Origin of the sequence: Salinibacterium sp. (genome assembly GCF_031364185.1) — a bacterium.
GTDB lineage: Bacteria > Actinomycetota > Actinomycetes > Actinomycetales > Microbacteriaceae > Rhodoglobus.
On record NZ_JANLVV010000104.1, the window covers coordinates 1 to 43,114 of the forward strand.

Genomic DNA, 43,114 nt, shown 5'->3' on the forward strand with positions numbered 1-43,114 from the left:
GTACGGCCTGCGCAAGGGATACCGAGGTCGATTCGGGATGTATCTTCCGCCGCTACTCGAACTACTCGGTACGGCCGAACTCACCCACGACGCCCGCAACAACAGCATGCGAGCAATCTAGACATGTGAGTAATCTAGGCATTTGAATAAACCAGGCATGTGAGCAACCTAGGCAAGCGCATACATCGCCACGGCAGCGGTCGCGGCGACATTCAGCGAATCTATGCCGTGCGCCATGGTGATCGTCACCACAGTGTCGGCCGCAGCGAGAGCGTCCGGAGTGAGCCCATCCCCCTCCGCGCCAAGCACGAGGGCGACTCGCTCGGGTGCCGTGGCAGCAAACTCACGCAGCGGCACCGCATCATCGCGGAGGGCGAGGGCCGCGATGTGGAACCCCGCGAGCTGCGTCCGCGCGTCGCCCCACGGCCCGATGCGGGTCCAGGGAACCTGCAGCACCGTGCCCATCGAGACCCGGATCGCCCGGCGATAGAACGGATCCGAGCAGCGCTGGGTCACCAGGACCGCGTCGGCACCGATGCCCGCCACCGACCGGAAAATCGCACCAACGTTGGTCGGGTCCGCGATGTTCTCGAGAATGACCACCCGCCGCGCATTCTTGAGCAGTTCGTCGACTCTCGGCAGCGGTGGCCGGTACAGCGACGCGATGAGCCCGCGATGAAGCAGGTATCCGGTGAGCTGCTCGAGTAACTCCGGGGGACCGGAGAACACCGGCACGTCGTCACCCACCAGCGCGACGGCCTCGGCGACGCTCCCCCCGAGCGCGAGCACCGATCGCGGCCGGTGACCGGCTCGCAGCGCGCGCTCGAGCACGAGAGCCGACTCGGCGATGTACAGGCCGAGCCCCGTGCCCCCGGCTTTTTTGAGCGCGACATCCGTCTGGTGCGAATAATCAGCGAGACGTGGATCGTCGAGATCGGTGATCGGAATGACCGGCATCTCAGTCTCGCCCGGGCATGTCGACCAGCGCCGACCCGACCACGGTGGCTCCGCTCGCGGCGAGTCGCTTGAGCGCAGCCGCACTCGACGTTGATGAAACCCCGGCCACGAGGTCGCTGAGAACCCGCACTCGCCGGCCGGCGGCGATCGCATCAAGAGCTGACGCCAGCACGCAGTAGTCCGTGGCAATGCCGGCCACGTCGATGTCGGTGACTCGAAGTCGGTTGAGCGCATCCGGAACCGATTCGCCCTCCTCTGTGATGCACTCGAAAATCGAGTACGCGGGAGCGCCTTGGCCCTTGCGCACGTGGATCACTCGAGCGGGAAGTTCAAGGGCCGGATGGTATTCGGCCCCGGCCGTGTGCGCGACACAGTGCACCGGCCAGGTGTCGACAAAATCCGGAACATCGCTGAAGTGCCCGCCGTTGTCGTTGCCCATGTCGTGCCAGTCTCGCGACGCGAACACCTGGTCGTAGCGGTCAGAATGCTCCCGCACGAGTCGCGCGACACCGACGGCGACCGCACCACCGCCATCCACCCCCAGGGATCCGCCCTCGGTGAAATCGTTCTGCACGTCGATGATGAACAGTGCCGTGCTCACGTGCGCCACCCCGCTCCGGTCAGTTGTTGCTCAGGTTGTTGCCGCAGGCATAGACCGCCGTCGTGAGGGCGTCGAGGGCCTCGCGAGTGTCATAGGTGATGGCCTCGCCCAGGCCGTAGAACGCGAAACTGAGGAGGGTTCCGTCGGCTGCGGTCAGCACGCCGGCTAGCGAACGCTCCCGAAATATCCATCCGGATTTGGCCCGGACCGCCTCGCCCGCCACCGCATTATCGCCGGTGAACCGGTCGGCCAGATCGCCGGTCGCGCCACCCCTGGGCAACCCGTCCAGCACCACGTCGAGCCCCTTTTCGCCAGCGTTTAGCTTCACCGTCAGCTGCGCCACGAACAGGGGCGGCACACCGTTATTGGCGCTCTCACCGGACCCGTCCTTGATGATCAGCGCGTCCGTGCCCGTCATGGACAGCGTTGCCATGGCGCCGGAGATGGACTTCTGCAGAGAGGCCGACGTGCCGCCGCCGCCCTGTTTGAGGGAGACCGCACGGGCCAGCATTTCGGCGAGAGCATTATCGCTGCTCATCAGCATCTGGCTGATGAGCGTCGACGCAGGCTGGGATGTGACGGTAGCGAGAACAGTCGTGCCTGTCGCCGGCGCCCTGCTGAAGGTCACCCCGGTCAGGCCAGCCGCGGTGGCAAACGCCTGCCCGGCTCTCGCGATCGGGTCGTCCCCGCGCGCACTGATCAACTGCGTCGCATCTGCTCGATCACCGTCGACCATGAGCGCGGTGATGAAGGGGAGATAGCCCTCGGTGCGCTCGGATGTGGGCCACGACGAATCCCACTTATCCTCGGGATCCCAGAGGGAGGCATCGAGGACGATGCTGGTGACCGGCACTCCGGGGTGGGCGATCGCGTACTTGGCCATGGCGGCGGTCGCCAGGTCAGATATCAACGGCGCGCCGGCATACACGCTGTCTCGAGTCGTCGACAGCGTCGGGTCGCCGCCCCCGACGAGCACGATCGATCCTGGGGTCGTCCCGTCGAGAACCTTCGTCGACAGTGTCGCTTGTGGTCCGAGCGTCGCGATCGTCGCTGCCGCCGTCACCAGCTGCAGTGCTCCCGCCGGGCTCTGCGGCGACGCCCCTCCGCGATCGAAGAGCGTTTCGCCGGTCTTGACGTTGATCACGGATGCCGCAAGATTGCCCAGCAACGGATCAACCGCGGCGGCTCCGACGGTACAGGTGCGGAGTCGGCTCGCTGGCGGCAGCCCCTCGGGTATGAGCCGCGCGGCGTCCGCAGTGGCCACGCCAGTCGGAGTGACTACCGCAACGGTCGGCGCCTGCGACAGTGAGGCGCCGAAGTAAACCGCGCCGGTGCCCAGAATGACGAACACTATCGCGAGTGCGGTGACCAGCCATACGGTGGGATGCTTCGCCAGGAGTGCCCGCATTCCCCCGGCCGCCGGTGCCCAGGACTGCTGCGTGTCACTCACACGGCAATGATACCGAGGGCGCCTGGTGAATGCCGCGGCTTAGCAGGTGGTCCAGCGTGCTGCCGATCGCGTGAAGGAGTATGGCTCGTCAATACCGCCGTGGGTCAGGGCGAAGGCAATACACACCCCCGCAATGCTGGTGCCCGGGCGGTACAGTGAGGCGCGATGCGAGCTTGAATTCCACCACTTCTGCGCCACGGTTGCGCCAGTGTTTCCCGATCCGCCCGCGAGATTGCCGTCGCAACCGGTGCTGGGAACGCCGTCAATACGCACGGAGCCGATGTGCCCCCAGGCGTCAAGCACACTGGGGCTCGGCGACTCTGCCATCCAGAACAGTCGCGCCTCCATGCAGGAGTTATAGCGAAAATTGCCGTAGGGAATCGGGTCTAGGCAATTCGCGATCCGGATCGCGTTGTATTTGTAGGCAAAAGAGGCGAGGTCGTTCGAAGTAGTACCCGCCACTCCCCCGGCTGAGGTTATTCCCGGTGCCAGACCAACCGTTCCGCTGGCGACTGTGGGGCAAGCTTGGCCCTGCGGGCCGACCAGGGTAGCGATGGTCGCACCAGCTCTCGTGGTCTTGGCGATGATCACCCGCGGTGCTGCGACGACACGTGGTGCTGTCGGAACTGTGACCGGCGAAAGAGACGGCGCAGCCGAAATCGCGGCAGTCGCACTGGACCCGCCGAATCCCGAACCGCCGGCACCGACGAACGGAGACGTGAGAACGAGACCGGCGGCTAAGACCGACGTCAGAATAAAAAGCTTTTTCATAATGTGTATCCCCCTGTAGCACGATGGCACGATCCCCACGGTCGAGTGCCTTGGGGGTAAAGCTATGGCCTGCCGGACGCCGGTGGCAAGCGGCAGGGTACAGAACCTGCGGTTTCACCCTCTTTTTGGGGGCATCCCGCTGGTCAGGCCCGTTCATTGCGGGGTACGGCATCCGCAAGTCCAACCGACCGCAGCCTCCTGCCGAAGGACGCTACGTTTCCTTCACCCGGCACGAGGGCGAAGGGTGCGACGAGATGGTAGCGATTCAGCAGCCGGTCCAGCGCGCTGCCGATCGCGTGAAGGAGTACGGCTCGTCGATACCACCGTGAGTCATCGCAAAAGCGATGCACGCTCCGTCAACCCCGCTGTCGGGTCGATACAGCGAGAGTCGATGGTCGTACGAGTCCCACCATTTCTGGGCCACGGTCGCGCCGGAATTGTCTGAGCCACCGGCCAGGTTGCCGTCGCATCCGGCGCTCGGAACCCCATCTGCCCGCACAGAGCCCATGTGGCCCCAGGCATCAAGTGGGTCGGCGCTCGGTGACTCCGCCATCCAGAACAGTCGTTCCTCCATGCAGGAGTCATAGTAGAAGTTGCCGTAGGGAATTGGCTGCAGGCAATTCGCCACCCTGATCCCGTTGTATTGGTATGCGAACGACGCGAGGTCATCTGACGTTGTCCCTGCGACGCCTTGAGCGGAGGAGTACCCGGGAGCGCCGCCGACGCCGCCGCCAGCATCCCCGGGGCAACCCTGCGGCTCAGGAGCAGCCTGCGCCGCCGCCTGGGATTCGCCTTCCGCACCAGCACCCGCCGCGCCGGCGGCAGGCACATCCGCAGCGGCCACCGCGGCCGGTTTGGGCGCGGGCTGTTTCGGTACACGTCCTGAACTACGACCTAAGAATTTAGTCATTGCGGGCTTCGCCTCGAGAAAGGAATTTCCCGTCGGCCCATCGATTGCCGCGATAGTTGTTCGCTGATCGGAGGAGTCCGATGCCGGTATCGAGCTGAATGGTTGACCGTACAGGCCGACGTCTGCTGCAGCGGAGCTATCGAGCCCGGTGGCCCTGCCGCCCACAACCGCGAGAACAACGACTGTGACGGCGACGGCCGTAGTCAGGAATGCAGATTTCTTCATGGCGTGTACCCCCGTACGCAGTGGCGCAATCCCCACGATCGTGCGCCTTCGAGAACGTTATAAGCGCCAGGATGCTGTGGCAACCCATCAGGGGACATTTCTCACCCGGGATCCCCCGAACTGGGGGCGACTTTGTGCGTACGTGTCCACCGAAAGGGGGACATAACCCGCGAGTCTGGCGAAAGGATCGGAGCCGCCTAAGAGAATCGAACTCTTGACCTTCTCATTACGAGTGAGATGCTCTACCGACTGAGCTAAGGCGGCGGGCCCAGGTATCCGAGGCACAGGATGAGAGCTTATCCGAGTTTCATGCGGTCGACGACGCGAACAGGTTTCTCAGTTCGTCGAACGACTGCGTGAGCCGCTCTGAGAGTTGCGAGGGCGATTCCCCATCAGCCCAGCAGGTCCACGCGTGCCGCATTGCGGCAAACGACACAAGAGTGATGAGCCGTGACTTTTCGGCGAGGTGACGGACGTCGACAGCCAACGTCGGGTCATCGATCAGCAGACGGCGGGCCACCACCGCGGCGACCTCCTCCTCGAAGCGGCGCATCGTGGCCATGCGCATGGCGAAAAGCTGCGGATACTGTTTCAGGAGGGCATGCCTCCGGTGGAACATCTCGATGTCATTCGTGGAACCTTCGGTGGCCCTGATGAGAAGGCGGTTGATACCAGCGAGTAGTCCGCCGGAGGTGCCCGCGTTTACGAACTCCTCGACGGCGCTGCGGGAGGGCAGTTCGGGCGGATCACCCATCAAGGCCTCTTCTTTGGATGCGAAGTAGTTGAAAAAGGTGCGAGGAGAGACGTCGGCAACCCGGCTGGCTTCGTCCACGGTCACGCCGTCGAGACCGCGCTCCGCCACCAGTTCGAGCACCGCCAGTTGGATGGCCCTTCGGGTCGCGAGACGCTTGCGTTCGCGCAGGCCCGGCGCCGCGGCATCCATCGTCATGGCTCTATTCTTGCACGCTGTGCAATTTTGCGCCGTCGCGACGTTGAAGTGGATTCAATACCGGGTCTCAACAACACCGGGTCTCATCAACACCGGGGGTCATCAACACCGGGGGTCGGATGTCGGCACCGTGCCCGACACGAAATAGTCGTCAACAGCGGAATCCACACAGGCATTGCCCTTGTTGTAGGCCGTGTGCCCCTCACCATCGAACGTCACCAGGTGAGCGCTCTCGAGCTGTTTGCTGAGTGCCACGCCCCACTCGTACGGTGTCGCGGGGTCGCCTGTCGTTGACACGATGAGCACATCCGCCGCGCCAGCGCCCGTCAGCTCGGTGATCGGAGTGCCGATGTACTGATAGGGCCAGTTAATGCAGGTCAAATCCCCGACCGGGGGCGAAGATCGGTATGTCGTCGGCGACGCCGCCTGGAGTTCGACCTCCTGCTGGGCGAGCACAGCGGGGTCGGTTTCGGCAGGGTAGTCGACGCAGTAGATCGCGAGGAACGCCTCGAGCGAGTTGTCGGTGTATGTGCCGTCAGTATCACGCGAGTAGTAGAAGTCGGCGAGGAAGAAGGCGGTCTCGGTGGCTCCATTCTCGGCCTCCGAGAACAAATCATTCAGATACTGCCACGAATCCTGCGAATACAGGGCCGCGCTCATCGCGATGTCGAGGACGCCGGCATCCATCATCCGGCCATCGGGAGCGGCAACCGGGTTGGCGTCATACCGATCGTAAAGGGCCCGGATGCTCACCAGTGCTGCATCGACACCGTCAGTGAACGGGCAGTCGTCGAATAAGTCAGGACAGGCTGCCAGGTAGTTCTCGAGCGCCAGCTGGAAGCCCTTCGACTGCACAAGCCCGACCTGGAACACCGAGATCGAGGAATCAGTGGCGCCATCCAGCACGATGCGCCCAACCTTCGACGGGAAGTTCTCGATGTAATACGAGCCGATGTCGCTGCCGTATGAATACCCCAGGTAGTTCAGGGTCGTGTCACCCACGATGGCCCGCAACATGTCGAGATCGTGAACCGTGCTCTGGGTGTCGACGAACTGGAGCACGGGGCCGGTGTTCTTCAGGCAGGCCTGGCCAAAGTCGACGGCGGATTTTGTCACCTCGGTCAGCCACTCGGCGCTTCCCTCCGGCGCGGTGGGGAGGCCGAAGATGAACTGATCGAGACCTGCGTCGTCGTAGCAGGTTACCGGGGTGGAGCGCCCTACCCCTCGCGGATCCCAGCCGATGACATCGAAGTCCTGCTGCAACGCCGAACTCACGGCGAAGTCGACATCATCATGGACGAGGTCGTACCCGGAGGCGCCCGGCCCTCCGGGGTTGACGAACAACGAGCCTTTCGCCGTGCCCTTCGCGGCGTGGCGGGCCAACGCCAGCGTGATGTCCGTCTCCCTCGACGGGTTGGACCAGTCCATCGGCGCAATTGCCGTCGCGCACTGCGCCCCGTCGTCACAGTCCGTCCAGTTGAGCACCTGTTCGTAGTACGGTGCCAGCTCGGCCGCTACGGCCTCCCCCGTGGGTGTCGAGGTCGCGGACTGCAAGGCCTGTGGGCCGAAGAAGCAGCCGCTCAGAAGCAGCAGAGGGAGCACAGTCAGTGCGCCAGCGCGAACGGCTACTTTTCCGCGACGGGCCGTAGATCGGGAGGATGCTGAGGTCACATCGAGATACTAACGGGCGCGGCCGACGAGGCGGGAATCAGCATTTCGGATCTGCCGATGGGACCGTGCCGGCGATCAGGAAATCATCGACAGCGTTGTTCACGCAGTCATTCGACTTGTTGTACGCGGTGTGCCCCTCACCGTCATAGGTAACAAGATGACCGTTCTCGAGCGTCGCCGCCACCGTCTGAGCCCACGAGTACGGGGTTGCCGGGTCGTTGGTCGTGCCGACCACGATGATGTCGGCCGAGCCGGGCGCGACGATGGGAGTGCGATCCCGTTTCGACGGAACCGGCCAGTTCGGGCATCCCGTGCCACCCCATGACATTTGTGGGCCGAACACCGGGGCGAGCCTGGTTAGTTCGGCCGCTTCGGAACGCATCTGCGTGATGTCGCCATCACCGTGCGCGTCGAGGCAGTTGATGCTGATGAAGGCCTCGGTCTGATTTCCCGCATAAGATCCGTCGGGGTCACGCCCGTTGTAGGTGTCAGCAAGCTCAAAGGCGTAGCTCGCATCTCCGGTGAAGACCGTCGCGAACAGCTGTCGGAGTGAGCCCCAGTTGTCGGCGTTGTACAGCGGCAGGATGATCGCGGTAAACATCGCGCCGCTGCCGAGTTGCCGGCCATCGGCGTTCGCGATCGGGCTGGCGTCGAGGGCGTCGAGCAGTGCGCGAATCGTCGTCAGCGAAGCATCCACCGATCCGGAGAACGGGCAGTCTTTCTGCGAGCGGCAATCCTCCAGGAAGGCCTTCAGCGCGCTCTCGAAACCCTGCGCCTGCGTTGCGGTGCCCTCGAAATCGTCCGACGCCGGGTCAACAGCGCCATCCAGAACCAGCCGACCGGTCTTTGTCGGGAACAGCTCCGCATACACCTGGCCGAGCAGCGTGCCGTAGGAGTATCCGAGATAGTTGAGCTTCTCGTCGCCCAGGATCGCCCGGAGCATGTCGAGGTCGCGCGCCGCACTCGGAGTGTCGACATGGCCCAGTAGCGGCCCTGTGAGCTCGAGGCAGCGCTCACCGAACTTCGCGGTCGTCGCATTGGCGGCAGCGATCCACCCATCCGAACCGGGGGCGCCGGGCAGAATGTCGTAGATGAAGGCATCAAGCTCTGACGGGTCGCTGTAACAGGTCACCGGCGTTGATCGGTTCACGCCGCGGGGGTCGAAGCCGACGATGTCAAAGCTCGATTGCAGCCTCTCGTCGGTCGCGTAGTCGACAGTATCTTTGACGAAATCGAACCCGGATCCGCCGGGCCCTCCTGGGTTCACGAGCAACGATCCGAGAGCAGTTCCGGATGTCGCGGGCTGGCGAACGAGCGAGAGGTTGATCGCGTCGCCCCCCGGGTCGCTCCAGTCCAGCGGAGCCTCTGCGGTGGCACACTGCATCCCGCCATCACAGTTCGACCACGTCAGCACCTGGGTGTAGAACGGTTCGAGCCCCGGGGCCACATCCTCCGCTGTCGGAGTCGACGTCGAGCCCGCCGAGGGTGGCAGGAACCATGACACGCAGCCGCTCAGGGGCACCAGTACGATCATCGCCAGTGCCACGGCGGTAACGGCCCGTCGCGTCATGCTCTGCTCCTGCGGATGGCGGTGATGAGCATGGCCTCGAGGGCGAGTGCGGGTGGCACGTTACTCTCGATGCGTTCGCGGGCCGTGGCGATAGCATCCATCGTCGCCAGCGTATCCACGGCGGTGCACGAGATGCTCGCGGCCTGCATGCGGTCGAGAATACGCACATTGATCAGCTCCCCCGGGGCGCCGAGCTGAAGCAGCAGAATGTCGCGGTAAAGGGTGAGCAGATCGACCATGATGCGGTCGATGCCATCGCGCAGGCTACGGGTGGCGCGACGTTTCTGGTCGTCATCCAGATTTCTGAGCTGGCTTCTCAGCGCTGGCGGGATGGTGCCGCCGGGCTCGATGCCTAGTGACCGGAGCGCCGAATCACGCTCGTCAGAATCCCGCTGCTCGGTAATAGCGACGGCGTCCGCCTTCGCCAGCTCGAGCAGCGAGGAAGCCGCCATCACCGCGCCCGACACTGAACGAATTCCGAGCGCGAGATCGAGAGTGCGTTCTCGACGTTCCCGCGCGTCGGCGTTGGTGGCCAGCCGGTGCGCCATCCCGATGTGTGACTGGGCCTCTCGGGCCGCGCGGGTCGCGGTCGCGGCATCCACTCCGTCCCGGCGTTGCAGGAGCTCGGCAACATCGGCGACATCCGGAACCCGCAGCCGCACGGTGCGCACGCGCGATCGGATCGTCGGGATCAGGTCTGCCTCGCTCGGCGCACAGAGGATCCAGACCGTGCGCGGCGGAGGTTCTTCCAGTGCCTTCAGCAACACGTTCGACGTGCGTTCGGCCATGCGGTCGGCATCTTCGATGACCATCACACGGTACCGGCCGACGGACGGTGAGAACTGCGAGGTTGCGACCAGTGCGCGCACCTCCTCGATGGCGATGATCACCCGCTCGGTACTGAGCACGCCGAGATCGGGATGGGTGCGCGCGGCTACCTGTCGCGCGGCTGCGGCATCACCCTCGGGAGTGCCGGGGCTGAGAAGGGCCGCGGCGAAGGCATAGGCGAGGTTGGAGCGGCCAGACCCGGGCGGTCCCGTGATGAGCCAGGAGTGCGTCATCGACGAATTACCCGAGCCGCCGATCGCTGACGCGGATGCCGCTGCCTCGACGATCGCAATCGCGTCGGCCTGCCCCGTCAGTTCGTCCCAGACTGCCATCCGCCCAGCCTAGGTGGTGCGCCCGACAGCCTGGCCTACCCGGGCGTCGCTGGAGGCCGGCGTCGAGGATGGTCACACCCCCACTGCGGGTCCCGACTCAACCACGTCGCTGCCGGGCGCTGCGAGCGATCCGAGCCCGGGATGGCATCGAGATCGCCACTTCTGCTGGGTCTGCTGACGAAAGGGCAGCAAAAGTGGCGTTCTCGATGGGCGGGAGGCTCGGCGGGAGATACTGCGCGGGCATGGCAGTGTCAGGAACTGCTGAGTCAGGTCGTGAGCAGCGACTCGACCCGGGCGCGGATGGCACCGGCGATGGTCTCGACGGTGTCGCGCGCATCCAACACAAGGAATCGACCCGGCTCGGCCGCGGCCAGCTCCAGGTAGCCGGCACGCACCCGGCCGTGGAAGTCGTTCGCCTCGGCCTCGAGGCGGTCATACCGGGTGCGAGAATCGGCGAGGCGATCCTTGCCCGCGGCCTCGTGGAGGTCAAGCAGCACGGTGAGGTCCGGCAGCATTCCCTCGGTGGCCCAGAGCGAGATCTCGCGCACCTCGTCACCGCCGAGAACCCGACCGGCGCCCTGATACGCAACGGAGGAGTCGAGATAGCGATCCTGCACCACGATCTCCCCCCGCAACAGTGCCGGGCGCACTTTCGTTGCGATGTTGTGGGCGCGGTCCGCGGCATAGATCAGTGCCTCCGCGCGCGGCGCGATGTCACCGCGACGGTGCAGCACGATCTCGCGCAACTCAAGCCCGAGTTCAGTTCCGCCCGGCTCTCGCGAGACAATCACGGTATACCCGGCCTTCTCCAGCCAGCGCACCAGGATGTCCGACTGGGTGGATTTGCCCGACCCATCACCGCCCTCAAGGGTGATGAACAGCCCGGCCATTACTCCGACTTCGCGGCGGCTGCGGCGCGGGGGGCTGCCGGCTTCGCGGCAGCGGGCTTCTTCACTGCGGGCTTCTTGGCCACCGGTTTCTTCGCCACCGGTTTCTTGGCAGCGGGCTTCTTGGCCACGGCTTTCTTCGCTGCCGGCTTCGTGGCCGGCCCCTTGGCCCTCTTATCGGCAAGCAGTTGCACGGCGCGCTCAAAGTCGATGTCGTCGATATCTTCCCCGCGCGGGATGGTGGCGTTGGTCGTCCCGTCGGTGACATAGGCACCAAAGCGGCCATCCTTGATCCTGATCGGCTTCTCGCTCACCGGGTCAACGTCAAATTCCTTCAGGGCACTGGATGCAGCGCGCCCGCCGTACTTCGGCTGTGCATACAACTCGAGCGCCCCGGCGAGGTCGATCTCGAAGATCTGGTCTTCGGAAATGAGCGACCTCGTGTCGGCCCCTCGTTTCAAGTAGGCGCCGAAGCGACCGTTCTGCGACAGGATCTCGACTCCTGACTCGGGGTCCACGCCGACCACGCGCGGCAACGACAGCAGGGCCAGGGCGGTGTCAAGATCGACGGTGGCCAGATCCATTGAGGAGAAGATGGATGCGGTTCTCGGCTTGACGACCGCGACCTTCTTCGCTTTCTTCTCCTTCAGCTCACCCGTTTTCTTGTCGAGCACAAACTCAGCCTCAACGGGGGGCAGTTCGGGCTCGAGCTCGGTGACGTACGGCCCGAACCGCCCGTCCTTCGCCACGATCTGCTTGCCGTTGTCGGGGTTGAGGCCAATCACGCGGTCGCCCACCACCGGAGCGTCGATCAGCTCCCGGGCCTTCGCCGCTGTCAATTCGTCGGGCGCCAGCTCTTGCGGGATGTTCACCCGGCGCGGCGTCTCGGGGTTGTCGCCCGGCGCCTCCAGGTAGGGGCCGTACTTTCCGATGCGCAGGGTCACGTCATCCGCGATGGCGATCGAGTTGATCTCCCGTGCGTCAATCTCGCCCATGTTGTCAATCACCGTGCGAAGCCCGCGGTGCTTCTCGCTGCCGAAATAGAATCCGGTGAGCCACTCGACTCGGTCGGCTTCGCCGCCGGCGATGCGGTCTAGATCATCCTCCATGCCCGCGGTGAAGTCGTACTGCACCAGGTCGGCGAAGTACTCCTCGAGAAGTCGCACCACCGAGAAGGCAATCCAGTTGGGCACCAGGGCCTGACCGCGAGGGGTCACGTATCCGCGGTCGATGATCGTCGAGATGATGGACGCGTAGGTCGATGGGCGCCCGATCCCGAGCTCTTCGAGCGTCTTGACGAGGCTGGCCTCGGTATAGCGCGGCGGAGCCGAGGTCTCGTGCCCCTTGGCCTCGACTTCGACAAGGGTGAGCGACTGGCCTTCGGTGAGCGGGGGCAGCTTTGCCTCCGTCGGCTCTGCCGCCTCGTTGCGCACCTCGTCGTGACCCTCCTCATAGGCGTGCAGGAAGCCCCGGAAGGTGATGATAGTGCCGGTGGCGACGAACTCTGCCATCGACCCCGTTGGAGTCGGGCCGGCGCCGATGGTGATGGATGCCGTCGACCCTTTCGCATCCGCCATCTGCGAGGCGACCGTGCGCTTCCAGATCAGGTCGTACAGCTTGAAGTCGTTGCCGCGCAGCGCAGAAGCCACCTCGCTCGGCGTGCGGAAGGTGTCTCCGGAAGGACGAATTGCCTCGTGGGCCTCCTGGGCGTTCTTACTTTTACCCGAGTACACACGCGGCTTATCGGGAACGGTCTCGGCCCCGTAGAGCTTTCTGGCCTGGTTGCGCGCCGCATCGATCGCCTGCTGCGACAGCGTGGGCGAATCCGTACGCATGTAGGTGATGTAGCCGTTTTCATACAGAGACTGCGCCACGCTCATGGTCTGTCGTGCCGAAAAGCGAAGCTTCCGACCGGCCTCTTGCTGCAGCGTCGACGTGGTGAAGGGGGCGGCCGGGCGTCGAGTGTATGGCTTTGACTCGACACTCGTGACCGTGATCGGGACACTCGGGTCGCGTAGGGCTTCGGCAAGAGACTGGGCGGTCTGCTCATCCACGACGACCGAGTCGCCCTTGAGCTTGCCCTTATCGTCGAAGTCGCGCCCGGCGGCGATGCGTTTGCCGTCGAGCCGCACGAGCCTCGACTCGAACTGCTGCGGAGCCGCCTGGGGCGTGAACTGCGCGATCAGGTCCCAGTAGCCTGCGGTGACGAAGGCGAGTCTCTCGCGTTCGCGATCCACCACCAGGCGAGTCGCAGCGGACTGCACTCGACCGGCAGAGAGACCGGGGCCGACTTTGCGCCACAGCACTGGAGAGATCTCGTAGCCATAGAGGCGATCCAGGATGCGGCGGGTCTCCTGTGCGTCGACCAGTGCGGTGTCGAGTTCGCGGGTGTTCTCGGTGGCATGTTTGATCGCCTCTTTGGTGATCTCGTGGAACACCATCCGCTTGACCGGGACCTTGGGCTTCAAAACCTGCAGGAGGTGCCACGCGATGGCTTCACCCTCCCGGTCTTCATCAGTCGCGAGGAAAAGTTCGTCTGCACCGGCCAGCGCTCGCTTCAGATCGGCAACCGTTTTCTTCTTCGCGTCGGAGACCACGTAGTACGGCTCGAACCTGTTCTCGACGTCGACCGAGAACTTACCGAGCGAGCCCTTCTTCAGCTCCGGCGGCAGATTCTTGGGCTCAATGAGGTCGCGGATATGACCGACCGATGATTGAACCTCATAGCCATCGCCCAGGTACTGGGCGATCGTCTTTGCCTTGGTCGGCGACTCGACGATGACGAGTTTCTTCGTGCCCGGCACGGTACTCCTTGGGTTCAGACGAAAGAAAGGGCGGGACAGCCGCCATCAGCGCCACCATACACACACCAACCGCCTACTCACCTAATCCACCCCGGCACCGACAGGCCCCGCGGTCGCCACTGCCGTCACCGCAATCCCCAGCACCGCCCGACTTGCCGTCACGGTGACGACCAGCCCGTCCACAACACAGGCGGTGATCATTGCCCCGTTCGCAGCCGCCACGGTGGACGCCGCGTCACAGGGGAAGCCCGGAAGCAGTCCCACGGCGGTGTCGGCCGCGGCGAGCGCCGACGCATCCGCCGCACCGGCAACCGACCGCCGTGCAGCGAACCCCGCATACACGGGAAGAACCACCATGGTGAGCGCCACTACCGACCCGATAATGGCGACGGTGAGGATGGATCCCGCGCCGTCATCCGATGCCAGGCTCGATGGCGACCCGCCGCTCACTTTCCACCGCCGAGCGCACAGCCGGACGCGGTCAGGGTGATGCCAAGCAGCGTTCCCACTGCGGCGGATGACCTCACGGTCAGGGTTACGCAGTCCACGTCGCCGTCGGAGCGCTCGGAGACCGTCGCGCCCGGCATCAGCCGCGCGGCCGTGGCGGAGGCCGAGTCGCCCCGTGTCAGCGAGCGCGCGGCGGCGGAGGCTGCATCCTGCAGTCGCAGTTACTGCCCTGCCACCTGGAGGCCAGACAAACAGCAGGCGAGCACCAGGATGACCGCCGGCAGCGTGACCGCGAACTCCGCGGTCACACTGCCGCGGTTGTCGAGCAGTCGCCGGCGATCGCGCGCCGGCGGCGTCATCCCGGAATCGACAGCGCCGTGCGGATGATGTCGGTCAGCATGCCGCGAACCTCATCCGAGCGCATGATGACGACCAGCAACCCCGCAAACCCGACCGCCGCCATGGTCGCAATCGCGTATTCCGCGGTCGCCGCGCCACTCTCGTCCGTCAGCAGTTTTCGACCTGCCACACCAAGTTTCTTCACGATCTTTCCTCTCCTGCCCGAGCACATCGAGTCTTGCCCGGAGGGTCGCCGTGGTGAGAGGGCTGGAGCCGATTGGTGCAGAAGAGAGTGACGAAGCCGATGTGGACGAGAAGTGGGAGGTTACTTTGTCGCAGACCCGTAGCTGACGTATTTCCATGACCGAGGCACCAGGCGATTGGCAACGTGGCGATCGAACGAGGCCAGCTTGCGGCGCCGTGACTCGGTGTTTCCGAACAGGGCAAAAACGCCAGTGGTGTGGGTCTCGACGCTCGAGAATCCGCTCAACAGCGACGTCATCTGGGCGAGGGACAGGTAATGCCACGACGTTCCGCGAAGCCGGTACGCAATCGCCCGCGCCAGTCGATGAAATATCGTGCCGCGGATGTTTTCGGCGAACAGCAGGAGCCCGCCTGGCTTCAGTGACCTGAGAATCTGGGCCATCGCCTCACCCTGCAGCGACCCCACGCCGCCCAGCACCGACTTGAAGATCACCACGTCGAAATGGTTCTCGTACGGCACGGCGGTGACATCGATGTCGCGGTACTCGATCTGGGCAGAGACCCCGTACTCGTGGTGAAGCGGCGAGGCCATGGCTGCCGTATTCGCCAGGTTCGAACACACGACGGTGTGACCCCTCAGCGCAAGCCATAGCGACGGCCCACCCGGTCCGGCGCCGATTTCGAGGCACCGTAGCGGTGTCGCGGTTGGCGGCAGAGCGCGCTCCCAGAATTCGACCGCGGCCGACCACGTGCGCACATCCCACCCGAGGACATCCTTCATCAGGGCGTCGTTCGCCGTCATCGGTGCTGCATTATCGATATCGTCTCATCACTATCTCAGGCTCGCTGTCGCCTGCCGGTGCAGCCACAGTATCGTGACGAGGGCGATCGGTCAGAAGGAACCCACCGTCGACGAGATGACAGTCACCAGCAGGGGAAACACGCCCAGCACCATGAATGCGGGAAGGATGCACAGCCCCAACGGCAGCATCAACCGCACTGCCAGCGCTGCGGCCTGCTCCTGGGCATCGGCTCTGGCGACCCGTCGCTGCTCGTCAGCTTCACTGCGCAGCAACTCAGCGGCGGGCACCCCGGCGCTCCTGGAGAGCGCCAGCACCTCGTCTACTCCGTCGATCGTCGGCAGCCCGAACCGTCTGACCGCATCGTCGAGCACGACCCGAGCACGATCCAAAGACCCTCCACCGCTCACGGCGATCGCCATCAGGTCGCACCCGATCCCCGGAGCTGCCTCCTTCGGTGTGGCTTTGACAACCAGGCTCCTGTTCCAACGCTGGGCGGCGCCGATCAGCGCGACGCCAATCGCCAGGCAGCCCCATCCGATTGGCGTTGTGAACAGGGTTGCGAGGGTGTTAAACCCGAGGGCCATGCCGAACAACACTCCCACCGCGGGTAAAACCATCACCATTCTGGCGGTCGCGACGGGCGCCGCGAGCGCCACCCTGGCATCCCGTTGCGACTGGGCGAGGTCTCGCAGCGACCGCGAGTATTCGCGAAGGCAGGGAGCGAGTGGCGCTCCCGCCTGCGTCGCCACCGACCACGCGGCGGCAAGACCCCGCCAGGCGCCCGTCTCGATGGGATCGAGGCCCACCGCGGCATGGACCACGGCATCGGCGATAGCGGCGTCGCCCTCACTCGCTACCGTCACGGCGATGGCTGATCCCGTGGACACCGCCACGTGCTGCCAGGCTGAGGCCGGTGTCACCCCGGCTGCCAGCAACACGGCCAGTCGTTGGGTGACCGTCGCGACCTCGGCCAGGGTTTCCGGGCGCTGGCGCCTGCGCCGACGCACCGCGATCATGTCGACTCCGTCACGACGAGTCGATCACGATGATCAAGCGAGAACTCGCCGATCTGCACCAGCCGCCTCACACCGTCACTGCGCTCGATGTGAAGCACGGAACCGATCGCGCTCACCGCCTGCCGAGCGACCGCGGTGGAGCTGAGGTCGGCGAGCGCGCCCAACGCCTCAAGGCGCGCTGGCACATCGTCGAGGGAGTTCGCGTGCAGGGTTCCGGCACCACCATCGTGTCCGGTGTTCAGGGCGCCGAGCAGCTCGCGAATTTCGGCGCCACGACATTCGCCGAGCACGAGTCGGTCCGGGCGCATCCGCAGGGCCTCACGCAGCAGGCGGGCAAGCCCCAGCCCACCCGCCCCCTCAAGGTTTGCCTGCCGAGCTTCCAGAGCCACGAAATGTGGATGCCGCACCCGAAGTTCGGCGACATCTTCGATCGCCACAATCCGCTCGGTGGCGGCGGCCTCCCCCAGCAGTGCCGACAGCAGTGTGGTCTTACCGCTGCCACCCGCACCGGTGATGAGCAGGTTCTGGCGGGTAGCCACGAGCGACCTCACGACGGACGACGGAACGGTGCTGAAGAACCCCGCTCGCTCAAGATCGTCGAGAGAAAAGGGCTGCTGGTGAGGAATGCGGATCGAGAGCAGTGTGCCCTGCGGCGAGATAGGGGCGAGCACCGCATGCACCCGGATGCCGTCGTGCAGCCTGGTGTCGACGCACGGGTTCGCTTCATCGATGTGCCGACCGCCGAGGCCCACGAGTCTGATCGCAAGATCACGAAGCTCGGTCTCGAGAAAACCCAGGGATGCCTGCCTCTCGAGCCCGGTTCCGCGATCGACCCAAACCTCTCGCGCACCGTTGACGAACACATCGGTCACCGACGGGTCGGCGAGCAGCACCGCGAGCGGGCCGAAGTCACCTGTGCCGGAGCGTACGGCGGCGGCGGGCGGCGCGCCCGGACGCAGGGCAACGAACGGGGCTATCGGGGGTTCGGCAGGCATTCCTGCACGGTAGACGACCACAGCGTGGCATCTCGCACGAAATGAAGACCGGCGGCAGCCTCATCGCCAGTCCTCCTGTGGAGGAGTGGTCGCCTCGAGTAGCACCACCGCGTCTTCGAGCCAGAGAGGTCTGAAATTAGGCTTGAGAGGGGCGGCGCCCATTGGGGGGAACGGGCGCCGCCACGGCAACGCTGGATTGGGGGGAATCACTGGCGCTGCCAGCCAAATGTGACTTTGGCTGCCCCAGTGTACCGCACCATGACGAACGTGCAATGAGAGTTTGGGTAGGATCAAGAAGTTCACCTGTACACACAGTTCGCGGTTCCTGGCAGGCCGCGAGATCGACGAGGATCTGATGTCCACTAATTCGATTGACAGCCTGCTCCACGAAACCCGACGCTTTCCACCGAGTGCCGAATTCGCCGCATCCACGGTCGCGAGCGCCGCTCTGTACGACGAGGCCAGGCAGGACAGGCCCGCGTTCTGGGCCGATAAAGCCCGGGAGTTGTTGCACTGGCACACGCCATTCACCGAGACGCTCGACTGGTCGAACCCTCCCTTTGCGCGCTGGTTCGGTGACGGCACACTGAATGTCGCATACAACTGCCTCGACAGGCATGTTGTTGCCGGTAACGGCGACCGGGTCGCCATCCACTGGGAGGGTGAACCCGGCGACAGCCGCAGCCTGACCTACTCCGAGCTGACCGCCGAGGTGAAGCGCGCCGCGAACGCCCTTGCCAGCCTGGGAATCGGCCAGGGTGACCGGGTCGCCGTATACATGCCGGTCATCCCCGAAGCCGTGATCGCCATGCTGGCCATCGCGAGGCTCGGGGCCGTGCACTCCGTCGTGTTCGGCGGATTTAGCTCGGAGAGCCTCCGAAGCCGCATCGATGACGCCGGCGCAAAGCTCGTCATCACGGCAGACGGTGGATGGCGCAAGGGCACAGTTTTTCCGCTGAAAGCCGCCGTCGACGGGGCGCTGGAGAACGGCACATCCACTGTCACCAACGTCATGGTGGTGAGGCGTGGCAACAACGTGGTCGACTGGACCGAGGGGCGCGACCTCTGGTGGCACGACGAGCTTGCCAAGGCCGACCCGGAGCACGAAGCGCAGGGATTCGAGGCCGAGAACCCGCTATTCGTGCTGTACACCTCCGGCACCACGGGCAAGCCAAAGGGCATCCTCCACACGAGCGGTGGCTACCTCACCCAGGTCGCTTTCACCCATAAGAACGTGTTCGACCTGCACCCCGAAACAGATGTGTACTGGTGCACGGCCGATGTGGGCTGGATCACTGGCCACAGCTACGTCGTGTACGGTCCGCTCGCCAACGGCGCAACCCAGGTCATGTACGAAGGCACTCCCGACACCCCGCACCAGGGTCGCTGGTGGGAGATCATCGAGAAATACGGGGTGTCGATCTTCTACACGGCACCGACCGCGATCCGGTCGTTCATGAAGCTGGGCAGGCAGATCCCGCAGGGCTTCGATCTCAGCTCGATCCGCGTTCTTGGATCGGTGGGCGAGCCCATCAACCCCGAGGCGTGGATCTGGTATCGCGACATCATCGGCGGTGGCAGCGCTCCGGTGGTCGACACCTGGTGGCAGACCGAAACCGGTGGCATCATGATCTCCGCGCTGCCCGGCCTCACCACGCTGAAGCCGGGTTCGGCCCAGGTGCCCATCCCCGGAATCAAGATCGACATCCTCGGCGAGGACGGCACCCGAGTCGACCCACCGCAGGGTGGACTGCTCGTGGTGTCTGAACCCTGGCCCGGGATGCTCCGTGGCATCTGGGGGGATCCGGAGCGCTTTAAAGAGACCTACTGGTCGCGATTCTCGACCGATGGCGACTGGAAGTATTTCGCCGGCGACGGCGCGCACGTCGACTCCGACGGAGACATCGTGCTGCTGGGCCGAGTCGATGACGTGATGAATGTGTCAGGCCACCGCCTCTCCACGCAGGAAATCGAGTCAGCGCTGGTCTCGCACCACATGGTCGCCGAGGCAGCCGTGGTCGGCGCAGCCGACGAGGCGACGGGGCAGGCGGTGGTTGCCTTCGTGATCATCAAGTCGAACCAGGCCGGCGCGCACACCGCGGCTGAGGCATCCACCCTGCTGCGCGCCCACGTAGCCCAGCAGATCGGTGCCATCGCGCGCCCACGGCAGGTGTTCATCGTCTCAGAGCTGCCGAAGACCCGTTCCGGAAAAATCATGCGCCGCCTGCTGCAGGATGTCGCCGAGGGGCGCGACATCGGCGACACCACAACACTGGCTGACACCTCGGTGATGCAAATCATCTCGGACAAACTGAAGTAGCGCGTCGCTAGAGCCGCTCGGCCAGCAGTCGCTCGGCGGTGTCGATGTCGCTGAACGGCACCCTCTCGTCGCCGATGATCTGGTAGGGCTCGTGACCTTTGCCCTGGAGCAGCACCACATCGTCGGGGCCGGCGGCATCGATGGCCCACGCTATCGCCGTCGCCCGATCACGGATCTCGACGACGCGTTCGGGGTGCTCAAACCCCATCCGGATGTCGTCGAGTATGTGATCGCCATCCTCGAAGTGAACGTCATCATCCGTCACCACGACGAGGTCTGATCCGCTTTCGACGATCCTCGCCATCTCGGGCCTCTTGCCGGGGTCACGGTCGCCGGTCGCACCGAAGACGGTCACGATCCGGGTGTGACCCGATTCACGCAGGGCGGTGACGGCCTGCTGCACGGCATCCGGTGTGTGGCCAGCGTCGACCACGACGAGCGGCAGCGTCGGCGAGGGCTTCAGCCGGGTCATCCTGCCCACCACCGGCGTGAGCGGGCCGAGAACCTCCGCGATGCGCGCCGGCTCCACCCCCTGCGCATACAGCACACCGGCGACGGCCAGCAGGTTGTCGACGTTGAACCGCCCAATGAGTGAACTGGCGACGGCGTGCCTGGTGCCGTCGATCCGCAGGTCGAACCGGAGCCCCTCGGTCGTGAGTTGTACGTTCTCGGCAGCGACGTCCGCTCGAGCGTGAGCGTGCGAGGTCAGGCCGATGCGGCGGATTCCGTCGGCAAGCGTCACAAAGTGCTCACGCCCGAACGCGTCATCGAGATTGACTACCGCAGCCGTGATGCCCGGCAGGGTGAAGATCTTCGCCTTCTGTCGGGCGTATTCCTCCATGGTTCCGTGATAGTCGAGATGATCCCTGGTGAAGTTGGTGAATGCGACGATGTCGAACTCGACAGCGTCGACCCTGCGCTGCTCGAGGGCGTGCGAGCTGACTTCCATCGCCACATCCCGCACACCGCGCGCCACGAAGTCGGCCAGGAACTGGTGCACGGTCGAGACCTGCGGCGTGGTCATCCCCATGTTGATCCGAGGGTCGCCGGTCACCCCGGCGCCGAGCGTGCCGATGGTCGCCGACACCGTACCGAGCGCCTGCCAGGCCTGGGTGAGAAGGTGCGCCGTCGAGGTTTTGCCGTTGGTGCCGGTAATGCCGACCATGGTCATCGCCCGAGAGGGATGACCGGTGAAGTCGTCAGCCATGCGCCCCAGTACTGCCGCCAACCCGGTCACCGCGTGCACGTGAGCCGACAGCTCGGCGCCACCCTCGGTCGCGTCCACGAGCACGGCGGAGGCCCCTCGATCGAGTGCGTCCTGCACCCACGGCAGCGCCGGAGCGCCCGGCCGCCCCAGCGCGACAAAGATGTCGCCTCGGTCGAGCGAACGACTATCCTGCACCAGGCGACGGCCACGGATGATGACGCCCCCCAGTGCCTCGTCATACCGGCCGAGGTCGAGATCGTGCGGCCAAGCGCTTGCTCCGGCCTGGCCGTCCGACCAGACCTCGGTCACGCGAACTCGAAGACGAACTCGACCTCGACCGGCGCATCGAGGGGCAGCACGGCAACCCCCACGGCGCTGCGGGCGTGTATGCCGGCGTCGCCGAAGATCTCGCCGAGCAACTCGGATGCGCCGTTAATGACCCCGGGCTGGCCGGTGAATGAGGGGTCGGATGCCACAAAGCCGACGACCTTAACCACACGGGTGATCCTGTCCAGGGATCCGATGACGGTCTGGGCGGCCGCGAGCCCGTTCAGCACGCACGCACGGGCCATCGACTTCGCCGTCTCCGCGTCCACCTCAGCGCCCACCTTTCCGGTGGCGGCGAGCACGCCGTCGACGAAGGGCAGTTGACCCGAGGTATACACCAGGGAGCCGGTGACCACCGCAGGAACGTACGCCGCGACGGGCTTTGCCACGGGTGGGATGGCTAGACCGAGTTCGGCGAGCCGGGCATCCAGTTGAGACATCAGGATTCTTTCTTTTCGCGCTTCAGGTAGGCGACAAGGCCGCCTTCGGGGCCGGTAACCACCTGGACAAGTTCCCACCCCTCCGAACCCCAGTTGTTGAGGATCGCGGAGGTGTTGTGGATGATGAGCGGTGTCGTGAGGTACTCCCACTGGGGCATTTTTGGGCTTCCATTCAGCTTGACTTACGAGATCATCCCGTACCCTAACCCTATGTCTGCCCAAAACCCCCCTCGAAGAGGCGCCGTTACTGGTATCGCCGGACTCCTCGGTTTCAGCGTGCTTGCCGGAGTGCTCGTGACCGTGATGGTCGCCCCCGCGATCGCGGTAACGGGCGTGACCGCCTCCTCGACCATAGGTGTATTCGACAGCCTCCCCGAATACATCAACATCGGCCAGCAGCCCGAACGCAACGAGATTTGGGCCACGTACACCGGTGAGGGCAATGTCAACGGCCACGCCCTGATCGCCACGATCTACGACCAAAACCGCGAAGAAGTGGGATACGACGAGATTTCGCCCTTCGTTCTCGCCGCGACAGTCGATGGTGAGGATGCGCGGTTCTTCGAGCATGGTGGCGTGGACGTGTCTTCCGTCATTCGTGCCGCACTCAAGAACGTACGGGCCGGAAGCGTCCAGGGTGGAGCGTCGACCCTGTCGATGCAGCTCGTCAAAAACATCGGCATTCAGAACGCGTTAAACCTGCCGACCCAGGACGAGAGCGATGCAGCCTACAAGATCGCGATAGAGGAGTCGTTCGATCGCAAGCTGAAGGAAATGAAGCAGGCGATTGGGCTGGAGAAGAAATACACGAAGAAAGAAATTCTCACGGCGTACTTGAACATCGCGAATTTTGGTAGGGCCACATACGGAATCCAGGCCGCGGCGCAGCGCTATTTCAGCGTGAACGCCAAAGACCTGACCCTGCCCCAGGCAGCAAGCCTCATCGCAATCGTGCAGTACCCGAACCAGCGCAACCTCGGTGACCCGGAGAACTACGCGGCCAACCAAGATCGCCGCGACTACATTCTGACGTACATGGCGAAGGCGGGGAGCATCACGGAGGAGGAGCGCGACGCCGCGATCGCTGTCCCGGTGGATGCCACTACCGTCCTTCCCAAAGAACCCAGCAATGGGTGCATCGCCGCTAATGACTACGCGAAATTCTTCTGCGACTATGTGAAGAAAAGCATCAAGGACTTCGCGTTCCTCGGCGCCAGCGTGGATGAACGTGAGGCGAACTGGAAGCGCGGCGGGTACAAGCTCTATACGACTCTTGATCTGGACGTGCAGATTCCGGCGCAGACCGCCACCTGGACGTATGCGCCCAACACCGTGACCGACTTCGAGCTTGGCAGCGCCACCTCGACCGTGCAGCCCGGAACCGGTCGAGTGCTGGTGATGACGCAAAACAAGCTCTTCGACGACACCGAGGAAGGCATCGGGTCGGTCGGCACGGCCGTGAACTTCAACACCAGCTATTACTACGGTGGATCTTCGGGCTTCCAGCCCGGCTCGACATACAAGCTATTCACCCTCCTGGACTGGCTGAAGGCGGGTAAGGGGGTCAATGAACGGGTGAGCGGTAATCCGAACCGACAGGAGCCCTTCAGCGCATATAAGGCGTGCGGAGCACCCGTCGAAGGCGGAACCTTCCCTTTCAAGAACAACGCCGGCGAAACCGGTACGTACACGATTCGCAACGGAACAGTGAACTCGGTCAACGGAGTATTTTTCTCCATGGCCAAGCAACTTGACCTCTGCGACATCCGTGACGTAGCTGCCAGCCTCGGCGTGGAACGAGCCGATGGTAAACCGCTGGAGACCAACCCGACCTCGATCATCGGAACCAACACTGTTACGCCACTGAGCATGGCCGCCGCGTACGCGGCGGTCGCCGCGAACGGCATGTACTGCAAGCCCATTATCGTCGACACTGTCACCATGCCGGATGGGCAGAGCGTTGTGGGACAGGCGCCCGAGTGCAACCAGGCCATCGGCGCGAACATTGCCGACACGGCCATCGACGTGCTCAAGGGCGTGATGGTGACCGGCAACCAGGTCTACTCGAACCCAGACGACGGCATCCCGATTTTCGGCAAGACCGGAACAACTGACGATGCTCGGCACACCTGGATGGCCACCGGAACCACCACCTCCGGAACAGTTGTGTGGGTCGGAAACATCGTTGGCGATTACAACATCCTTGACACCGAACAGGCTGATGTGGCGGGAATCCGCCTTCGGCACTACATCATGGAACCGACGGTTGCCTCACTCAACGCCAAATACGGGGGCGTCGACTGGCCCGCCCCCGATCCCGGGCTCATGAGGGGTGGCGGCCAGGCCGTCCCCGATGTGACAGGCATCTTCGCGAAGGCGGCACAGACAGCGCTCGAGGGCCTCGGCTTCTCGTATGCGGATGGTGGTGCGGTCGACTCGAGCCTCGAGGCCGGACGAGTGGTCAGTACCGATCCGGCCGCGGGAACCGTCTCAGCAAAGGGTGTGACCGTGACGGTCTACACGAGCAAGGGCAACCAGATTCCGTTCCCCGATGTGGTTGCCGATGGCAAAACGAATGACTTCAATTCCGCGAAGTCCCTCGTGCAGGCGGCGGGCTATCCCACCGTGGTGCAAACCTGCGCTGCTCTCGCTCCTACCTCCGGGCCGGGGCCGGTGCTTCCCACCGATCCCCGGGTGGGGAAGGTGCAGTCGAGCACTCCCGCCGCGGGTGCACCCACCGTCCCGGGCGCAACGGTGACGCTGGGCGTCGGCAAGATCACCTGCCCGTGACCCCGTCGCCAGTGCGGGCGACCGCGACGACACTCGGCGTCGCAGCGATCGCCGGTGCCGCGGCCTTTGCCTGGGGTGCGCTGGTGGAGCGCAACCGTTTCACGATCCGGCACGAAACCGTCCCCGTGCTCGACCCTGGGGCGCGGCCGTTGACCGTGCTGCACCTCGCTGACCTGCACATGGCGCCCTGGCAGCACCGGAAGCAGGAATGGGTGCGCTCGCTCGCCCTGGTCGAACCCGACCTCATCGTCAATACGGGCGATAACCTCGGTCATCCGGATGGTGTCGAAGGCGTCGTGAGGGCCCTACAGCCTTTTTCCGGGATACCCGGGGTGTTCGTCAACGGATCCAACGACTATTTCGGGCCCCAACTGAAGAACCCCTTCCGCTATTTTGGTGGCCCCTCGGCGAAGCCAGAAAGCGCATCCATACTTGACACCGAGCGCCTCGAGGGATTCTTCGAACAACAGCTCGGATGGCTTTCTCTGAACAACACCGCCCGCGCGATGGATATCAGGGGCTCACGACTCGAATTCTTCGGAACCAACGATGCACATCGTGGTTGGGATCGGCTCGACCGACTACCGGGTGTGATCGAAGAGATGCGTGAAAACGTGGGCTGGCAGGACGAAATCGCTGGGCCCGAACCAGTTGCCATCGGCGTCACGCATGCCCCCTACCGCCGGGTACTCGATTCGTTCGTCAACTACGGCGCCGAGATGATCTTCGCCGGGCACACCCACGGTGGCCAGGTCCGCATCCCCGGCCAGCCCGCCCTCGTCACCAACTGCGATATCCCGAGGGCACAGGCGCAGGGCCTGAGCCTGTGGCACCACGCCCGCCGCGCGGCCTATCTCAACGTGAGCGCAGGCATCGGTACATCCATCTATGCACCCGTTAGGTTCGCCTGCCCACCAGAGGCCGTTGTCGTGACTTTGACCGCCGGAGATTTCAGCTATTCTTGAAGAGTTCGCGCTGTGGTGCGGATGATCGGGGTGTGGCGCAGCTTGGTAGCGCGCTTCGTTCGGGACGAAGAGGTCGTGGGTTCAAATCCCGCTACCCCGACCAAAAAGTGGCGCAGACCGGCGATGTTTCGTCGGCCGGCGCCACTCTGGGTCTCAGGTTTTTATAGAGTTACCCCGAAATCATCCCGCGCTTCGGGAGTTATCGGCAAGAACGTGTGGATCGCTCGGACAGGTCATGCGCGTCCTGCCCAGTCTGTTCGTTGCCAAGGTCCTTCTTCGACCTTGACGCTCGTGTCGTAGAGGGCCGGTACGGTTCGTTGTTCGATGGCTGGTGCGCGGTATTTAGTCTCCGGTGGGTGTGCGTGGTTGTGCGCTTGAACGAGAGGTATGTCTTGGAGTAGCAGCAGGGGATTCGAACTCTGTGCGCGAAGGAGGACTGCAACTGTCCCGTTGCCCTCGGCACACACAATCGGGATTAAACCCTCTACCCCGCAAACAACGGGGAGAGGGCGCCCCGAGCTTTGGGCAAGCGAGACTAGCCGCTCAATGCCCGCGACTTGCACTGTACGGGTACCCACAAGACTTAGGGTCTGCTGCACTGATTGGTGACAGTTTCTAGTCACGCAGCCAGGGCGGCTGGCGTGTTTATGATGGCCTCGAATTCGACTGGGGTCAAACGGCCCAGGCGGGCTTGCCGGCGTCGTCGGTGGTAGGTGCGTTCGATCCAGGTCACGATCGCGATTCTCAGCTCCTCTTGGGTGGTCCAGGAGCGACGGTTGAGGACGTTCTTCTGCAGCAGGCTGAAGAAGGATTCCATCGCGGCGTTGTCACCGCAGGAGGCGACTCTTCCCATGGATCCGACCATCCGGTGGCGGGCCAGAGCACGCAGGAACTTTCGGCTTCGAAATTGGGATCCACGATCGCTATGGATCACGCAACCGGCAACATCACCGCGCATCGCGACGGCGTTATCGAGCGCGTTCACGGCAAGGCTGGATTTCATTCTGGAGTCGATGGAGTAGCCGACGATCTTGTTCGAGAATACGTCTTTCACGGCGCAGAGGTAGAGCTTTCCCTGATTGGTAGTCCGGTGCTCGGTGATGTCGGTAAGCCAGAGCTGGTTCGGGCGCTCGGCGGTGAACTCGTGGCGAACGCGACCGTTGGCGTCGGTCACGGTGCAGAGGTCGTCGTGGACGGCGGGGCCGGGTTTCTTGCCGCCCCGGCCCCGTTTCTTCCCGAACGCGCTCCACCAGCCGTTGGCCGATGCGATCCTCCACGCAGTCCGATCCGCCATCGCCTCACCGGCCCGACGTGCTTCGTCCGCGAGCAGCCGATGCCCGAACTCCGGGTCATCTTTGTGCGCGTCGAACAACGCGTTCGCCCGATAACCCTCCACGACCTCGCTGGGCGTGACCGGGCCCGCCAGCCACCGGTAATAGGGCTGGCGGGAGAGCTTCAACACCCGGCACGTCACCGTCACGGGAATCCCCGAGACAGCGAGCTCCTTCACGAGCGGGTAGAACCTTTTCCCGGCAGATTCGCCTGCGACAGATACGCTGCCGCCCGACGCAACACCTCGTTCTCCTGCTCCAACAGACGGATCCGCTTGCGCGCTTCTCGAAGCTCAGCCGCCTCCGTCCGACTCTGGCCAGGTCTGTCACCATCATCGACCGCGGCACGCTGCAACCACTTCTGCAACGTCATCGTGTGAACACCGAAATCTTTCGCGATCTGCTCGATCGTCACACCAGATTCACGACCACGCGCAACAGCGACCACATCTTCACGGAACTCTTTCGGATAAGGCTTAGGCACAACAACATCCTTCCAGCCCACCCATCAGGGCAAGCCAACTCAGATGTCACCTACTCGTGTAGCAGACCCTTCTGAGTCTGACGCCTAGTGGTCCCTCAAGCCATTAAGTGGCTCTCGTGAGCGATCGTGGAGTGCCCAACGCTGGTGCGCCACCGCATCATGGCGCGTGGCATGTCGATAGTGATGAGACCAACTAATATCGATCCTTCATCACCGTCACGCGTGAAACCGGCGACGAAGCGTTTGTCGCGAACCGAGCCTTCCAGAATCTTCATTCCTGTTCCGAGCGCGGGAATTCCCGATGCTTGGATGCGCATTCCATGTTGATGAGACCAAAATCGCGGTATTGGCGTGAACTGCGACGCGGCAGCGCCGGCAAGGAGGGAATTCGCGGCCGCCTGGCCCATCTCGACTGCGTTGATCCAATGTTCGACTCGGCGTGGGATGGTGTCGAAGCGGTGATTGGGCCAGCGGGCGACGTCACCCGCTGCAACAACACCTTCGACTCTAATTCCGTCGGTGTCGAGAACGTGTCCCGTAGCATCGCAGCGAACACCGTCCTCAATGTCCAGCCCTGAGCCGTGCAGCCATTCCGTGTTGGGATCAGTTCCGACGCCGATCACAACGAGGTCCGCATTTATTGTTTCTTGGTCGTCGAGAGTCAGTCGAGCGCCTCGCGGAGTTTCTGTCCATCCGCTGACTCCGACGCCGAGATGAAGTCTCACACCATGTGACCGGTGCACATCCCCGATCACCGCGCCGATCGGGGCGCCAAGGGCTCGGTGCAGCAGGGTGGCGCTGCGGTCGACGACTGTCACGGCAATGCCGCGCTCTCGAGCGGTGGAGGCTATTTCGCACCCCAGGAATCCGCCGCCAACGACGGCTATGCGTCGGGCTTTGGTCATCATCGCGTCTATTGCACGTGCATCGTCGATCGTTCTCAAAGTCGACACGTGGGGTGAGTCCATGGGTGCTTCGGGCAGATGTCTAGCGCGCACTCCGGTGGCGATGATGAGACCGTCAAAGGCAAGGTCTGGTCCGCTACTAAGGTGAATCGTGCGTCGGGCCAGGTCGAGGCCGAGGGCCTGGTGACCAAATCTCCAATCAACGTCGAGGTGCGTGTAGCTCCTAAAGGAGAGGTCACGTGCGCTCGTGTGTCCGGTGAGGAGGCCTTTCGAGAGAGGGGTCCGGTTGTAAGGCGGATGGGTTTCCTCGCCAACCACTGCGATCTCGCCGCGGAACTCCATTTTGCGGAGCCGCTCGGCCGCCGACAGGGCTGCCAAGCCCGCTCCGATGATGACAACTCGTTCCATTGGGGAGTTCATGAGCCTTCTCCGGTTAGCGTGATCGCTTGCATCGGACACAAGCGCGCCGCCTGTTGAGTTGCGTCGGCATTTTCCGGATTTGGACGCGTGGAGTATCGAAGTCGTCCGTCGACTCCCAACTCGAATACGTCGGGCGCTTCTTGCTCGCAAATGCCGTAGAGGTGGCAGAGGCGGTTGTCGACACTGACCAAGAGCGCAGCGGTCGTCCTTCCGGTGCCCGAGGGCCTCCCCGAACTTTTCACTTTTCTGCCGGCGCAATCCGAAGCCCCACAGCGGTAGTCGCCGGAAGGACGCGAAGGATGAACACGAGGAGGCAGGCCGCGGCCAATCCAATAACCCCAACTCCCAAGATCCCGAAGGATTGGACCTCGGGCGAGGCCATGAAAGTGTGAATCAGCGACAGGGCGAATGCTCCGTACGCGAAGTAGTGCACGATGTGCCACCGTCGATAGCCAAGCTTTCGCTGCACAACGATGGACAGTGCTACAGCCAGCCCGAGATCGAGGCCCACGATGCCGAGGCCCACACTGACCTCTCCACCGGCAACGAAGGGCACGATCGCATTGATCAAGCCGAAGTTTTCGCCGGTCTGGAAGATATACGAAATACCGTGAAGAGTACCGAAAGCGAGGGCAGTGACTGCCAACACGATGTGCGTCGACGATATGGCGTTACGACTGACCATCCGTTTCGCCCATCCCATCGCGGTCAGAATGCCAAAACCAATCGTCAACGCCATCAAGCCATAAGACAAATAACCGGCAAGTGTTGCGATGTGCCGAATGCCCTGATCGTACTGTGCATAGTCCTCGCTATGCATCGCGGGCATGCTGAGCTGGAAGGCCAGCGCTTTAACGGTGTGGGGCGTAAGGGGCACGTGTTCTCCTGAATTGGGGATTGGTAGACTCGCTAGAGGAAGTCGTACTCGACGTAAGAGTAAACTGATCTTACACATCGTAAGACACAGTTCCTGTGAGATGAAACGGAGTTGGTGACCAAATGCGGCGAGAAAAAGGATCACTGGAGACGGAAGTCTTGACTACCCTGTGGTCAAGCGGCGTCCCACTGTCAGGTGCCGAGGTTCACGAAAGAATCGATGCCGCGAACTTGTCGTACAAAACTGTTTTGACTGTTTTGATTCGGCTGCAGGCGAAAGGGCTTGTCGTCAACGAAAAGGCGGGCCGCGCCTACACCTACCGACCGGTGCCGGACAAGTCAGACATCGCAGCCGAAAGGATGGCCGGGCTGCTCGTCCGAGGAGCTGACCGCTCCGCAGTACTTCAGGGCTTCCTCGACGCGATTGACCCCGTCGATGAAGCCATCCTCCGGAGGCTGTTGCTCCAATCGCGGGCAGACATCGCACCATGATTTACAGCCTGTACATTCCGCTTGTAGTCGGCTGCCTCATGGGAATGGCAGCTCCCGGAGTTGCTCGCCGCCTGGCCCCCGCCGCTGCGACGAGATTGCTTTCTGCGGTCGCTGTCGTTAGCGCCGCGGCCACGACGGGGACGCTGGTACTACTCGCGGTTGGCGGCATGATTAAGGTTGCGCCTCTCTTTGGGATCGGAGCCAGCCGGGAGGCCCTTATCGACGGGCGAGACGGGGTTCCATGGCCGGTTGGGGTGGCCGGCGTCGTCATGCTGCTTGTGTTGATCATGAGAATCAGCCTCACGGTGTCACGCGAACGACGAATCGTGAAAGATCTGAACGAGCTGGTCGACGAGCATCGTGGCGGTCTCATGGTCCTGGACGATCCTCGGTTTTACGCCTACGCCGTCCCCGTGGGTATGGGCACGATCATCGTTTCGACAGCGATGCTGAACTCTCTCACCGAGAACGAGCGGAAAGCTCTGTTGGCGCATGAGCGAGCTCACCTCAAGCACCGGCACCGCCTGCACCGCACAATAACCTCACTCGCAGCGGCAACTAATCCGTTGCTCAATAGAGTCCACCGCGAAATGGAATTGCAGACCGAGCGCTGGGCAGACGAAACCGCTGCAGCGCAAACTACGCGAGCTGTGACCGCAACCTCACTTGCCAAGGCTGCCCTCGCGTCAACTGGCAGCCCCAAGGCGGCCCTGGCATACGTGTCCAACCACGTGCGAGATCGCATCACCGCTCTCGCCGTTCCGCCCCCGATCAGTAACTGGAACCAAGCCGTCCCGATCGCTATCGCCGGTGTGGTGATTTCGGTCGCACTCTTAGACGCCGTCCACGCATGCGCGACGGTTTTGGCGCTGTGGTACCCCTAACACCAAGAACTTCTCTTGGGATCGGTGCACTAAGCCCTGACCTGATGGGATTGGAGGATTCGGCGTAGATCCCTTCATGCTCGTCAGGAGTACCAGCCAGACCGCAAGAACTTGGATATGGTGGTTGCGATATTCCTCAAGAGATGCGCTCTGCGCTGGAACAGAAGGTCTGGTCGGTGTCTGCATATTGGGTTGTCGATGCTTTGGATCGTCGTTTCAACCAGCGCCTTGCGTTCGACAAGTCCTGGGTCTGAATCGGTTCCAGCGACTTCGAAATAGCGCTTTCGGGCCTCCATTTCCGGGTCGAGTCTGCCATGCTTCTTCGCGGACGACTGCGGCCGATCGCTCCTTGCGAATTTGCGGGCTGATACTTCCCAACTGCGTTCTCAAGGTAACGAACACTTGATCCAGCTGTTCCCGTTCACATCGGCCGGGAACAAGCCCGCCCTCGAGGTCAGCCCGCGCGGCTCCCGAAAATACAATGATGCTTTTTCCGGATTGTGTGAGGGCCGCCAACTGCTGTTTTTCGGCCCCGCTTAATTGGATCGCCGCCCATTTGGAAGGTGAAGGGACACCCGTGCAGGTCGCGCTCGATCTTGGAATGTCCAAAGCAACCCTCTACCGCCGGACGCGGATCCTGGGATTGCGGCGGATCAATTTGCCAAGGAGACCCTGGCCAGGCGACGCCACCAAATGGCGATCTCGGAGCACCACCAAGTAGCTTCCACCGCCACGCAATAGTCACTCGTATCGAGAAGATGCGGTAGCGCTGTCAGCGAGTTTGGATCTTGCACAACTTCTGCGCCGTTTTCAGGTGCTCATCGTCCTCGTCGATTGGGCCCTCGCCACTCGGTCGATGGCGACCTGGTCACCATCGAAGATGTACCGATCACCGATCCGTCTCGCATTGAACACCGCCTTGCGACCGCAGCGGCAGATCGTCTTGAGCTCTTCCAGCGAGTGGGAGATCTCGAGTAGCCTCCTGCTTCCCGGGAACGCCACGGTCTGGAAGTCGGTGCGAATTCCATACGCCAGCACCGGCACTTCTCGGGAATCACAATCCTGAGGAGATCGTCGACCTGCCCCGATGAGCCGCCGCCGATACAGCACTCCGCCGGAGGCCCGTAATCCTCCTCTCTGTGGTTCGTAATTCGTCCAGTCTAAACCTCGTAATCCGTCCACTTTGAAGTTCGCAAAGCGTATGGTGGGAGCGTGCCCAACTACCGTGCCCGTGTCGCCGACGCCGAACTTGCCACCAAGATGCGCGCCGTCGGCGCGGTCCTCATCGAGGGGCCGAAGGCATGCGGGAAGACAGCGACCGCTTCGCGCGTCGCCGCCACAGTTTTCGATATGGATCGGGATGCCACAGCACGCGCGTCGATCGAACTGAACCCGGCCTACCTCTTCGACCGTCCTACGCCCATCCTCTTTGATGAGTGGCAAGTCAACCCTGAACTGTGGAACCGAGTTCGGCGTGCAGTCGACGACTCGGATCGCGGCCGCGGCCTGTATCTGTTGACTGGGTCCGCCACCCCGCAAGAGGACGTGAATCGCCACTCAGGGGCGGGCCGAATCGGGACGCTGCGGATGCGACCAATGAGCTTATTCGAGTCGGGACACTCCAACGGCGAGGTCTCACTCACCGCGCTGCTGGAAGGCACAAAGCAACTCGGCAAGGATAACGGCCTGACCGTTCCCGACCTGATGCAGCGCATCGTCACTGGGGGCTGGCCCGCCCTGCTCGATGCCGACGAAACCGAAGCCCGGGGCTGGATTGAGGACTACCTCCGTCAGATCGTCGAAGTGGACATCCCGACATTCGTCGGGCGTCGCGATCCCCGAACCCTTCAGCGAGTCCTGGCGTCACTCGGTCGCTTCGTCGCACAGAGCCCCGCCACCCGCACCATCGCCGCCGACGCCGGCGGCGAGAGGGGGCCGATCGCGTCCGACACGATCTACAGTCATCTGGACGCGCTCGACCGGCTCCGTTTACTCGACGACTCAGAAGCATGGCAGCCCCACATGCGATCGAGGTCTCGACTGCGAACAAAGGCGACGCGCTATTTCGTTGACCCCTCGATAGGTACGGCCGCGATTCACGTCGGCAGCGACGACCTGCTTCGCGACCTCAACGCCGCTGGGTTCCACTTCGAGGCACTCGTCATCCGCGACCTGCGTATTTTTGCTCAGGCGCTCGGTGGGCGCGTCGACACGTGGCGCGATGAGGCAGGCAACGAGGTCGACGCGATCCTCACCCTGCCCGACGGGCGCTGGGCGGCCGTCGAGATTAAGATGAGCCAAAACGACGTCGATACCGCAGCGGCGAATCTCATCAAGTTCACAGAGCGCGTCGATACTGCGCGCCAAGGCGAGCCAGCAGCACTCGTGGTTATCACCGCAACCGGCAGCGCTGGCGTGCGCAGCGACGGTGTCCACGTCACGCCGATCACGGCAATTGCGCCCTAACTGCGCACGCTGCTCGACGCGCCCTACGCGAAGTCTGGATCCGGTGCGCTCCGGTAGCTGAACTCGGCCCTCGGGCGCCAGCCATTGTTGAGTACCCCGTCGCTCTCGTCGAGGTAACATGCGCCGCACAGGGACTCGTAGGTGACATCCACCCCGTCGATGGCGACCTGGTCACCATCGAAGATGTACCGATCACCGATCCGTCTCGCATTGAACACCGCCTTGCGACCGCAGCGGCAGATCGTCTTGAGTTCCTCCAGCGAGTGGGAGATCTCGAGCAGTCTCCTGCTTCCGGGGAAGGCCACGGTCTGGAAGTCGGTGCGAATGCCGTACGCCAGCACGGGAACCTTTTCGAGGATCGCGATCCTGAGGAGGTCGTCGACCTGCCCCTCCGTGAGAAACTGCGCCTCATCGACAAGCAGACAACTGACGGCTGACCCGGTGCGCTCGATCACGGCGGCACGTTGTGATCGAAACTTCTGCAGGATGTCTTCGTCAGGGGAGACCGTGAAATCCACAGGCCTGGATACCCCGAGCCGCGACACGATGGCTGCGTCGCCTTTGGTATCGACCTGCGGTTTGGTGAGCAGTACGTTTTGGCCGCGCTCCTCGTAATTGAATGCTGCCTGCAGCAGGGCCGTGCTCTTGCCGCTGTTCATCGCACCGTAGCGAAAGTAGAGCTTGCTCAATCGTGCTTCTCCGATCAGCGCACTGTGGTGCGGTTAGTGCAGGAATCCGTCTTCGGCCGCTCGCCTGATGAGTTCCGTTTTCTTGCTCGCCGGACGATCGACCTTCGAGTACTTCTCTCTTACACGTCGAAGATACGTCTTCGCGGTCTCGTACTGCACATTCATGCGTTCTGCCACCTCAGGCGTGCTCAGGCCGGAGGCGTATAGCGTGAAAGCCTGGGCCTCCCCCGCGCTCAATTTAGGACGTACCCGATTGGTTGCCCCGGTCGGACGAGGCCGCCAATCGCGCTTCTCGGGATCGGGTGCCACCCCCATCGCCGCGCGCGCGGCCTCCATCACATCTCGCATCGGCAGGGTTTTTGCCAGGAACGCGACGGCGCCGGCGGCCAGGGCACGCTCACGCGTTTCGGGAGAATCGAGACTCGACAGCACGATCACCTTTGCACCGGCTGCCCTGCACGTGCGCACTCGAGCTTCAATAGAGACCGGCTCTTTGAGCTGGAAGTCGAGAAATACGAGATCGGTAGGAAAGTTGTTACTGTGCACGAGTTGCAGCCAGGTACTGGCGCTGAGCACCAGGTCGAAGTCGGGCGCGTTGGCGGCAATCCAGCTTCCGAGGCTGTCGAGCAGCACCTCATGGTCGTCAAGCACGGCCAGGCGCACGCGCGTGGGCGTCGGTTCAGTGACGTCGGTGGGCGGAGAATCAGTAACTGTCATCGGGCATTCCTTGTGTGCTGGTACTGGCGAAGGTCGCGACGACCGCTGAGTGACGGCGGTTCACCCTGCTCCAGAGCGTCGAATCATCCTATGATGACAGGCTTTGACCGGTGCCCAACAGCCCACAAGCGGGGTACACGATGCGGGGGACGCCATGGGGGACAGACTGTCAGAAGAGTGCCGCCTGCACCACCGCGGCAGGCGGCGTTTCGCACACACCGAGCGTTCGGCCGGGTCGCCTTCGATGATCCTTCGGTGATCGGCACCATTCAGGCGTTGATGTGAAGCGTCTCCGCGGTGCTCGCGATGGTCTGACGGGCAAGCTCCGGCTGGTCGGCGAGCGATTGGCCGTAGGTCGGGATCATCCGCTTCAGCTTCGGCCCCCAGGCATCCATTCGATCGGGAAAGCACTTCTCCACCAGGCCGAGCATGATGGGAACGGCGGTGGATGCTCCGGGCGAGGCTCCCAGCAGTCCGGCGATGCTGCCATCGGCGGATGACACAACCTCGGTACCGAACTGCAGCACGCCGATCTTCTTCCTGTCTTTTTTCATCACCTGGACCCGCTGGCCCGCGGTGATCGTGTACCAGTCTTCGGGCCTGGCATCCGGATAAAACTGCTGGAGTTCGGCGAATTTTGTCGATTTCGACGCCACAAGCTGGCCGATAAGGTATTTCACCAGACCCAGGTTTTGCACGCCCGCTGCGACCATCGGAATGACGTTATGCCACCGCAGCGAGGCGAACAGGTCGAAAATCGACCCCGTCTTCAGGAACCTGGGGCTCGCACCGGCGTAGGGGCCGAACATGAGACTGCCCGTGCCATCCACGACTCGCAGGTCGAGGTGCGGAATCGACATCGGCGGGGAGCCCACGGCGGCCTTGCCGTACACCTTGGCGCTGTGCCTGGCCACGATCTCGGGATTATCGGTGCGCAGAAACTCGCCGCTGACCGGGAATCCGCCGAAGCCGCGGATCTCTTTTATTCCAGACTTCTGCAATAGGTTCAGCGCGTAACCGCCGGCGCCCACGAACACGAAACGTGCGGTGATCGGCCGGATGGGGGTGCCCCCGATATCGCGGCGCATTTTCAGCTTCCACAGCCCATCGCGGGTGCGTGTGAGGCCGGTGACCAGCACCTCGGTGTTGAGCTTGGCGCCGGCGGCGGTCAGGTTCTTCGTCAACAGGTGCGCGAGCGAACCGAAGTCGACGTCGGTGCCGGAGGCGATCCGCGTCGCCGCGATCGGCTGCGACGTGCTGCGGCCGGGGATCATCAGCGGCGCCCACGAACGGATGACACGGGCATCCTCACTGAATTCCATCCCCTGGAAAAGTGGATGATCTTTGAGTGCCTCGAAGCGCTTGCGCAGGTATTCAACGTTCTTCTCACCCCACACAAAACTCATGTGCGGGGTCGCGTTGATGAACGAGGTGGGTTCGGGCAGCGCGCCACTCTCGACCAGGAATGACCAGAATTGGCGGGACACCTGGAACTGCTCGTTGACCTTCACCGCGCTGGAGATGTCGATCGAACCGTCGGCGCGCTCGGGAGTGTAATTGAGCTCGCACAGGGCGGAATGGCCGGTGCCGGCGTTGTTCCAGGGGTTGGTGCTCTCGAGGGCAAGATCGTCGAGTCGCTCGAAAATCTGAATATCCCAGTCAGGCTGGAGCTGCTGCAGGAGGGCACCGAGGGTGGCACTCATGATGCCCCCGCCGATGAGGGCGACGTCGACGGGTTTGCTCACCTGCCCAGTTTAGCGCCGCTCAGAGCCCCATCCCCGCGAGCTTCTCGTTCATTCGCACGGCCATCTCGGCATAGCCTTCGTCATTCGGATGTAGGCCGTCACCGGCCATCCACTCAGGGTGGCCCTCGATCCAGCGCGACGCACCCGGGATGTAGTCCGCGTCGATCACGGCGGCCGCATCCCGAACCCAGCTGATGATGATCTGCACCGACGCGGGCCGCTCATCCATGTACCAGAACGGTTCGACCACGATGAACCGGGCGTCGGGCAGAGCCAACCTCATCCTGTCGAAATCGCTGGTGATCTGGTGCCTGATCTCGTCGGCCTTACCAGCGAAACTGAAATTGTCGTTGAGGCCCATGGTGATGAACACGATGTCGGGATCGTCATCGATGACCTGGCTGGGCGCATCACCGTTTCCGAAGATGGATCGGTTATTGATGAAGCCGAGGCCGTTCACGCTCGGGTTGAACTCGCTCCAGCCGCGCTGATCGCAGACGATGGTCGACCACCGGAGTGACTGTTCGGTTGCGCCGGTGCCCAGCGTGTACGAATCCCCGTAGAACGCTACCCGAGTCGCATTCGGGTCGCGGGGCTTCTCGGGCGGGTCGGGCAGTGACGCCGGAGCGCACCCCAGCAGCGACACGGCCGACGTGATGGCGAGGATGGCAGACACCACGGCGACAATGACAGTTTTGCGAGAGCCCATGCCCTTCTCTTCGACACCGCCGGCCAACCGGGTGGGAAATTCGCGCTCTCGCTAGGCTGGGCCGGTGGCCGAACTGCTGATTCACGGTGCGAGGGGACTCGACGCCCGCGGCCAGGTTGACGATTTCTGGATGCTCGCCGCCGACGGCGTCATCACCGAAACCGGTAGCGGCCGCGTCCCGGATGCCACGACCGGGGGCACCCGCATCGTTGATGCTCACGGACACTGGCTCGTGCCCGGCTTCATCGACCTCCACGGGCACGGCGGCGGCGGGCACTCCTTCGACGGCGGAGCCGACGACATCCTCGCCGTCCTCGCCACCCACCGTGCGCACGGCACCACCCGCTCGGTGCTGAGCCTTGTGGCGAACCCGCTCCCCGCCATGCTCGCAAGCCTCGAGAGGATTGCGGATCTCTCCGTGTCAGATCCCCTCATCCTCGGCTCACACCTGGAAGGTCCGTTTCTCTCGCCCGCCAATCGTGGCGCCCACCACCCCGAGTATCTCCGCGAGCCGAGCCCGGCGCTAGTCGAGGAGTTGCTGAACGCCGCGCGGGGAACCCTGCGGCAGATCACCATCGCGCCCGAACTGTCCGGGGCACTCGAGAGCGTGGATGTGCTCGTCGAGGCCGGAGTTGCCGTGGCGATCGGGCACACGACCGCCGACGAGCGGCTCGCGCACGAGGCGTTCGACCGGGGCGCGAGAATCCTGACGCACGCGTTCAACGCCATGCCGGGCATCCATCACCGGGCGCCGGGGCCGGTCATCGCGGCGTTCGACGACCTGCGAGTGACACTGGAGGTGATCCTTGACGGCACCCACGTGCACCCACGCGTCGCGCGCCTGGCGTTCGGGGCAGCGCCCGGTCGTATTGCGCTGGTGACCGACGCCATGGCCGCCGCAGGATTCGGGGACGGCGACTATACCCTCGGTTCCCTCGCCGTCGACGTGCGCGGTGGGCTAGCAATGCTGCGTGGCACTGACACCATTGCCGGATCCACCCTCACCCAGGATGCAGCGTTGCGCACCGCCATCACCGTGGCCGGGATTTCCCCCGCGGATGCCGTCGCCGCGCTGACCCTCACCCCTGCTCAAGCGCTCGGGCTCGATCACCGACATGGGCTGCTGGCCGCGGGTTTTGCCGCGGACGCCGTGCTGCTCGACAGTGCCTGGAACGTGACGGGCGTCTGGGCCGATGGGCACCGGCTCCAGACGACCCCCTCACCGGCCTAGAAGATCACCCAAATGAGCTTCGTCGAGCTGACCGAACCAGCTACAGCGCCGTCACCCTCGTAGGCCGCCTTCACGACGTACACGCCCGACGTCAGTTTTGGCAGCTTATAGCTCACCGTCCCGTCGGCCGCGAGCGTAAGCGGGGTGGTCGTGGTGCGGCCGTTGATGGTCAGCTTCACGTTCCCGGTGGCTGCCGAAGCGGCTAAGGACGTTACCGCCACCTTTGCCGTAGACGACTGCCAGGAGAAAAACACCCGGCGGCTCAGAGACAATGCTGTAGTCGACTCGTAGCGCACCGTCACGGCCTCCGAGGTGGCAGTTCCCGGCGGAAGGCCCGCGGCGCTCGCCGTCACAACGACGGCGAGTTTATTGCCCTGGTCACCTTTCACAACCGTGTATGCAGATGCCGTGGCGCCTGCAAGGTCAACCCCATTCGACTGCCACTGGTAGGCGAACGTGAGCCCCGCGGTGTCCCATTCCCCCGGCGACGCCGCGAGTTTATTGCCGACATCCGCGGCACCCGTGATGGCCGGAGCGACGAGGTTGAGCGGTGCACTCGGCAGTGGAGCCTCACCCGTCTTCACCTGGACGGCGGTGTAACGCCCCGTGGTGCCGTAGCTCACGATGCCGAGATAGGTCGACTGGGGCACCAGGTCGGCCCACGACGCGACGAACGTCACCGGGGTGCCCTGTACACCAGCGAGCACGGGCGGAGTGAGCGTGAGAGGCGCACCACCCGCAACCACTGAGGTGACCGTCAGATCCCATGCAGTTCCACCGGCCGCCGCAAACACGTCGACCAGCACCTGGTACCGTGCGGCTTCGGGTGCGATCAGATCGACTCGCTCATCGGCTGATCCTGTCGCCGACTTCCACGCCATCACCGGCTTTCCGTCGGCATCGAGCTGGTTCACGGTGAGGTCCAGATCTGTGGTGTTGTCGATGGCATCGAGATCGAACCTCGCGAACTCAGCACCGGCCGGGACATCGACGAAGTACTCGCCGGAACCGCCGGTGACAGCGCTGCCGGAGTGCACAGTCTCGACACCCTTGGGGTCGGGCACCAGCACACCCAGGCTGAGTCCGGATGTCGCGAGCGGGATGTCGCCATCGGCGCCCGGGGTCACCGTGACATCCACCGATCCTGTGATGCCCGTGCCATCCACACCGGCGGGCGCCACAATCGCGACCGGCCGCACCGCGATGGGGCTGCGGACGGTGGTCTCACCCGAGGTCCAGGTGATCGATCCGGTGGCGAACTCATCCAGCGCAGCGTCCGTGCGTGCGAAGGTCACGGTGTATGTCGCCGTTTGTCCGGCAGCACCGAATTCGAGCGTCGAGGGCTCGACCACGGCAGTGACGCCGTTCAGGCCGTCGACGGTTGAGGTGAACGTGCCAGCCTGCGTCGACGTCACGGTCCTGGTGACCGCCTCCGGCGCCGTCAGAGTGCCGACGGAGATGGATGCGAGGTTCAGGTTGCTGGGATCGACCGGCGCGACGCCAGCGTTGTAACCGAGTGCTTGAAGGTAGGCAAGCCAGTCCGGCGTGCCATTCAGATAGAGCAGCCCAGGCTCGAAGAATCGGGTGGGATCAACCTGACCCGCACCCTGGATGAAGGGATCGCTGACAGCAGCTCCCGCTGCATCGAGAGTGTCACCTGCCGTGGTCATCATCGCGGACTTGACCTCAGCCGGCGTCGCGTTCGGACGCTCCCCGAGGTACAGCGCCGCAAGCCCCGCAATGTGCGGGGCGGCCATCGAGGTTCCACTGAGGAACTCGAAGGTCGGGGCCGTCGACTCCTGGTTGGGGCCGGCCGCAAGGATCGACACGCCCGGCGCCGAGATATCCGGCTTCAGCAGGTCGCTGCCATCGGCCAGCAGCGGGCCCCGAGACGAGAAGCCGGCCACCTGGGGTGCGGGCGGCGTGTACGACGTCTGGTTTCCCGTCGTAAAGGTCACGGTCGCTCCGGGCGCTGCCGCGTAGGCCACGATCTGGGCGCGATACACAGAGTCAAGGTGCACGGTTGGCACAGCGTGGAGGTCGGTATCGATCGAGCCAGGGGTGCGGTTGACGAGAAGCATCCCGATGCCGCCGGCCCGGAGGACCTCCGCTGACTTCGCCGTCCGGTTGTACACGCCACGGTCACAGACCACGATCGTGCCGGGGGGCACCGTCGTGAGCGAAGAGGGGCCACAGAGATTGGCATCGGTCACCCCCGGGGCCGCATACGCGGTCGAGTTCACGAGAGCGCCGGTCAGTGGGGTCGCGGCCAGGTCGAAGTTGACGGTGATGGATGCCCCGGCAAATGCCGTGCCGTCGCCCAGAGTCGCCGTAGCCTCGTACGACGGTATCGTCGATGCCGCGACCGTCGTGATCCACGGGCTCGCGTTGTCAAGAGTGGACGCGGCGGGCCCATCGTTTCCGGCGGATGCCGCCACGAACACGCCCGCGGATGCCGCACCGAGGAACGCCTCATCCGTCGGCGAGAAGGTGGTTTGTGCCGCACCCCCACCGATGGAGTAGTTGATGACGTCGACGCCGTCGGTGACCGCCTGGTCGATTGCTGCCAGCAGATCGGTGGTGGTGCAGCCGTCGTCGGTGGTGACCGTGGGGTCGGGCCCGGACCAGCAGACCTTGTAGACGGCGATCTTCGCCGCGGGAGCGACACCCGTAATCCTGCCGAAGTCGATTCCCCCGACGGTTGCGGGGGTGGCCACATTGCCTGCCGCGGTGCTGGCGGTGTGCGAGCCGTGTCCGTCGCCGTCACGTGGGGAAACGAATTCGCCGGGACCGGTGCCCGCGTTTCCGAGGCGGTTGGCCCCGAAACCATTGAGGAAGTAGCGCGCGCCGATGACCTTCGTGCTGCAGTCGCTGGCGGTGAATTGCTCCCCGGCCTGGCAGACACTGCGGAAAATTCCACCATCGCTTTTGGCGAACGTGATCGTCTGGCCGTCAAGGTAGGGCGCGGGCGCCGCGGACCCGACGAGTGGCTGTCCCGTGAATGCCGGATTCTCGGCGGCAATGCCGGTGTCGAGCACGCCGACGACGACGCCATCGCCGGCCTGGTCGGCTCCACCGATCGACTCCCATACGCCACCGGGGCCGTCGAGGCCTAGGAAGCTGGTGGAGGGAACGGCCGTGATGTGCTTCATCTCGTCGAGGGTCACCGCGATCACGCCTCGGTTTCCCATCAGCTGAGCGGCCTGGGCTGACGTGAGGTCTGCCGAGAAGCCGTTCAATGCGGTCGTGTACGACGCATCGATCGTCACGCCCGCGGCGGTCGCCACGGCCTGCTGCTTTTCGGTGAGGTAGTCGCTGTACTTGAGGGCCGGGGCACGGCGCATGTTGAGCTGATCGCCGCCATCAGGCGAGGTGGCCGGATACCCGGGGATGCCACCGTCGTACGTCGCTACGGCCGCGTCACTGAGGGTGACGATATAACGGCCGGGTTCGAGCGCGGTCTGCCCACTTCCTCCGGGAGCGGACAGTGCTGCCCCGGCAGTGCCGGCCACCAGACCTGCTGCGAGGAGGGAGGCGGTGGCACACGCCGCAATGAACGAGCGGATGGTGGGGCGTGCGGCGGCACGGTCAACTCGAGTTCTCACAGGATTCCTTCGTCATTAAAGGTTTGGCACACCGGAGGCGGTTGAGCCCACTTTCGCTACCCTAGTGCATAAAACACCCCCAAAATGGGGTAGACCGCCGCCAATTTACGCCGTGCAACAGCACCCGGCCAGGTGCCTCCAAGCAAACCCACAGGTGAAGGGACATGCTTAGAGATACGACCCGCACCGACCAGGAGATCCCATGCGCGCACGCCATATCAGACGCCCCACCGTCGCTGTATTCGCTGGCCTTTCACTCGTCGGTGCCCTCGCCGGCTGCAGCGGAACCGCCGACGCTACGCCGAGCACTGCCCCCACAGAGGGTTCGAATAGCCCGTCCCCCGCCAGCACGGCGAGCGCTGCTCCCGCGAGCAGCGCAGGCGCCTACGTTGACGGCAGCTACACCGAAAGCGGCAGCTACCAGTCCCCTAACGGCACCGAAAGCGTGGATGTCACGATCACTCTTGCCGGGGACGTCATCACCGCAGTCGAGGTGGTCGGTAACGGCGAGAGCCGCGACTCGCAGCGCTACCAGAGCGAGTTCATCGGCGGAATCGCGGCCGAGGTGGTCGGTAAAAAAATCGACTCGATCAACGTCAGCAAGGTCGCGGGCTCCTCACTCACCAGTGGCGGATTCAACTCCGCCGTCGACGCGATTAGGGCAGACGCTGCCGCCTAGCGTGCGGTTCGACGCGATCGGCACTGCCTGGCACGTTGACACCGCCGAGCCGATCGCGGCACAGCTTGGTGCC

General features: G+C 63.9%; 38 protein-coding genes, 2 tRNA genes and 1 pseudogene. 10 read left to right on the forward strand and 31 right to left on the reverse strand.

The window, feature by feature from the left end:
• Positions 1 to 7 precede the first annotated feature (7 nt).
• Positions 8 to 121, forward strand: a complete 114-nt coding sequence (locus RMN95_RS17110; protein WP_397545249.1) for a DUF6855 family protein — start codon at positions 8 to 10, stop codon at positions 119 to 121.
• 47 nt (positions 122 to 168) lie between these two features.
• Here the strand turns inward: RMN95_RS17110 and RMN95_RS04925 are convergent, their stop codons facing one another.
• From RMN95_RS04925 to RMN95_RS05010, 18 genes are all read right to left on the reverse strand, one after another.
• Complete coding sequence (locus RMN95_RS04925; RefSeq protein ID WP_309615839.1) at positions 169 to 957, reverse strand: RNA methyltransferase; 789 nt, start codon at positions 955 to 957, stop codon at positions 169 to 171.
• 1 nt (position 958) lies between these two features.
• The gene (locus tag RMN95_RS04930) at positions 959 to 1,558 is read right to left on the reverse strand and encodes an isochorismatase family protein (protein ID WP_309615840.1); all 600 of its coding nucleotides are present in this window, start codon (positions 1,556 to 1,558) and stop codon (positions 959 to 961) included.
• 19 nt (positions 1,559 to 1,577) lie between these two features.
• A complete protein-coding gene (locus RMN95_RS04935) occupies positions 1,578 to 3,008 on the reverse strand; it encodes a D-alanyl-D-alanine carboxypeptidase (protein WP_309615841.1) in 1,431 nt (476 codons plus the stop codon).
• 39 nt (positions 3,009 to 3,047) lie between these two features.
• A complete protein-coding gene (locus RMN95_RS04940) occupies positions 3,048 to 3,779 on the reverse strand; it encodes a hypothetical protein (protein ID WP_309615842.1) in 732 nt (243 codons plus the stop codon).
• Between the two features lie 265 nt (positions 3,780 to 4,044).
• Positions 4,045 to 4,914 (reverse strand): hypothetical protein, encoded by an 870-nt coding sequence (locus RMN95_RS04945; protein WP_309615843.1) that lies wholly within the window; start codon positions 4,912 to 4,914, stop codon positions 4,045 to 4,047.
• Positions 4,915 to 5,105: 191 nt separating this feature from the next.
• A tRNA-Thr gene (locus RMN95_RS04950) sits at positions 5,106 to 5,178 on the reverse strand.
• A 43-nt stretch (positions 5,179 to 5,221) separates the two neighbouring features.
• A complete protein-coding gene (locus RMN95_RS04955) occupies positions 5,222 to 5,863 on the reverse strand; it encodes a helix-turn-helix domain-containing protein (protein WP_309615844.1) in 642 nt (213 codons plus the stop codon).
• A 102-nt stretch (positions 5,864 to 5,965) separates the two neighbouring features.
• Positions 5,966 to 7,534, reverse strand: a complete 1,569-nt coding sequence (locus RMN95_RS04960) for an alpha/beta hydrolase (protein WP_309615845.1) — start codon at positions 7,532 to 7,534, stop codon at positions 5,966 to 5,968.
• Positions 7,535 to 7,571: 37 nt separating this feature from the next.
• Positions 7,572 to 9,104 (reverse strand): alpha/beta hydrolase, encoded by a 1,533-nt coding sequence (locus RMN95_RS04965; RefSeq protein WP_309615846.1) that lies wholly within the window; start codon positions 9,102 to 9,104, stop codon positions 7,572 to 7,574.
• Entirely contained in the window at positions 9,101 to 10,264 is a 1,164-nt protein-coding gene (locus RMN95_RS04970; protein ID WP_309615847.1) for a DNA polymerase III subunit delta', read from the reverse strand. Before RMN95_RS04970 ends, RMN95_RS04965 begins: the two co-directional genes overlap by 4 nt.
• A 266-nt stretch (positions 10,265 to 10,530) precedes the next feature.
• Positions 10,531 to 11,154, reverse strand: coding sequence for a dTMP kinase (tmk, locus tag RMN95_RS04975; RefSeq protein WP_309615848.1), 624 nt, complete (start codon positions 11,152 to 11,154; stop codon positions 10,531 to 10,533).
• Positions 11,154 to 13,955, reverse strand: a complete 2,802-nt coding sequence (topA, locus tag RMN95_RS04980) for a type I DNA topoisomerase (protein ID WP_309615849.1) — start codon at positions 13,953 to 13,955, stop codon at positions 11,154 to 11,156. Before topA ends, tmk begins: the two co-directional genes overlap by 1 nt.
• 81 nt (positions 13,956 to 14,036) lie before the next feature.
• Complete coding sequence (locus RMN95_RS04985) at positions 14,037 to 14,405, reverse strand: Rv3654c family TadE-like protein (protein WP_309615850.1); 369 nt, start codon at positions 14,403 to 14,405, stop codon at positions 14,037 to 14,039.
• A 218-nt stretch (positions 14,406 to 14,623) separates the two neighbouring features.
• On the reverse strand, positions 14,624 to 14,761 hold the full coding sequence (locus tag RMN95_RS04990) for a hypothetical protein (protein WP_309615851.1): 138 nt from the start codon (positions 14,759 to 14,761) through the stop codon (positions 14,624 to 14,626).
• The gene (locus RMN95_RS04995) at positions 14,758 to 14,946 is read right to left on the reverse strand and encodes a DUF4244 domain-containing protein (protein WP_309615852.1); all 189 of its coding nucleotides are present in this window, start codon (positions 14,944 to 14,946) and stop codon (positions 14,758 to 14,760) included. The genes RMN95_RS04990 and RMN95_RS04995 overlap by 4 nt, the downstream gene beginning before the upstream one ends.
• Before the next feature lie 120 nt (positions 14,947 to 15,066).
• Positions 15,067 to 15,747: a class I SAM-dependent methyltransferase gene (locus RMN95_RS05000; RefSeq protein ID WP_309615853.1), complete on the reverse strand. Its 681-nt coding sequence runs from the start codon at positions 15,745 to 15,747 to the stop codon at positions 15,067 to 15,069.
• Between the two features lie 90 nt (positions 15,748 to 15,837).
• Positions 15,838 to 16,764 carry a type II secretion system F family protein gene (locus RMN95_RS05005; RefSeq protein WP_309615854.1) on the reverse strand — a complete coding sequence of 309 codons (927 nt, stop codon included), beginning with the start codon at positions 16,762 to 16,764 and terminating at the stop codon, positions 15,838 to 15,840.
• On the reverse strand, positions 16,761 to 17,759 hold the full coding sequence (locus tag RMN95_RS05010) for a TadA family conjugal transfer-associated ATPase (protein ID WP_309615855.1): 999 nt from the start codon (positions 17,757 to 17,759) through the stop codon (positions 16,761 to 16,763). Before RMN95_RS05010 ends, RMN95_RS05005 begins: the two co-directional genes overlap by 4 nt.
• Before the next feature lie 355 nt (positions 17,760 to 18,114).
• Here RMN95_RS05010 and acs point away from each other — a divergent pair, with 355 nt between their 5' ends.
• Positions 18,115 to 20,079: an acetate--CoA ligase gene (acs, locus tag RMN95_RS05015; protein WP_309615856.1), complete on the forward strand. Its 1,965-nt coding sequence runs from the start codon at positions 18,115 to 18,117 to the stop codon at positions 20,077 to 20,079.
• Between the two features lie 7 nt (positions 20,080 to 20,086).
• Here the strand turns inward: acs and RMN95_RS05020 are convergent, their stop codons facing one another.
• Genes RMN95_RS05020 through RMN95_RS05030 form a run of 3 tightly spaced genes read right to left on the reverse strand, consistent with a single transcriptional unit; the run spans position 20,087 to position 22,211 of the window.
• On the reverse strand, positions 20,087 to 21,595 hold the full coding sequence (locus RMN95_RS05020; protein WP_309615857.1) for a UDP-N-acetylmuramoyl-L-alanyl-D-glutamate--2,6-diaminopimelate ligase: 1,509 nt from the start codon (positions 21,593 to 21,595) through the stop codon (positions 20,087 to 20,089).
• A complete protein-coding gene (locus tag RMN95_RS05025) occupies positions 21,592 to 22,053 on the reverse strand; it encodes a RidA family protein (protein ID WP_309615858.1) in 462 nt (153 codons plus the stop codon). Before RMN95_RS05025 ends, RMN95_RS05020 begins: the two co-directional genes overlap by 4 nt.
• Positions 22,053 to 22,211 (reverse strand): hypothetical protein, encoded by a 159-nt coding sequence (locus RMN95_RS05030; protein WP_309615859.1) that lies wholly within the window; start codon positions 22,209 to 22,211, stop codon positions 22,053 to 22,055. Before RMN95_RS05030 ends, RMN95_RS05025 begins: the two co-directional genes overlap by 1 nt.
• A gap of 52 nt (positions 22,212 to 22,263) precedes the next feature.
• Here RMN95_RS05030 and RMN95_RS05035 point away from each other — a divergent pair, with 52 nt between their 5' ends.
• From RMN95_RS05035 to RMN95_RS05045, 3 genes are all read left to right on the forward strand, one after another.
• Complete coding sequence (locus RMN95_RS05035) at positions 22,264 to 24,843, forward strand: transglycosylase domain-containing protein (protein WP_309615860.1); 2,580 nt, start codon at positions 22,264 to 22,266, stop codon at positions 24,841 to 24,843.
• Positions 24,840 to 25,808, forward strand: coding sequence for a metallophosphoesterase (locus RMN95_RS05040; protein WP_309615861.1), 969 nt, complete (start codon positions 24,840 to 24,842; stop codon positions 25,806 to 25,808). The genes RMN95_RS05035 and RMN95_RS05040 overlap by 4 nt, the downstream gene beginning before the upstream one ends.
• Positions 25,809 to 25,834: 26 nt before the next feature.
• A tRNA-Pro gene (locus RMN95_RS05045) sits at positions 25,835 to 25,911 on the forward strand.
• Between the two features lie 516 nt (positions 25,912 to 26,427).
• On the opposite strand, the gene RMN95_RS05050 is transcribed toward RMN95_RS05045, so the two are convergent.
• The 4 genes from RMN95_RS05050 to RMN95_RS05060 all read right to left on the reverse strand — a co-directional run bounded on the left by RMN95_RS05050 (position 26,428) and on the right by RMN95_RS05060 (position 29,825).
• Positions 26,428 to 27,623 (reverse strand): IS3 family transposase gene (locus RMN95_RS05050; RefSeq protein ID WP_309615862.1). Its coding sequence is split into 2 segments (ribosomal slippage): positions 26,428 to 27,336 and positions 27,339 to 27,623, totalling 1,194 coding nucleotides; the frame shifts between segments, so codons are not numbered across the junction.
• A 95-nt stretch (positions 27,624 to 27,718) separates the two neighbouring features.
• Entirely contained in the window at positions 27,719 to 28,948 is a 1,230-nt protein-coding gene (locus RMN95_RS05055) for an FAD-dependent oxidoreductase (RefSeq protein WP_309615863.1), read from the reverse strand.
• Complete coding sequence (locus tag RMN95_RS17115; protein WP_397545248.1) at positions 28,945 to 29,190, reverse strand: ferredoxin; 246 nt, start codon at positions 29,188 to 29,190, stop codon at positions 28,945 to 28,947. Before RMN95_RS17115 ends, RMN95_RS05055 begins: the two co-directional genes overlap by 4 nt.
• On the reverse strand, positions 29,187 to 29,825 hold the full coding sequence (locus RMN95_RS05060; RefSeq protein ID WP_309615864.1) for a ferric reductase-like transmembrane domain-containing protein: 639 nt from the start codon (positions 29,823 to 29,825) through the stop codon (positions 29,187 to 29,189). Before RMN95_RS05060 ends, RMN95_RS17115 begins: the two co-directional genes overlap by 4 nt.
• Positions 29,826 to 29,947: 122 nt before the next feature.
• On the opposite strand from RMN95_RS05060, the gene RMN95_RS05065 reads away from it, so the two are divergent.
• Both RMN95_RS05065 and RMN95_RS05070 read left to right on the forward strand, forming a co-directional pair.
• Positions 29,948 to 30,316 (forward strand): BlaI/MecI/CopY family transcriptional regulator, encoded by a 369-nt coding sequence (locus RMN95_RS05065; protein WP_309615865.1) that lies wholly within the window; start codon positions 29,948 to 29,950, stop codon positions 30,314 to 30,316.
• Positions 30,313 to 31,200 carry a M48 family metalloprotease gene (locus RMN95_RS05070; RefSeq protein ID WP_309615866.1) on the forward strand — a complete coding sequence of 296 codons (888 nt, stop codon included), beginning with the start codon at positions 30,313 to 30,315 and terminating at the stop codon, positions 31,198 to 31,200. The genes RMN95_RS05065 and RMN95_RS05070 overlap by 4 nt, the downstream gene beginning before the upstream one ends.
• 810 nt (positions 31,201 to 32,010) lie before the next feature.
• Here RMN95_RS05070 and RMN95_RS05075 read toward each other — a convergent pair.
• Positions 32,011 to 32,285: pseudogene (locus RMN95_RS05075) on the reverse strand (thymidine kinase); the annotation flags it as partial.
• Between the two features lie 127 nt (positions 32,286 to 32,412).
• Here RMN95_RS05075 and RMN95_RS05080 point away from each other — a divergent pair.
• The gene (locus tag RMN95_RS05080; RefSeq protein ID WP_309615867.1) at positions 32,413 to 33,666 is read left to right on the forward strand and encodes a DUF4143 domain-containing protein; all 1,254 of its coding nucleotides are present in this window, start codon (positions 32,413 to 32,415) and stop codon (positions 33,664 to 33,666) included.
• 23 nt (positions 33,667 to 33,689) lie between these two features.
• On the opposite strand, the gene RMN95_RS05085 is transcribed toward RMN95_RS05080, so the two are convergent.
• The 4 genes from RMN95_RS05085 to RMN95_RS05100 form a co-directional block, all read right to left on the reverse strand.
• Positions 33,690 to 34,355: a thymidine kinase gene (locus tag RMN95_RS05085; RefSeq protein WP_309615868.1), complete on the reverse strand. Its 666-nt coding sequence runs from the start codon at positions 34,353 to 34,355 to the stop codon at positions 33,690 to 33,692.
• A gap of 33 nt (positions 34,356 to 34,388) precedes the next feature.
• Entirely contained in the window at positions 34,389 to 35,072 is a 684-nt protein-coding gene (locus tag RMN95_RS05090) for a response regulator transcription factor (RefSeq protein WP_309615869.1), read from the reverse strand.
• A gap of 269 nt (positions 35,073 to 35,341) precedes the next feature.
• Positions 35,342 to 36,817 carry a malate:quinone oxidoreductase gene (locus tag RMN95_RS05095; RefSeq protein WP_309615870.1) on the reverse strand — a complete coding sequence of 492 codons (1,476 nt, stop codon included), beginning with the start codon at positions 36,815 to 36,817 and terminating at the stop codon, positions 35,342 to 35,344.
• A 19-nt stretch (positions 36,818 to 36,836) separates the two neighbouring features.
• Positions 36,837 to 37,526 carry an SGNH/GDSL hydrolase family protein gene (locus RMN95_RS05100; protein ID WP_309615871.1) on the reverse strand — a complete coding sequence of 230 codons (690 nt, stop codon included), beginning with the start codon at positions 37,524 to 37,526 and terminating at the stop codon, positions 36,837 to 36,839.
• Positions 37,527 to 37,590: 64 nt separating this feature from the next.
• Between RMN95_RS05100 and nagA the strand changes: the two genes are divergently transcribed.
• On the forward strand, positions 37,591 to 38,757 hold the full coding sequence (nagA, locus tag RMN95_RS05105) for an N-acetylglucosamine-6-phosphate deacetylase (protein WP_309615872.1): 1,167 nt from the start codon (positions 37,591 to 37,593) through the stop codon (positions 38,755 to 38,757).
• On the opposite strand, the gene RMN95_RS05110 is transcribed toward nagA, so the two are convergent.
• Positions 38,754 to 42,362: a S8 family serine peptidase gene (locus tag RMN95_RS05110; protein WP_309615873.1), complete on the reverse strand. Its 3,609-nt coding sequence runs from the start codon at positions 42,360 to 42,362 to the stop codon at positions 38,754 to 38,756. The genes nagA and RMN95_RS05110 overlap by 4 nt on opposite strands.
• A 202-nt stretch (positions 42,363 to 42,564) precedes the next feature.
• On the opposite strand from RMN95_RS05110, the gene RMN95_RS05115 reads away from it, so the two are divergent.
• On the forward strand, positions 42,565 to 43,041 hold the full coding sequence (locus RMN95_RS05115) for a hypothetical protein (protein WP_309615874.1): 477 nt from the start codon (positions 42,565 to 42,567) through the stop codon (positions 43,039 to 43,041).
• Positions 43,042 to 43,114 lie beyond the last annotated feature (73 nt).

What these genes read in the sequence shown, in the direction of transcription:
- RMN95_RS04925 (WP_309615839.1), bottom strand. Translation starts at nt 957, where the DNA reads ATGCCGGTCATTCCGATCACCGATCTCGACGATCCACGTCTCGCTGAT.
- RMN95_RS04940 (WP_309615842.1), bottom strand. Translation starts at nt 3,779, where the DNA reads ATGAAAAAGCTTTTTATTCTGACGTCGGTCTTAGCCGCCGGTCTCGTT.
- RMN95_RS04945 (WP_309615843.1), bottom strand. Translation starts at nt 4,914, where the DNA reads ATGAAGAAATCTGCATTCCTGACTACGGCCGTCGCCGTCACAGTCGTT.
- RMN95_RS04955 (WP_309615844.1), bottom strand. Translation starts at nt 5,863, where the DNA reads ATGACGATGGATGCCGCGGCGCCGGGCCTGCGCGAACGCAAGCGTCTC.
- RMN95_RS04965 (WP_309615846.1), bottom strand. Translation starts at nt 9,104, where the DNA reads ATGACGCGACGGGCCGTTACCGCCGTGGCACTGGCGATGATCGTACTG.
- RMN95_RS04970 (WP_309615847.1), bottom strand. Translation starts at nt 10,264, where the DNA reads ATGGCAGTCTGGGACGAACTGACGGGGCAGGCCGACGCGATTGCGATC.
- tmk (WP_309615848.1), bottom strand. Translation starts at nt 11,154, where the DNA reads ATGGCCGGGCTGTTCATCACCCTTGAGGGCGGTGATGGGTCGGGCAAA.
- RMN95_RS04990 (WP_309615851.1), bottom strand. Translation starts at nt 14,761, where the DNA reads ATGACGCCGCCGGCGCGCGATCGCCGGCGACTGCTCGACAACCGCGGC.
- RMN95_RS05000 (WP_309615853.1), bottom strand. Translation starts at nt 15,747, where the DNA reads ATGACGGCGAACGACGCCCTGATGAAGGATGTCCTCGGGTGGGATGTG.
- RMN95_RS05005 (WP_309615854.1), bottom strand. Translation starts at nt 16,764, where the DNA reads ATGATCGCGGTGCGTCGGCGCAGGCGCCAGCGCCCGGAAACCCTGGCC.
- RMN95_RS05010 (WP_309615855.1), bottom strand. Translation starts at nt 17,759, where the DNA reads ATGCCTGCCGAACCCCCGATAGCCCCGTTCGTTGCCCTGCGTCCGGGC.
- acs (WP_309615856.1), top strand. Translation starts at nt 18,115, where the DNA reads ATGTCCACTAATTCGATTGACAGCCTGCTCCACGAAACCCGACGCTTT.
- RMN95_RS05025 (WP_309615858.1), bottom strand. Translation starts at nt 22,053, where the DNA reads ATGTCTCAACTGGATGCCCGGCTCGCCGAACTCGGTCTAGCCATCCCA.
- RMN95_RS05030 (WP_309615859.1), bottom strand. Translation starts at nt 22,211, where the DNA reads ATGCCCCAGTGGGAGTACCTCACGACACCGCTCATCATCCACAACACC.
- RMN95_RS05035 (WP_309615860.1), top strand. Translation starts at nt 22,264, where the DNA reads ATGTCTGCCCAAAACCCCCCTCGAAGAGGCGCCGTTACTGGTATCGCC.
- RMN95_RS05055 (WP_309615863.1), bottom strand. Translation starts at nt 28,948, where the DNA reads ATGAACTCCCCAATGGAACGAGTTGTCATCATCGGAGCGGGCTTGGCA.
- RMN95_RS05065 (WP_309615865.1), top strand. Translation starts at nt 29,948, where the DNA reads ATGCGGCGAGAAAAAGGATCACTGGAGACGGAAGTCTTGACTACCCTG.
- RMN95_RS05070 (WP_309615866.1), top strand. Translation starts at nt 30,313, where the DNA reads ATGATTTACAGCCTGTACATTCCGCTTGTAGTCGGCTGCCTCATGGGA.
- RMN95_RS05090 (WP_309615869.1), bottom strand. Translation starts at nt 35,072, where the DNA reads ATGACAGTTACTGATTCTCCGCCCACCGACGTCACTGAACCGACGCCC.
- RMN95_RS05100 (WP_309615871.1), bottom strand. Translation starts at nt 37,526, where the DNA reads ATGGGCTCTCGCAAAACTGTCATTGTCGCCGTGGTGTCTGCCATCCTC.
- RMN95_RS05115 (WP_309615874.1), top strand. Translation starts at nt 42,565, where the DNA reads ATGCGCGCACGCCATATCAGACGCCCCACCGTCGCTGTATTCGCTGGC.